This window comes from Streptomyces sp. NPDC037126, assembly GCF_055605965.1.
Genome location: NZ_JBVJTD010000007.1, coordinates 225,533 through 280,511 on the forward strand (window position 1 = coordinate 225,533; position 54,979 = coordinate 280,511).

At 73.8% G+C, this 54,979-nt stretch carries 54 protein-coding genes and 1 pseudogene (2 of these 55 cut by a window edge); 30 read left to right on the top strand and 25 right to left on the bottom strand.

The window, feature by feature from the left end:
* Nucleotides 1–375: the 5' end (the start) of an MMPL family transporter gene (locus ACZ7FF_RS18570; RefSeq protein ID WP_470813288.1), read on the bottom strand. Its footprint begins 1,806 nt before the window's first position; the window shows 375 of its 2,181 coding nt (coding positions 1–375); it begins with the start codon at nucleotides 373–375; the stop codon falls past the left edge of the window.
* Between the two features lie 275 nt (nucleotides 376–650).
* Between ACZ7FF_RS18570 and ACZ7FF_RS18575 the strand changes: the two genes are divergently transcribed.
* The gene (locus ACZ7FF_RS18575) at nucleotides 651–1,241 is read left to right on the top strand and encodes a TetR/AcrR family transcriptional regulator (protein WP_470813289.1); all 591 of its coding nucleotides are present in this window, start codon (nucleotides 651–653) and stop codon (nucleotides 1,239–1,241) included.
* A gap of 47 nt (nucleotides 1,242–1,288) precedes the next feature.
* Complete coding sequence (locus ACZ7FF_RS18580; protein ID WP_470813395.1) at nucleotides 1,289–2,239, top strand: DMT family transporter; 951 nt, start codon at nucleotides 1,289–1,291, stop codon at nucleotides 2,237–2,239.
* 25 nt (nucleotides 2,240–2,264) lie between these two features.
* On the opposite strand, the gene ACZ7FF_RS18585 is transcribed toward ACZ7FF_RS18580, so the two are convergent.
* Nucleotides 2,265–3,125: a class I SAM-dependent methyltransferase gene (locus ACZ7FF_RS18585; protein WP_470813290.1), complete on the bottom strand. Its 861-nt coding sequence runs from the start codon at nucleotides 3,123–3,125 to the stop codon at nucleotides 2,265–2,267.
* A gap of 157 nt (nucleotides 3,126–3,282) precedes the next feature.
* Nucleotides 3,283–3,948, bottom strand: coding sequence for a ScbR family autoregulator-binding transcription factor (locus tag ACZ7FF_RS18590; RefSeq protein WP_470813291.1), 666 nt, complete (start codon nucleotides 3,946–3,948; stop codon nucleotides 3,283–3,285).
* A 239-nt stretch (nucleotides 3,949–4,187) separates the two neighbouring features.
* Between ACZ7FF_RS18590 and ACZ7FF_RS18595 the strand changes: the two genes are divergently transcribed.
* Nucleotides 4,188–5,102 carry a TIGR01777 family oxidoreductase gene (locus tag ACZ7FF_RS18595; RefSeq protein WP_470813292.1) on the top strand — a complete coding sequence of 305 codons (915 nt, stop codon included), beginning with the start codon at nucleotides 4,188–4,190 and terminating at the stop codon, nucleotides 5,100–5,102.
* A 25-nt stretch (nucleotides 5,103–5,127) separates the two neighbouring features.
* Here the strand turns inward: ACZ7FF_RS18595 and ACZ7FF_RS18600 are convergent, their stop codons facing one another.
* Nucleotides 5,128–6,045, bottom strand: coding sequence for a lamin tail domain-containing protein (locus tag ACZ7FF_RS18600; RefSeq protein WP_470813293.1), 918 nt, complete (start codon nucleotides 6,043–6,045; stop codon nucleotides 5,128–5,130).
* Between the two features lie 252 nt (nucleotides 6,046–6,297).
* On the opposite strand from ACZ7FF_RS18600, the gene ACZ7FF_RS18605 reads away from it, so the two are divergent.
* Both ACZ7FF_RS18605 and ACZ7FF_RS18610 read left to right on the top strand, forming a co-directional pair.
* Nucleotides 6,298–7,167, top strand: a complete 870-nt coding sequence (locus tag ACZ7FF_RS18605; protein ID WP_470813294.1) for a class II glutamine amidotransferase — start codon at nucleotides 6,298–6,300, stop codon at nucleotides 7,165–7,167.
* Nucleotides 7,168–7,241: 74 nt separating this feature from the next.
* A complete protein-coding gene (locus ACZ7FF_RS18610; RefSeq protein WP_470813295.1) occupies nucleotides 7,242–7,475 on the top strand; it encodes a hypothetical protein in 234 nt (77 codons plus the stop codon).
* Between the two features lie 105 nt (nucleotides 7,476–7,580).
* On the opposite strand, the gene ACZ7FF_RS18615 is transcribed toward ACZ7FF_RS18610, so the two are convergent.
* The 4 genes from ACZ7FF_RS18615 to ACZ7FF_RS18630 form a co-directional block, all read right to left on the bottom strand.
* A complete protein-coding gene (locus tag ACZ7FF_RS18615) occupies nucleotides 7,581–9,287 on the bottom strand; it encodes an LCP family protein (protein WP_470813296.1) in 1,707 nt (568 codons plus the stop codon).
* A 292-nt stretch (nucleotides 9,288–9,579) separates the two neighbouring features.
* On the bottom strand, nucleotides 9,580–12,258 hold the full coding sequence (mgtA, locus tag ACZ7FF_RS18620; RefSeq protein ID WP_470813297.1) for a magnesium-translocating P-type ATPase: 2,679 nt from the start codon (nucleotides 12,256–12,258) through the stop codon (nucleotides 9,580–9,582).
* Nucleotides 12,251–12,613, bottom strand: coding sequence for an ArsR/SmtB family transcription factor (locus ACZ7FF_RS18625; protein WP_470813298.1), 363 nt, complete (start codon nucleotides 12,611–12,613; stop codon nucleotides 12,251–12,253). Before ACZ7FF_RS18625 ends, mgtA begins: the two co-directional genes overlap by 8 nt.
* Nucleotides 12,614–12,767: 154 nt before the next feature.
* Nucleotides 12,768–13,913 carry a TerD family protein gene (locus ACZ7FF_RS18630; protein ID WP_470813299.1) on the bottom strand — a complete coding sequence of 382 codons (1,146 nt, stop codon included), beginning with the start codon at nucleotides 13,911–13,913 and terminating at the stop codon, nucleotides 12,768–12,770.
* Between the two features lie 234 nt (nucleotides 13,914–14,147).
* On the opposite strand from ACZ7FF_RS18630, the gene ACZ7FF_RS18635 reads away from it, so the two are divergent.
* A complete protein-coding gene (locus ACZ7FF_RS18635) occupies nucleotides 14,148–14,531 on the top strand; it encodes a BlaI/MecI/CopY family transcriptional regulator (protein WP_470813300.1) in 384 nt (127 codons plus the stop codon).
* A 6-nt stretch (nucleotides 14,532–14,537) separates the two neighbouring features.
* Nucleotides 14,538–15,460 (top strand): annotated as a pseudogene (locus ACZ7FF_RS18640) (M56 family metallopeptidase).
* 18 nt (nucleotides 15,461–15,478) lie between these two features.
* On the opposite strand, the gene ACZ7FF_RS18645 reads toward ACZ7FF_RS18640, so the two are convergent.
* Nucleotides 15,479–16,417, bottom strand: coding sequence for an urea transporter (locus ACZ7FF_RS18645; protein WP_470813301.1), 939 nt, complete (start codon nucleotides 16,415–16,417; stop codon nucleotides 15,479–15,481).
* 217 nt (nucleotides 16,418–16,634) lie between these two features.
* Between ACZ7FF_RS18645 and ACZ7FF_RS18650 the strand changes: the two genes are divergently transcribed.
* Nucleotides 16,635–17,006: an STAS domain-containing protein gene (locus ACZ7FF_RS18650; RefSeq protein WP_470813302.1), complete on the top strand. Its 372-nt coding sequence runs from the start codon at nucleotides 16,635–16,637 to the stop codon at nucleotides 17,004–17,006.
* A gap of 2 nt (nucleotides 17,007–17,008) precedes the next feature.
* On the opposite strand, the gene ACZ7FF_RS18655 is transcribed toward ACZ7FF_RS18650, so the two are convergent.
* On the bottom strand, nucleotides 17,009–17,644 hold the full coding sequence (locus ACZ7FF_RS18655) for a response regulator (protein ID WP_470813303.1): 636 nt from the start codon (nucleotides 17,642–17,644) through the stop codon (nucleotides 17,009–17,011).
* On the bottom strand, nucleotides 17,641–18,861 hold the full coding sequence (locus ACZ7FF_RS18660; protein ID WP_470813304.1) for a sensor histidine kinase: 1,221 nt from the start codon (nucleotides 18,859–18,861) through the stop codon (nucleotides 17,641–17,643). Before ACZ7FF_RS18660 ends, ACZ7FF_RS18655 begins: the two co-directional genes overlap by 4 nt.
* Nucleotides 18,862–19,031: 170 nt before the next feature.
* On the opposite strand from ACZ7FF_RS18660, the gene ACZ7FF_RS18665 reads away from it, so the two are divergent.
* A complete protein-coding gene (locus ACZ7FF_RS18665; RefSeq protein ID WP_470813305.1) occupies nucleotides 19,032–20,117 on the top strand; it encodes an ABC transporter permease in 1,086 nt (361 codons plus the stop codon).
* A complete protein-coding gene (locus tag ACZ7FF_RS18670) occupies nucleotides 20,114–20,797 on the top strand; it encodes an ABC transporter ATP-binding protein (RefSeq protein WP_470813306.1) in 684 nt (227 codons plus the stop codon). Before ACZ7FF_RS18665 ends, ACZ7FF_RS18670 begins: the two co-directional genes overlap by 4 nt.
* Before the next feature lie 22 nt (nucleotides 20,798–20,819).
* Here ACZ7FF_RS18670 and ACZ7FF_RS18675 read toward each other — a convergent pair whose 3' ends face one another.
* A complete protein-coding gene (locus tag ACZ7FF_RS18675) occupies nucleotides 20,820–21,113 on the bottom strand; it encodes a hypothetical protein (protein WP_470813307.1) in 294 nt (97 codons plus the stop codon).
* A 605-nt stretch (nucleotides 21,114–21,718) separates the two neighbouring features.
* Here ACZ7FF_RS18675 and ACZ7FF_RS18680 point away from each other — a divergent pair.
* The gene (locus tag ACZ7FF_RS18680; protein ID WP_470813308.1) at nucleotides 21,719–22,177 is read left to right on the top strand and encodes a cyclic nucleotide-binding domain-containing protein; all 459 of its coding nucleotides are present in this window, start codon (nucleotides 21,719–21,721) and stop codon (nucleotides 22,175–22,177) included.
* A 26-nt stretch (nucleotides 22,178–22,203) separates the two neighbouring features.
* Complete coding sequence (locus ACZ7FF_RS18685; protein WP_470813396.1) at nucleotides 22,204–22,848, top strand: CBS domain-containing protein; 645 nt, start codon at nucleotides 22,204–22,206, stop codon at nucleotides 22,846–22,848.
* Between the two features lie 92 nt (nucleotides 22,849–22,940).
* On the opposite strand, the gene ACZ7FF_RS18690 is transcribed toward ACZ7FF_RS18685, so the two are convergent.
* Both ACZ7FF_RS18690 and ACZ7FF_RS18695 read right to left on the bottom strand, forming a co-directional pair.
* Nucleotides 22,941–23,720: an Rv1733c family protein gene (locus ACZ7FF_RS18690; RefSeq protein ID WP_470813309.1), complete on the bottom strand. Its 780-nt coding sequence runs from the start codon at nucleotides 23,718–23,720 to the stop codon at nucleotides 22,941–22,943.
* 226 nt (nucleotides 23,721–23,946) lie between these two features.
* Entirely contained in the window at nucleotides 23,947–25,665 is a 1,719-nt protein-coding gene (locus tag ACZ7FF_RS18695; protein ID WP_470813310.1) for a sensor histidine kinase, read from the bottom strand.
* 348 nt (nucleotides 25,666–26,013) lie between these two features.
* Between ACZ7FF_RS18695 and ACZ7FF_RS18700 the strand changes: the two genes are divergently transcribed.
* Nucleotides 26,014–26,460 carry a pyridoxamine 5'-phosphate oxidase family protein gene (locus ACZ7FF_RS18700; protein ID WP_470813311.1) on the top strand — a complete coding sequence of 149 codons (447 nt, stop codon included), beginning with the start codon at nucleotides 26,014–26,016 and terminating at the stop codon, nucleotides 26,458–26,460.
* A gap of 32 nt (nucleotides 26,461–26,492) precedes the next feature.
* On the opposite strand, the gene ACZ7FF_RS18705 is transcribed toward ACZ7FF_RS18700, so the two are convergent.
* On the bottom strand, nucleotides 26,493–27,185 hold the full coding sequence (locus ACZ7FF_RS18705) for a pyridoxamine 5'-phosphate oxidase family protein (RefSeq protein ID WP_470813312.1): 693 nt from the start codon (nucleotides 27,183–27,185) through the stop codon (nucleotides 26,493–26,495).
* An 18-nt stretch (nucleotides 27,186–27,203) separates the two neighbouring features.
* Nucleotides 27,204–28,271 carry a zinc-dependent alcohol dehydrogenase family protein gene (locus ACZ7FF_RS18710; protein WP_470813313.1) on the bottom strand — a complete coding sequence of 356 codons (1,068 nt, stop codon included), beginning with the start codon at nucleotides 28,269–28,271 and terminating at the stop codon, nucleotides 27,204–27,206.
* A gap of 294 nt (nucleotides 28,272–28,565) precedes the next feature.
* Here ACZ7FF_RS18710 and ACZ7FF_RS18715 point away from each other — a divergent pair, with 294 nt between their 5' ends.
* Nucleotides 28,566–28,934, top strand: a complete 369-nt coding sequence (locus ACZ7FF_RS18715) for an STAS domain-containing protein (protein WP_470813314.1) — start codon at nucleotides 28,566–28,568, stop codon at nucleotides 28,932–28,934.
* Nucleotides 28,935–29,057: 123 nt separating this feature from the next.
* On the top strand, nucleotides 29,058–29,630 hold the full coding sequence (locus tag ACZ7FF_RS18720) for an Rv1733c family protein (protein WP_470813315.1): 573 nt from the start codon (nucleotides 29,058–29,060) through the stop codon (nucleotides 29,628–29,630).
* Between the two features lie 27 nt (nucleotides 29,631–29,657).
* Here the strand turns inward: ACZ7FF_RS18720 and ACZ7FF_RS18725 are convergent, their stop codons facing one another.
* Nucleotides 29,658–30,914 carry a PucR-like N-terminal domain-containing protein gene (locus ACZ7FF_RS18725; protein ID WP_470813316.1) on the bottom strand — a complete coding sequence of 419 codons (1,257 nt, stop codon included), beginning with the start codon at nucleotides 30,912–30,914 and terminating at the stop codon, nucleotides 29,658–29,660.
* A gap of 303 nt (nucleotides 30,915–31,217) precedes the next feature.
* On the opposite strand from ACZ7FF_RS18725, the gene ACZ7FF_RS18730 reads away from it, so the two are divergent.
* Nucleotides 31,218–32,156, top strand: a complete 939-nt coding sequence (locus ACZ7FF_RS18730) for an esterase/lipase family protein (protein WP_470813317.1) — start codon at nucleotides 31,218–31,220, stop codon at nucleotides 32,154–32,156.
* A 168-nt stretch (nucleotides 32,157–32,324) separates the two neighbouring features.
* Here the strand turns inward: ACZ7FF_RS18730 and ACZ7FF_RS18735 are convergent, their stop codons facing one another.
* From ACZ7FF_RS18735 to ACZ7FF_RS18745, 3 genes are all read right to left on the bottom strand, one after another.
* Nucleotides 32,325–34,712, bottom strand: coding sequence for a phosphoketolase family protein (locus ACZ7FF_RS18735; protein ID WP_470813318.1), 2,388 nt, complete (start codon nucleotides 34,710–34,712; stop codon nucleotides 32,325–32,327).
* A 39-nt stretch (nucleotides 34,713–34,751) separates the two neighbouring features.
* Nucleotides 34,752–35,615 carry a universal stress protein gene (locus ACZ7FF_RS18740; protein WP_470813319.1) on the bottom strand — a complete coding sequence of 288 codons (864 nt, stop codon included), beginning with the start codon at nucleotides 35,613–35,615 and terminating at the stop codon, nucleotides 34,752–34,754.
* Nucleotides 35,616–35,783: 168 nt separating this feature from the next.
* The gene (locus ACZ7FF_RS18745) at nucleotides 35,784–36,689 is read right to left on the bottom strand and encodes a universal stress protein (RefSeq protein ID WP_470813320.1); all 906 of its coding nucleotides are present in this window, start codon (nucleotides 36,687–36,689) and stop codon (nucleotides 35,784–35,786) included.
* A 254-nt stretch (nucleotides 36,690–36,943) separates the two neighbouring features.
* Between ACZ7FF_RS18745 and ACZ7FF_RS18750 the strand changes: the two genes are divergently transcribed.
* The 3 genes from ACZ7FF_RS18750 to ACZ7FF_RS18760 all read left to right on the top strand — a co-directional run bounded on the left by ACZ7FF_RS18750 (nucleotide 36,944) and on the right by ACZ7FF_RS18760 (nucleotide 39,153).
* Entirely contained in the window at nucleotides 36,944–37,606 is a 663-nt protein-coding gene (locus ACZ7FF_RS18750; RefSeq protein WP_470813321.1) for a CBS domain-containing protein, read from the top strand.
* A gap of 338 nt (nucleotides 37,607–37,944) precedes the next feature.
* Nucleotides 37,945–38,649 carry a response regulator gene (locus tag ACZ7FF_RS18755; protein WP_470813322.1) on the top strand — a complete coding sequence of 235 codons (705 nt, stop codon included), beginning with the start codon at nucleotides 37,945–37,947 and terminating at the stop codon, nucleotides 38,647–38,649.
* A gap of 192 nt (nucleotides 38,650–38,841) precedes the next feature.
* Nucleotides 38,842–39,153 carry a hypothetical protein gene (locus ACZ7FF_RS18760; protein ID WP_470813323.1) on the top strand — a complete coding sequence of 104 codons (312 nt, stop codon included), beginning with the start codon at nucleotides 38,842–38,844 and terminating at the stop codon, nucleotides 39,151–39,153.
* Between the two features lie 85 nt (nucleotides 39,154–39,238).
* On the opposite strand, the gene ACZ7FF_RS18765 is transcribed toward ACZ7FF_RS18760, so the two are convergent.
* Together ACZ7FF_RS18765 and ACZ7FF_RS18770 are read right to left on the bottom strand one after the other, a co-directional pair.
* Nucleotides 39,239–39,964: a TIGR03943 family putative permease subunit gene (locus ACZ7FF_RS18765; RefSeq protein WP_470813324.1), complete on the bottom strand. Its 726-nt coding sequence runs from the start codon at nucleotides 39,962–39,964 to the stop codon at nucleotides 39,239–39,241.
* Nucleotides 39,961–40,998 (bottom strand): permease, encoded by a 1,038-nt coding sequence (locus ACZ7FF_RS18770; protein WP_470813325.1) that lies wholly within the window; start codon nucleotides 40,996–40,998, stop codon nucleotides 39,961–39,963. Before ACZ7FF_RS18770 ends, ACZ7FF_RS18765 begins: the two co-directional genes overlap by 4 nt.
* Before the next feature lie 195 nt (nucleotides 40,999–41,193).
* Between ACZ7FF_RS18770 and ACZ7FF_RS18775 the strand changes: the two genes are divergently transcribed.
* A complete protein-coding gene (locus tag ACZ7FF_RS18775) occupies nucleotides 41,194–41,997 on the top strand; it encodes a serine hydrolase (RefSeq protein WP_470813326.1) in 804 nt (267 codons plus the stop codon).
* 89 nt (nucleotides 41,998–42,086) lie between these two features.
* Here the strand turns inward: ACZ7FF_RS18775 and ACZ7FF_RS18780 are convergent, their stop codons facing one another.
* Nucleotides 42,087–43,892 (bottom strand): alkaline phosphatase family protein, encoded by a 1,806-nt coding sequence (locus ACZ7FF_RS18780; RefSeq protein ID WP_470813327.1) that lies wholly within the window; start codon nucleotides 43,890–43,892, stop codon nucleotides 42,087–42,089.
* A gap of 247 nt (nucleotides 43,893–44,139) precedes the next feature.
* Here ACZ7FF_RS18780 and ACZ7FF_RS18785 point away from each other — a divergent pair, with 247 nt between their 5' ends.
* Both ACZ7FF_RS18785 and ACZ7FF_RS18790 read left to right on the top strand, forming a co-directional pair.
* A complete protein-coding gene (locus tag ACZ7FF_RS18785) occupies nucleotides 44,140–44,553 on the top strand; it encodes an SRPBCC family protein (protein ID WP_470813328.1) in 414 nt (137 codons plus the stop codon).
* A gap of 193 nt (nucleotides 44,554–44,746) precedes the next feature.
* Nucleotides 44,747–46,042: a hypothetical protein gene (locus ACZ7FF_RS18790; RefSeq protein ID WP_470813329.1), complete on the top strand. Its 1,296-nt coding sequence runs from the start codon at nucleotides 44,747–44,749 to the stop codon at nucleotides 46,040–46,042.
* Nucleotides 46,043–46,065: 23 nt separating this feature from the next.
* Here ACZ7FF_RS18790 and ACZ7FF_RS18795 read toward each other — a convergent pair whose 3' ends face one another.
* The gene (locus tag ACZ7FF_RS18795; RefSeq protein ID WP_470813330.1) at nucleotides 46,066–47,631 is read right to left on the bottom strand and encodes a hypothetical protein; all 1,566 of its coding nucleotides are present in this window, start codon (nucleotides 47,629–47,631) and stop codon (nucleotides 46,066–46,068) included.
* A gap of 187 nt (nucleotides 47,632–47,818) precedes the next feature.
* On the opposite strand from ACZ7FF_RS18795, the gene ACZ7FF_RS18800 reads away from it, so the two are divergent.
* On the top strand, nucleotides 47,819–48,172 hold the full coding sequence (locus ACZ7FF_RS18800; RefSeq protein ID WP_470813331.1) for a PP2C family protein-serine/threonine phosphatase: 354 nt from the start codon (nucleotides 47,819–47,821) through the stop codon (nucleotides 48,170–48,172).
* Nucleotides 48,173–48,257: 85 nt separating this feature from the next.
* Nucleotides 48,258–48,836 (top strand): hypothetical protein, encoded by a 579-nt coding sequence (locus ACZ7FF_RS18805; RefSeq protein WP_470813332.1) that lies wholly within the window; start codon nucleotides 48,258–48,260, stop codon nucleotides 48,834–48,836.
* A gap of 30 nt (nucleotides 48,837–48,866) precedes the next feature.
* On the opposite strand, the gene ACZ7FF_RS18810 is transcribed toward ACZ7FF_RS18805, so the two are convergent.
* Entirely contained in the window at nucleotides 48,867–49,217 is a 351-nt protein-coding gene (locus ACZ7FF_RS18810) for a DoxX family protein (RefSeq protein ID WP_470813333.1), read from the bottom strand.
* Between the two features lie 74 nt (nucleotides 49,218–49,291).
* On the opposite strand from ACZ7FF_RS18810, the gene ACZ7FF_RS18815 reads away from it, so the two are divergent.
* The 6 genes from ACZ7FF_RS18815 to ACZ7FF_RS18840 form a co-directional block, all read left to right on the top strand.
* Nucleotides 49,292–49,591, top strand: coding sequence for a helix-turn-helix domain-containing protein (locus ACZ7FF_RS18815; protein WP_470813334.1), 300 nt, complete (start codon nucleotides 49,292–49,294; stop codon nucleotides 49,589–49,591).
* 208 nt (nucleotides 49,592–49,799) lie between these two features.
* A complete protein-coding gene (locus ACZ7FF_RS18820; RefSeq protein WP_470813335.1) occupies nucleotides 49,800–51,308 on the top strand; it encodes a hypothetical protein in 1,509 nt (502 codons plus the stop codon).
* Nucleotides 51,305–52,393 (top strand): NADH-quinone oxidoreductase subunit B family protein, encoded by a 1,089-nt coding sequence (locus ACZ7FF_RS18825; RefSeq protein ID WP_470813336.1) that lies wholly within the window; start codon nucleotides 51,305–51,307, stop codon nucleotides 52,391–52,393. The genes ACZ7FF_RS18820 and ACZ7FF_RS18825 overlap by 4 nt, the downstream gene beginning before the upstream one ends.
* Nucleotides 52,394–52,459: 66 nt before the next feature.
* Nucleotides 52,460–54,253, top strand: coding sequence for a nickel-dependent hydrogenase large subunit (locus tag ACZ7FF_RS18830; protein ID WP_470813337.1), 1,794 nt, complete (start codon nucleotides 52,460–52,462; stop codon nucleotides 54,251–54,253).
* On the top strand, nucleotides 54,246–54,812 hold the full coding sequence (locus ACZ7FF_RS18835) for a NifU family protein (protein ID WP_470813338.1): 567 nt from the start codon (nucleotides 54,246–54,248) through the stop codon (nucleotides 54,810–54,812). The genes ACZ7FF_RS18830 and ACZ7FF_RS18835 overlap by 8 nt, the downstream gene beginning before the upstream one ends.
* A protein-coding gene (locus ACZ7FF_RS18840; RefSeq protein WP_470813339.1) for a DUF5947 family protein crosses the window boundary here: on the top strand, nucleotides 54,809–54,979 show its 5' portion. It continues 426 nt past the right edge of the window; 171 of the gene's 597 nt are visible here — the first part of the coding sequence; it begins with the start codon at nucleotides 54,809–54,811; its stop codon lies beyond the right edge, outside the window. Before ACZ7FF_RS18835 ends, ACZ7FF_RS18840 begins: the two co-directional genes overlap by 4 nt.

Below are 54,979 nucleotides of genomic sequence, written 5' to 3' on the forward strand. Positions count from 1 at the left end.
CATCTGGACCAGGGTCAGGTCGTACTTGCCGTCCTTGGACGGCAGGCCGGGGACCACCTTCTGCACCTGGTCGATGTGCTTCTTGCCCAGTTCGGTGGTGATCCGGGCGACGTCCTGCTTGTCGGCGGCGGTCAGACTGCCGCCGTCGGTGCGCTGGTAGAGCGCGATCGCGGACGGCGTGAAGGCGCTGGGGAACGCCTTCTCCTGGAGACTCGCCGCCTTGATGGACTCGTAGCTCTTGGGCAGGAAACTGCTCTCGTCGCTGTTCGAGGGCAGGCCCGGTGCGGTGGCGACGATCGCCACCGCTGCAATCAGCCATGCCACGATCGTCCAGACGGGATGCCGGACGACAGCAGTGCCTATACGTCGGAACATGCGGGGGGTCCTCCTGGGCAGGAAGATCACCGCAGCCCGGGGAGCGGTCCCTGGCATCGGCGACCCCGACCGGCCCGCACCAACGAGCCGGTCGATTGGTTGTCTTGGGATCACATGGTAGTGACCGGCGCCAAGTTCCGTTCACCGGACGCCCTTTCATACATACCGCGACACAAGCGGATCACGCCCCTCCGGAAAAATGCCGCCTCGCGCTTGCCCGGCCGGACGTCTGGCCCCAAAGTTAGGTAGACCGACCTACCTAATCAGTGAGTGTGATGAGCGAGGACAGCGGAAAGCGACGGCGGCCGGCCCGTGACCGCCTGCTGGCGGCCGCGGCGCGGCGCTTCTACGCCGACGGCGTGGCGGCGACCGGCATCGACACGATCACGGCCGACGCCGGCGTGGCGAAGATGAGCCTGTACAACAACTTCTCCTCCAAGTCCGACCTGGTCAGGGCCTACCTCGACGCCCGGCACGAGGAGTGGCTGGCGCTCTACAGAGCGCGCCTGGAGCGGGCCCAGGGGCCGCGAGAGGGCGTTCTGGCGATCTTCGACGCCTACGCCGATCACGCCGAGGCCGCCTATGAGCACGGCTTTCGCGGATGCGGCCTGCTGAACGCGGCCGCCGAGCTGCCCGCCGGGGACGAGGGCCGTGCGGTGGTGCGCCGCCACAAGGAGGACGTCGAAGGGCTGCTGTCCGGTCATCTCGGGGAGCTGCTGCCCGGCCGGACCGGCGAGGCGCGCGCCACGGCGGAGCACCTGGCGTTCCTGCTGGAGGGCGCCATGGCGCGTGCCGGCCTGGAGGGCGACGGCACCCGGCTGCTGCGTGCCCGCGCGATGGCCGCGGACCTGCTGGACCGGCTGTGAGGCGGCCGGGATCCGGCGGCCGGCCGGTGGGCGCCGGAGCGCTGTGCGTGCTGGCCGCGTCGGTGCTGTGGGGCACCACGGGGACCGCGGCGACCCTCGCCCCCTCCGTGGGGCCGCTGGCCATCGGGGCCGTCGCCATGGGGGTGGGCGGGCTGCTCCAGGCACTGGTCGCCGCGCCGCGGCTCGCCGGGCAGGGGCGGCGGTTGCGGGCCCAGCGCGGCCTGGTGCTGCTGGGCGCGCTCGCGGTGGCGGTCTGCCCCCTGGCCTTCTACACCTCCATGCGCCTGGCCGGTGTCGCCGTGGGCACGGTGGTGTCGATCGGCACGGCCCCCCTGGCGTCGGCCCTCGTCGAACGCCTCGTGGACCGGCGCCGTCTGTCCCGCCGTTGGACGCTCGGCGCGGCGCTGGGCCTGCTGGGCACGGTGCTGCTGTGCGTGGCCGAGGCGACGGGTGCCGGGAGCGGCCGCGGGGGGATGTCCGCGGGGGCCACCGTGCTCGGCGTCGGCCTAGGCCTGATCGCCGCCACGGCCTACGCCCTCTACTCCTGGGCGGCCCACCGGCTGATCACCCGGGGCGTCCCCTCCCGTGCGGCGATGGGTGCCGTCTTCGGTCTCGGCGGGGTGCTGCTGCTGCCCGTTCTGCTGGCCACGGGGGCTCCGCTGGTCCACTCGTGGTCCAACGCGGCCGTCGGCGCCTACATGGCCCTCGTACCGATGCTCACCGGTTACGTCCTGTTCGGCTGGGGCCTGGCGCATGTGCCCGCCAGCACGGCGACGACCCTCTCCCTGCTCGAACCCGCCGTGGCCGCCGTGCTGGCCGTCCTGGTCGTCGGCGAGCGCCTCCCCGCCACCGGCTGGCTCGGCATCACCCTCGTCGTCGGCTGTCTTGCCGTCCTCACGGCGCCCGGCCGCCCGCTCCGGCCCCGGCGCGAGAGCAGGGAGGCGGACGGAGGCGCCGCCCGGCGCGCCGCCGCCCCGCTCGGCGTCCCTCCGGAATGAGGGCGGGCGGGTCCCGGGCGGGACGTCACGGCGCGCCGTCCGCCGGCGTGGGCCGTGTGCGCCAGACGAACACCTCGGTGCTGGGGGCCCGTTCGGAGAAACGGCCCTCCGGGGAGGTCCCGTCGAGCAGCCGGCGCAGGTCCGCCTCGAAGGCCTCGAGCCGGGGCCCGAAGAGATGGGGCGCCGAGGACGACAGCGAGAACACCCAGGCGACCACGTCCGCGGTGGTGCGCTCGAGCGCCTGTCCGCCGGGGACGACGTGCCTTTCGAGGCCCAGGAATCCGGCGCGCGCGAGCACGGCCGCCTCGCCCCCGGGTGTTCCGTGCGGCAGCAGGCCGCGGCCCGCGCGGCGGACGGGCCCGAGGTAGCCCCTGACCAGGTCGTGGATGTCCCCGTAGGGCACGGCGGGATACGGCAGTCCCTCGGCCGTCCGTGACTCGGCCTTCAGATCGGAGAGGTGGACCAGCGCTCCGCCCGGGCGGAGCATGTCGCGGACGGTCCGCGCCACCCGGTCACGGTCCATCCAGTGGAAGGACTGGGCGAACACGGCCACCGTGAAGGTACCGAGACCGGCGGGGAGTTGTTCGGCGCGGATCCGCACCCAGCGCGTCCGGTCGCCCACCCCTGCGGCCCTTGCCCGGTGCCCGGCCCCGGCGATCATCCCGGGATCCGGGTCGACGCCGACGGCCTCACGGAACAGCGGGGCCAGCGGTACGGTGACGGTGCCCGGTCCGCAGCCCACATCGAGGAGACGCCCCCGGCCGTCGGCCGCCAGCACCTCGCCCAGCAGTCGTACCAGGCCGGGCGCGTACGGCAGTCTGCCCTGCTCGTAATGGGCGGCCGCTCCCGCGAACAGGGTCTCGTCCCACTCCCAGCCGTCGGTCACAGCGGTCTCCACTCGTCGCGCACGGGTGTGGCCGGTCCGGCCCTCATGACGATTCCACGGCCGGGGCCGGAACCGTCCGTGCGAGCGGCCCCGAGAAACCGACTCTGCGGTTTCGTACGGGCGACATGCGACGACCGTACGGAGGAGTGTCAGACCGTCAGCCGCGGGCGCCCGCGAGGGCGGCCGGCGGTTGCCGCCGCGCCTCGGCGATCACCCTCGCGCCGCGGTCCGCGGCGGTGTCGAGGCGGACCAGGACGGCGGGAGCGGCGATCGCGGGGAGCAGGTGGTTGAAGAGTGCCGACATGCGGTCGTGCAGGTCGGACCAGTCGGCGACGGCCTGCGAGACGAACTGCACCCCGATCCACGCGCCGAGGAAGACCTGCGCGGTCTCCTGCGGCACCACGTGCGGCAGCACCTCACCCCTGCCCTTGGCCTCCGTCAGCAGGGACGCGGTGAGTTCGGCCCAGGCCGGCCAGGCGCTGCCGAAGACGTCCCGCCCCTGGAGGTCGGCCGCCAGCCGTACACCGGCGAGCAGCAGCGGCTCGCGGGGCAGCCGCTCGGCCAGGGTCATGCCCGCGTCCACCCATTCCTGCAGCTTGAGTTCGCGGGGGACGTGGTACTCGTCCGATATCTGTTCCCGCAGCACACCCTGGGCGAGGGCCGCCTTGGAGTCGAAGTGGAAGTACAGGGCACCCTTGGTCACACCGGCACGGTTGAGGATCTCGGCGATGGTGGCCGCGGCGTACCCGCGCTCGGCGAAGACCGCCGCGGCGGCCTCCAGAACAGCACGTCGGGTCCGGACAGCTCGCTCCTGCTGAGCCATGGACCCTCCTCAAGCTGAAAATTAAACCAAACAGGTTTTACCTTACCCCACGGCACTTCAACGAAAGGGAGTCAGCGGGCGGTTGCCCGGACTGGCACATGCGGCTGACATGCGCTGGAACGCGCGGCCCCGGCACGTCGGTGATCGACGGCCGAGGCGGCGCGTGTATCTTAAGGATCGATGATTCAAGTTTGAATCACAGGGTCAGCAGCCCCACCTCGCCCCCTCGGGAGGACGCCATGCGCGTCGCGATCACCGGGTCCCACGGACTCATCGGCTCCGCCCTCACCCGCTCGCTCCTGACGGACGGTCACCAGGTCGTCCGCCTCGTCCGCGGCGGCTCGGGCGGCACCGCGGACGACGGCAGCGAGTCCGCGCAGTGGGACCCGGCGGCGGGCCGGGTCCAGCCCGGAGCGCTGGACGGTGCCGACGCCGTCGTGCACCTGGCCGGTGCGGGCGTCGGCGACAAAAGGTGGACCGACGCCTACAAACGCGAGATCCACGACAGCCGCGTGCACGGCACGCGGACCATCGCGCGGGCCTGCGCGGGCTCTTCCGTCCCGCCGCGCGTGCTGGTGTCGGCGTCCGCGACGGGTTACTACGGCGACACCGGCGACCGGAAGGTCGACGAGGGCGGGCCGGCGGGCACCGACTTCCTGGCCACCGTCTGCGTCGACTGGGAGGCCGCCGCCGAACCGGCCCGGGATGCGGGCATCCGGGTGGTGCATCCCCGCACCGGCCTGGTGGTCTCCGCCAAAGGCGGCGCCTTCGGGCGCCTCCTCCCGCTGTTCCGTCTCGGCCTGGGCGGCCGGCTCGGCTCCGGTGACCAGTACTGGCCGTTCATCTCGCTGACCGACCACATCGCGGCCCTGCGCTTCGCCATCGACACCGCGGAACTCGCCGGTCCCGTCAACCTCACCGCCCCCGAGCCGGAGACGAACCGCGCGGTGACACAGGCGATGAGCCGGGCCCTGCACCGCCCGGCTCTCGCCACCGTCCCCGAATTCGCCCTGCGCGCGGCGCTCGGCGAGTTCGCCTCGGGCATCACGTGCAGCGCCCGCGTCGTCCCGGCGGCCCTGCTGAAGGCGGGCTTCGGCTTCCGCCACCCCACGTTCGAGCAGGCGCTGGACTCGGTGCTCCGAAGCGCCGACTGAGCCCCGTACCGACCCGGTCGACGGGTCAGCGGCCGTGACCCCCACGGTGCGCCTGACCGGCGGGGTCGAGCTGCTGACCACCGACGGCGTGCTCTTGACCGCTGCCGCGACGCTGCTGGCCGTCGGTCCGGTGCTCCTGCCCGCCGATACCGTGCTGCTGCCCGCCGCCGCGCTGGTCCTGGGCGCCGACGGCGTGCTCCTGGCCTGCGCCGCGATGCTGCTGGCCGTCGGTCCGGTGCTCCTGGCCGCCAGCGCCGTGCTGTTGGCCGCTACTCCGGTGCGTCTGCCCGCCGATACCGTGCTGCTGACCGCCGACGCGGTGGTCCTGGCCGCCGACGCGGTGGTCCTGGCCGCCGACGCCGTGCTGCTGGCCACCGATGCCGTGTTGCTGGCCGTCTGGGCGGTGCTGTCGGTCGACGTTGTGGTGCTCCTGGGGTGCCGCGCGGTGGATGCCGTCGTGGTTCGCCTCGTGCCGCGTGCCCGTGGTGCGCGGGCCGCTCCAGGAGACGTCGTCCACGAGGCGGCCGCGGTCGTCGCGCAGCCGCGCGGTGTCCCCCTGCCGCCGGACGAGGCCGCGCCGGTCCTGGTACAGGTCGGACCTGGTGTCGCGGCCTACGCCGGTGTGGACGCGGACCGCGCCCCGGGCGGCGAGCGCGTAGTGGTGGAACGTGTACGTGCGCCCGGCGGCGTCGGACAGCGTCCAGCCGCTCAGGTTCACCGGCCGGCGCGACGCGTTGGTGATGTCCACCCACTGGCTGTCCGGCGAGCGCCCGGACCGGCCCGCGGAGTCGTAGCGCACACCGCTGATGTACACCACGCCGTGCGGACGGCCCGAACGGTGGCCGGCGGCCGTGGCCGGCAGCGCCGTCGCCCCCGCGAGCGCCACCGCGACGGCGGTGGCGGCGGTCAGCCGGCGGACGGACGGGGAAACGGAAACGGACACGGATGTCCCCCTTCGCAGGGTGCGAGCATGCCTGGCGGGGCGGGCCTGACCGCAGGTCACCAGACGTGCGTGGCACCGGTGGTGGCGGCCGGGCGGCCGCGCGTCCACACTCTGCTGCGGGGTACCGGGAGTTCATGGCCTGACACGGGACGCATTGCGGTTCCATCAGATTCCCATGACCCTTGCCTGTATCGTCCCTTTACCAGTGGAATGCACCAGGTTGACGCCCTGTCGGTGACGAAGGAGTAAGCCGTGTGCCGCCTTTTCGGCCTGACCAGCTCGCCCCAGCGCACGCATGCCACGTTCTGGCTGCTCGACGCGCCCGACAGCCTCAGCACGCAGAGTCATCGTGAGCCCGACGGCACCGGACTCGGGTTCTTCGCGGCCGACGGCAGGCCCGAGGTGCACAAGGCGCCGATCGCCGCCTACGAGGACCGCGCCTTCGCCCAGGAGGCCCGCGAGGTCGAGTCGGCCACCTTCCTCGCGCACATCCGCTACGCCTCGACCGGCGGTCTGGACGTGCGCAACACCCACCCCTTCGAGCAGCAGGGACGGCTGCTCGCGCACAACGGCGTGATCGAGGGACTCGACCGGCTCGACAGCCACCTGGGCGACGACCGCGCACTCGTGCACGGCGACACCGACTCCGAGCGGTTCTTCGCCCTCGTCACACGGGAGACGGCCGCACGCGGCGGAGACGTGTCCGAGGGGCTCGTGGCCGCGGCGCGCTGGGTCGCGGAGAACCTCCCCCTCTACGCCCTCAACATCATCCTCGTCACCGACGACGAGCTGTGGGCGCTGCGCTATCCCGCCACGCACGAGCTGTACGTCCTGGAGCGGCCCGCGGGCGGCCACCACGGGTCGCGCCATCTCGACCACACCGGCCGCCACGGGCGGCTGCGCGTCCACTCGGCGGCTCTCGCCGACGTCCCCTCCGTCGTCGTGGCGAGCGAGCCCATGGACGAGAACCCGCACTGGCGCCTCATGCAACCGGGCGAACTGCTGCACGTCGACCGCACCCTGGACGCCGTGTCCCGGATCGCCCTGCCCGATCCACCGGCCCACCCCCTGACCCTGGACGACCTGCGCCCCGAGGCCGTCGCCTCGCAGCGGCCCGTCTAGGGACCGGCTCGGGTCGGGGTCGCCGGTGACCCGGCTCACTCTTCGGAGAGTTGCGCAACCCTTAAACTGTCGCCGTGGAGACGACCGAGGTGACGGGCTGGGAGAACGCGGTGCTCGATGGCGGGCCCGCCGACGGACTGCGCATGAAGGTCACCGACCGGCCCCGGGTGATCCAGGTGACGTACCCCTGCCAGGTGGAGGCGGAGTCTCCCGGCGGGGTGCGTGCGGAGGCGGTGTTCCTCTACCGCCGCGACTACACGGTGACCAGCGAGCCCCTGCGCTACGGCTTCGACATCGCCAGCCCCTGACCGGTGCGGTGCGGCCGGGAGCGGCTCGGCCGCCCCGGCTCCACACACCCCCAGCCTCGGGCGCCCCGGCATCAGGCGCCCCCGGCCCCGGGCATCAACTCGTTCTCAGGAGTCGGAGTCCGGCTTGCCCCGCGCCGCCGCGTAGGCCTGGGCCGGGGTCATGGGCACGCCGTTCAGGCTGACCGTCTTGTAGGGGCTGACCTTGGCGCATGCCTTGGCCTGGTCGGCGGTGGAGGCGTGCGCGTTGGAGACCGCGGCCCGGGTGTCGGCCGACGCCGGTGAGGACGTACCGCCCGGGTAGCTGGTGCCGCTCGTCCAGTCGCTGCCGATGACCAGGGTCAGGCCGGTACCGGTGCCCTGCCGCAGATGCGCACCGGACAGACCGAGCGCCTTGGCCACCGTCTGTGCCTCGGCCTTCTGGCCGGTGCCGTAGGTGAGCGTGGTGGTGGCCGCCGCGCTCGGGGCGTTGGCCGTGGTCGTCCCGGGGCCGAAGCCCTGGCCGGTGAGCGCGTTCGCGATGGCGGAGGCGCGGCCGGTGACGGTCGTGCCGTTCTCGACCGTCACCGCGATCTGGGAGGCGGGCACGGCCGGCGTGGTGGGCTTGGAGGTCGCCGAGGCCGCGGCGGACTTCTTCCCGGCCCCGGTGGTCAGGGACTGGTCGTTGGCGATGGTGGAGAACAGGGTCTTGGCGCCCTCGCCCACCACCACGCGGTTGTGGTTCGCCGGGTCGGCGCCCGTCTGCATCGTCGTGAAGGTGATCCGCTTGGTGGGCACCTTGTTCACGTCCGAGGCGAGCGACACCAGCTTGCTGACGCTGCCGAGGCCGTCGTCCACGGTCAGCGCCTTGGTGGCGGCGTCCGCGAGGCCGTAGACGGCGCTGGGGTCGGTGAGCGTGCCCGCGCTCTTGAACTTGCGGATCATCGCGCTGAGGAAGATGTGCTGCGAGATCGTACGGCCCAGGTCACTGCCGTCGCCGAAGCCGTGCCGGGAGCGGACGAACTCCAGGGCCGCGACGCCCTTGAGAGTGTGATCGCCCTTGGACAGCTTCAGGTGGGAGTAGGTGTCGTACACGTTGTCGCTGACGCACACGTTGACGCCGCCGACCGCGTCCGACATCTTCACGACGCCCGAGAAGTCGAGCTTGATGAAGTGGTCGATGGGGATGCCGGTGAGCTGGTGGACGGTCGCCACCTGACAGGCGGGGCCGTACTGGAGCGCGCTGTTGATCTGGCCGTAGTAGCCGGACGTGGACTGGCCGTTCTGGCTGTCCTTGCACGCGGGGACCTGGGTCATGGTGTCTCGCGGGATGCTCATCACGGTGGCGTTGGAGCGGTCCGCGGATATGTGCACCACCATCTGCACGTCGGCGTTGCTGCCGGTCTGCACCCCGGTCTTCGAACAGCCGCCGCCGAGCGCGCAGTCGGCCTTGCTGGTCCGGCCGTCCGAGCCCATGACGAGGATGTTGATCGGGGTGCGGCCGAAGGCGTCCGCCTTCTCCGTGCCGCCCTTGCCGTCGAGCGAGAGGCTGTGGATGTTGCCGTTCAGGTGCTCGTAGAACCACCAGCCGGCGCCCGCGGTGACCACGATGGCCGTGGACACGGATATGCCCAGGATCTTCAGCACCCGCCTGCCCCGCGAGACCGGACGGGCGCGGCGCGCTCCCCGGCCGCCGCGCGAGCGCGAGGCCGCCCGGGCAGCTGCCCGGCCGCCCGGAAGGCGTGCCCCGTCGGACTCGGCCGTGCGCTGTCCCGGCACCCGGTCACCGTGCCTGCGCGTGGCCTGTCCTACCGGCCCGTCCCACGGGTCGCTCATCTCCCACTCCCATGAACGGTCGGGCCCGTCACGCCGGGCCGTCGACGGTACGGCCAGGCACGCGCGCGGCGGTGTACGAGAAGGTGAAGCGGCCGCCCCACCTTTGTTGCGTAGTTGCGCAATCTAACAAACCTGGGGCCTCAGCAGCACGAATGCTCACCACATTCACAGTGAGGCATCTCATGGCCGCCGTGCCCAGGGAGGTGGAACGGCAGCCGGAGTCTACGCGCCCCTCCTGTGAGCGCTGTGTTCGGGCTTCCCCCTGTGAGTACGGCGGGCGGGCCGCTCCTTCTCAACGGCCCTCCTCCCGGGCGCCGCCGCCGCGCGCATACCGGGCCCCGGCCGCGAGCAGGCCCGCGGCGTAGAGGGCCAGCACGGCGGCCAGGAGCGTGTAGTACATGACCGGAAGGGCGGTCAGGCCGAGGGGGCGGCCCAGCGGTGAGGAGGGCAGGACCAGGCCGACGCCGGCCAGGGCTACCGCGGCCCAGGCGACCGGGCCGGGACGCCGGCGGACGCCTGCGCCGCGGCGGCCGGCCCGCAGCAACAGCATCACCAGGGCCTGGGTGAGCAGGTTCTCGGTGAACCAGCCGGAGTGGAACATCGCCTCGTCGTCCCCGGTGCCCGGCCCGTGCACGGCGAGTGCGAGGACGCCGAAGGTGGCGAGGTCGGCCACGGCGTTCAGCACCCCGAACCCGGTGATGAAGCGCAGCAGGTCGCGCGGGCGCAGCGCGGCGGGCCTGCGCAGCACCGCGGGGCCCGGCCGGTCGTGGGCGAAGGCGAGCTGGGCGGCGTCGAAGCACAGGTTCTGGGTGAGGACCTGGGCGGGGAGCATCGGCAGGAAGGGCAGCAGGAGGCCCGCGGAGAGCATCGCGATCACGTTGCCGAGGTTGGAGGACAGCGTGATGCGCAGATACGTGGCGATGTTGTCGCTCGCGTGCCGGCCCGTGCCCGCGGCGTGCGCGACACCGGTGAGGTCCTTGCGGGCGAGCACCAGGTCGGCGGCCTCACGCGCCACGTCGGCGGCGTCACGCGGGGCGATCCCGACGTCGGCGGCGCGCAGGGCGGGCAGGTCGTTGACGCCGTCGCCGAGGAAGCCGACCGTGTGCCCGCCCGCCCGCAGGGCCTGGACGATCCGCGCCTTGTGCTCCGGGGTGCAGCGCGCGAAGACGGTCGTACGGCGGGCCCGCGCGGCCAGGTCGGCGTCGTTGAGCGTGTCGATGCGGTCCGCGTCGAGCACGCCGTCCTCGGGGACGGGGATGCCCAGATCTCGGCAGGCCCGGACGGCGGTGCCGGGGTGGTCGCCGGTGAGGATCCGTACGGTGACCGCGCGGTCGGCGAGGACGCCGAGCGCGTCGGCGGCGGTGGGCGCGAGCGAGTCCCGCAGGGTGAGCAGTCCGCGGAAGGTGAGCCCGCGCACGTCGGCCGGGGTGTACGGGCGCCTGCGGGCGGGGCGTTCGGCGGTGGCGACGGCCAGCACGCGCAGGCCGTCGTCGGCGGTGCGGGTGGCGTGTGCGAGCAGCCGCCCGCGCTCCTCGTCATCGAGCGCGCAGCGCTCCAGGACGGTCTGGACGTCTCCCTTCACCACCAGGGTGTGCTCACCGAGGCGGCCGGGGGTGCGGACGACGGCGGTGGCGAGGCGGCGGACCGGATCGAAGGGGAGGGCCGCCACGCCGTCGTGGGCCAGGAGCACCTCCTCGTCGGCCGCGTCCAGGATCGCCTCGTCGAGGGCGTCGGGTTCGGGCAGGTCGGCGAGCTGCAGGGTCCACCACGCGTTGACGGCGGCCCAGCGCAGCACCTCGGGGTCGTCGCCCCGGCCGTCCGGGCCGAGGGCGCGGTCGACCACGGGCCGGTCCTGCGTGAGCGTGCCGGTCTTGTCCAGGCAGAGCACGTCGACCGCGCCGATGTCGTGCAGCGCGGGCAGCCGTCTGACGATCACCCCGTGGGTACGGGCCAGCAGCACGGCCCCTCGGGCCAGGCAGGTGGTGACGAGGACCGGCAGCATCTCCGGGGTCATGCCGACCGCCACCGCGACGGCGAACGGCAGCGTCCCGAGCCCTCGGCCGCGCACCGCGGCGTTCGCCATCAGCACCAGGGGCGGGGTCAGCAGCATGAACCGGATCAGTATCCAGGAGACGCCCCGGACGGAACGGTCGAACGCGCTCGGTCCCCGCCGTTCGGCCGTGCGGCCGTGCGCGGCGGCGAACCGGGTCCGGGCGCCGGTCGCGGTGACGACCGCGGTGGCGCTGCCGGACGCGACGCTGCTGCCCTGGAAGCAGTCCTGCGCCCGCCCGAACAGGCCGTCGCCCGGCCCGTGCGCGAGGTCGTCGGCGCTCTTGGCGACGGGGACCGACTCCCCGGTCAGCGCCGCCTGGTGCACCGTCAGGCCGCTCGTGCGCAGCAGTCGTACGTCCGCCGGCACCAGGTCGCCCGGGCCGAGCCGGACCACGTCTCCCGGGACCAGCTCGGCCACCGGCAGTTCACGGGCGGCGGGCGCCTCGCCTTCCTCGGCGCGGCGCAGGACGGTGGCGGTGGTGGCCACGAGTTCGCGCAGGGCCGCCGTGGACCGGTCGGCCCGGTGCTCACCGGTCGCCCGCAGCACACAGCTCACCGCGACCAGGAGGAGGATCACCGAGGCGGTCCCCCAGGCGGACACTACGGCCGACACCAGGCCGAGGCACAGCAGGACGGCGGTGAACGGGTCCCGCAGGCTGCGGAGGAACAGCCGCGGCCAGGTGGCCTCCCTGCGGGCCGGCAGCACGTTCGCGCCCCACCGGGCCAGCCGCTCCTCGGCCTCCGCCTCCGTCAGACCGCGCGGGCCGGCGCCCAGTTCGCGCAGGACCTCCAGCGCGGTGGGCGCGGCGCGCTCCGGCCGGTGGCGGGTGCCGTTCGGCCGGTCGGCGCCGGGCGCGGCGGGACCGCCGGGGCCGGGCGTCCGTGCGTCCGGGTCCGGGGGTGCGGTGCTCTCAGCCACCGATCCCGCGCATATGGGGTATCGGGGCGGTGGCGTGCTGCGTACGCGCCGTCAGCTGACCCACCATCACGCGCACAAGGGTGACGACGTCCGGGTCGTCGATGTAGTAGATCTGCCGCCGGCCCTCACGGCGGGAGCGGACGAGGCCCGCGAGCTTCAGCTTGGCGAGGTGCTGGCTGACGGCGGGCAGCGCGCCGCCCACCCGGTCGGCGAGGTGCGTGACATCGCTCTCGCCCTGCGACAGGGCCCACATGAGGTGCAGCCGGGCGGAGGACGCGAGCAGCCCGAACGCGGCGGCGGCCGCCGCCAGCACCTCGGCGGGCGGATCGTCGAAGCCCCCGGCGTTCTCCGTCACTGTCCGCTCCCGTCCCACCCTCGTCACCGCCGACGCACATGCGCCCACCCAGTGTAGGCGGCGGGTTGCGGCGGCCGTACCCGGCCACCGCAACCCGCCGCACGACCGGCGTCGCCGAGCGGACATACCTGGACGAAGGCGCCCTGGGGCGGGGTCAGTCCTCGTAGTAGTTGTTGACGACCTCGGGCTCGTCGTCGTCGAACGCCTCGTTCAGCAGCGCGCCGCCGATGAGGCCCGCCGCGCCGGCGCCGATGATCGCGCCGGTGCCGAACCGGCGGCCGCCGCCCTGGTCGTGGTGCTCGTGGTGCTCGTAGTGGTCGGGGTACGGCTGGCCGTAGCCCTGCTGGGGGTAACCCTGCTGGGGATAGCCCTGCTGCGGGTAGCCCTGCTGGACGGGCTGCGGGTAGCCCTGCTGGGGCGGGGTGTAGAACGGCGGCACCGTGGTCTGCACCCGCTGGGCGCAGCCGCCGCACGTCTGGACGGGCCGGGGCACACCCCACTGCGGGGACCAGTTCACGGTCGTCGTGCCCGGGCCGTGGTTGGGGTCGAAGAAACAGGTCACGGTGGAACTCCCTGTGAGGTGCTGGGATGCGGGGAACGCGGGGGCGGACGCAACGGCGGCCGGCGGCGCGGGGGAAGCGGCGGCCGGCGGGACCGGCCGCGCGGGCGGAGCGGGCGGCACCCGCGGATCCGGGGCGCTCGGCTTGGTGACCGGGGCCGGCCCCGGTGCCGCCTGGCGCAGCACGTCCACGCCGTAGTCGGCGGCGATGCCCGCGAGGCCGGAGGCGTAACCCTGGCCGATCGCGCGGAACTTCCACTCGGCGCCGTTGCGGTACAACTCGCCGAGGACCAGGGCGGTCTCGGTGGACAGGCCGGCGCCCGCGAGGTCGTAGCGCGCCAGTTCGGTGCCGCTGTCCCGGTCGCGGACCCGGATGTGCGCCCGGCGCACCTGTCCGAAGGTCTGGCCTCTGCTCTCGCCCTCGTAGAGCGACACCGGGAAAACGATCTTCTCCACCGAGGCCGGGACCCGGGTGAGGTCGATCTCGATCCGCTGGTCGTCCCCGTCCGCCGGACTGCCCTGACCGGAGTGCCGCACCGAACCGTCGGGACTGCTCGGGTTGTTGAAGAAGACGAAGTGCTCGTCGGACGGCACCTTTCCGGACCGGTCGCACAGCAGCGCGCTGGCGTCCGGCTCGTACCCGGTGTCCGCCTGCCAGCCCAGCCCGACCGTCACGGCGGTCAGGCCGGGCGCCTGCCTGCTCAGCGACACGTTGCCGCCCTTGGTCAGGGTCGTACTCATGCATGCCCTCCACAGCCGCCGCTCATCGCGTCCATGGTGATCAACGATCTTCCGGCGGTTCCGGTTCCACGTTCGCGCGATGATTCAAGCGATTCACACCTGCGCGCGAGACAGGTCGGCGGCCGACACCCCTGGGAGCGGCGGCGACGGGGCGCCGTTCGTCCCCTCTGTACGATGTGACGCCGCTTCGGCACGAGGGGTCGAGGCGGCGCCGGAGCAGAAAGGAGGCCGCGGGTGACGGATCCGGATCCGCGCCGTCCGCGCCGGGCGCAGGGCGCGCTGGAGACACGGGTGCTCGCGACCCTGCACGAGGCCGGCGGCCCGGTGACCGCGGGCTGGGTACAGGACCGTCTGGCCGCGGACCTCGCCTACACGACCGTGATGACGGTGCTGGGCCGGCTGCTGGCGAAGAACGCCGTCACCCGCAGGCGTGAGGGGCGGTCGTTCCTGTGGCTGGCGGCCGCGGACGAGGCCGGCCTGGCGGCACTGAAGATGCGCCGGGTGCTGGACGGGGAGCAGGACCGCAGGGCCGTGCTGGCCAGTTTCATCACCGCGCTGCCGGAGGGTGACGAGCGACTGCTGCGGGAACTGCTGGACCAGAGCACCGGCGACGACTGAGCACGCATGGGAATCCTCGTCCTCCTGCCGCTGGTCCTGCCGTTGACGGCCTGGCCGATCGCACGCCTGGCGGAACGGCGTCTGCACCCCCGCACCGCCACCGTGCTGCTGACCTCCGTCTCCACCGTGATGGCCCTGTGCTGCACGGTGTGCCTGGCCCTGCTGGTGGTGGTCGGCGCGGCCCAGTTGCCCGGAGATCCCCTGCCCGACGGCTGGTCCGACCCCGAGGTGCGGGAGAGCGTGCCCCGGCACGAGGTCGCGGGAAGGGCCGCGATTCCCGCGCTGCTCACGGTCGCCGCCGCCTGCGGCCGTGTCCTGCTGCAGAGCCTGCGGGTGCGGCGCCGGGCCCACAGGGCCCTGTCGGGGCTGCGCCGCACCCAGGTCGCGGTACTGCCGGACGCCGAACCCTACGCCTATGCGCTGCCGGGCGGCCGCCGCGACCGGATCGTGGTGTCCACGTCCCTGCTCACCCGGCTCGGACCGGCCGAGCGCCGGGCCCTGTTCGCGCACGAGCGGGCCCACCTCGCCGCCGGCCACCACCGGCATCTGCTGCTGGTGCGACTGGCCGCCTGGCCAACCCGTTCCTCCTTCCGCTGCGCACGGCGGTCGCCTTCGCGGCGGAGCGGTGGGCCGACGAGGAGGCCGCGCGGGCCGTGGGCAGCCGCCGGACGGTCGCCCGTGCGATCGGCAGGGCGCCGCTCGTCCCCCGTGCCACGCCCGCGCCGGCGTTCGCCGCGCCCGGACCGCTCCCCCGCCGCGTCGCCGCCCTGCTCGGACCGCCCCCGGCCCGGCACGCCTGGCCGTCGCCCTTCACCACGGCCGGCCTGGCGACGTGGACCGCGGCCACCGGAGCCGCCCTCTCCGCGCTGTTCGCGGCCGACTCGGCGGTCACCCTGCTGCTCCTGCTGCGCGCGGCCACGCCCCTCTGACCTCCGGGAGCGCGGCGCCTATGCCGGGCGTGCCCCTGCGGTGGTCCGCGGTGGTGCGTGGTCCGGGGGTGCGGTCAGGCGGGGGAAGGAGGGGGCGGCGGCCAGGAAGCCGAGCGTCGTCAGGACGAACGGCCAGGTGAGCGCGTGGCCGCCGGACGCGGCCAGCAGCCGCGCCACCGCCGGGGTCACCGCGGTCGCGGTCGCCGCGCCGAGCAGTGCGTACGGCAGTGTGGCCGGGCCCGCCGGCAGGAGCGCCCCGCACAGCGCGAGCGCGACCAGGACCGCGTTGTAGCCCATCGTGCCGTCGGCGATCCGTGCGGCCGGGGCGCCGAGGGCCCAGGCCGTCAGGATGCCGGTCGCGCTGCCGGCGCAGGCCACGAGGCAGGCGACCCGGTCGGCCAGGAAGAGGCCCACGAGCAGCAGCGCCCCCACGTACCACCGGTCCACGAAGAAGATCTGGGACACGCCGCGGAAGAACGCGCATCCCACGTCGTACGGGCGCAGAGCCGTCGGCCCGGAGGGAGTGGGGACGTCTCCCGGTGGCCGTATCCGCCGGAAGGCGGGCGCGGCCACCGTCATGGCGCCGGCCAGGACGCAGTACGGCATGGTGAGCGGCGGCAGGTTCCACACGCCCAGCACCCGGACCAGCGCGGCCGTCACGATCGTGACCACCACGCAGCCCACGGCGGCGAGCAGTGCCGTGGCCGGGCGGCCCGCGTCGAGGGACACCGCGAAGGACAGGGCGACCAGGCAGGAGTTGAGGCCCTCCAGGCCCGGCCCGACGCGGTCCGCGGGGACGGCCAGCAGGCGGGCGGCAGCGGTGCCGAGAGCCGCGCCCCCCAGTGCGTAGGCGCTGTACCGCCAGTCGGCCACGGCCAGCGCCAGGCAGAAGACGGCGCCCGCCCACGCGTCGGGCACCAGCATCACCTGTGCGGTGCCGCGCAGCACCTGCGGCACGAACCCGCGGGCCCGTCCTCCGTGTCTCCACCGCACTCGTCGCAACCGTTCCAATGCGCCCCCCGGGGTCCAATGCTTTCCGCTTGGCGGCAAACTGTTTCCGCCATACGGTACCGGGTGTCGCGTCGCAGGTCGTGTGCATCCTCCGGGGGATCCGGGGCAGTCGGCGGGTGGAGGAAGCTCTGGGCAGAGATCATCGAGCGTTGTCGAGGGACGTGTGACAGACACTTGGGGCATCAACGAACTGGCGGAGCCGGACGGGCTGTCGGTCAGCCTCGCCCCCGTCGACGGCGTCACCGTCGTCACGGTGGAGGGCGAGGTCGACCACCACACCTCCGGCGTCCTCCACCGGGCCCTGATGCCCACGGACCCCGGGCCCGCGCCGCGCACGGTCGCGGACCTCACCGGTGTGGCTTTCATGGACTCCAGCGGCATCAACGTCCTCATCGCCGCCCACCAGGCCCACGAGCCGGGCGGCTGGCTGCGCCTGGCCGGGGTGCGCAGGCCGGTGCTGCGCACCCTGGAGATCGTCGGCCTCACCGGCCTCATCCGCTGCTACCCGAGCGTCGACGAGGCCCTGGACGCCTGACCTCAGCGGCGGATCAGTCCGAGGCCGGTGGCGGTCGCCACGGCGGCGGTCCGGGAGTCGACGCCCAGCTTGGCGTAGGCGCGGGCCAGGTGGGACTTGACGGTCCCCTCGGTGAGGTGCAGCCGGGCGGCGACGGCCTGGTTGGACAGTCCCTCGGCGACCAGGGCGAGCACCTCGGTCTCCCGCCGGGTCAGGGCCGTGGCCGGTGCCCGCAGGCGGTTCATGAGCCGGTCGGCGACCGTGGGCGCGAGGATGGTCCGGCCCGCCGCGGCGGTGCGCACCGCCGCTGCCAGTTCCTCGGGAGGGGCGTCCTTGAGGATGTACCCGGTGGCTCCCGCCTCGATGGCGGGGAGGGTGTCGGCATCGGTGTCGTAGGTGGTGACGATCAGCACCCGCGGTGCGCCGGGCCGGGCGGTGATCGCCGCGGTGGCCTCCGCCCCGGTCATACCTCGCCCGAACTGCAGGTCCATCAGGACGACGTCGATGCCACCCGCCGCCGCGCGGGTCACGGCCTCCTCGGCGGTGGCGGCCTCGGCCACGACGGTGAGGCCGGTCTCGGTCTCGAGCACGGCCCGCAGCCCGGCCCGCACCACGGGGTGGTCGTCGGCGAGGAGCAGGCGGATGGCGGTGTCGGTCACGCGTGGGCCTCATGCTCCTGGTCGGCGGGCGGGGTGAAGGGTATCCGGGCGGTCAGCTCCGTGCCGCGGCCGGGGGCGGACTCGACGGTGAGGGTGCCGCCGAGGGTCCCGATGCGCGAGCGCATCGTGGCGAGCCCGAACCCGCCCTGGCCCGGATCGGGCGGGGGCAGCGTGCCGGGGTCGAAGCCGACGCCGTCGTCGACGACCCGCAGCGTGACGTGGTCGTCGAAGTAGCCGAGGGTGAGGTGGGCGCTGCCGGCCTCGGCGTGGCGGACGGTGTTGGCGAGGGCGGACTGGGCGGTGCGCAGCAGCGCCACCTCCTGCGCGGTGGCCAGCGGCACGGGGGCGCCGTCGAGGCGGCAGCGGGCGGTGATCCGGTGCCGGGCCGACGTCGTCGCGCACAGGCGTTCCAGCGCGTCGGGCAGTGTGCCGCCGTCCAGCGAGGGCGGGGTGAGCGCGGCGACGAGGCGACGGGCCTCGGCGAGGTTGTCCACGGCTGCCTGGCGGGCCTGGCCGACGTGGGCGGCGGCGGCCTCCGGCCGGGCGGGCAGGGCGCGTTCGGCGGCGCGCAGCAGCAGCTGGATGCTGGAGAACCCCTGGGCGAGGGTGTCGTGGATCTCCCGGGCCAGCCGTTCCCGCTCGGCCAGCACGCCCGCGGTGTGCTGGGCCCTCGCCAGGTCGGCGCGGGTGTCGGTGAGTTCCTCGATCAGCCGGCGGCGCTGTTCGCTCTCCCGGTACAGGGCCTCGTAGCCCCACACCACGGCGACGGCCACCGCGGCTCCCAGGGCCGGGCCGATGGCCATGGCCGGGCTGAAGGAGCCCGTGTGGGCGGCGAAGGCGACGGTGGCCGCGAGTGCGGTCGCGGCGACCGCCGGGAGGGCGCTGTGGCGCGGCAGCAGGTGAAGTTGCAGGAAGTACAGCGGGAAGGCCAGCCACACGCCGTCGGCCGTCAGGGCCACGAGCGCCAGCCACACCGCGCCCACGGCGGCCAGCCACCAGGCGGCGGCCCGGCGCGAGCGCCGTACCGCGGGCAGCCGTGGGCCCGCCGCGTACACGAGGGCGCACAGCGCCGCCACGGCGACGGCGGGACCGGACTGCGGCAGGTCGCCGGCGAGGCTCCGGCCGGCGGCCAGGGCGAGGAGGCCGACGACCAGGAGGTGCAGACACCAGGTCAGTGCCCGGCTGGTCGGGGTCGGGGTGCGGTCGGTTCTGTTCACAGTGCCTCAAGCGTAAGGAAAAGCGCTGGTGGGGGCCTCCATCGAAAGGTGGAGGCGGGGCGCTTCCCTTCGGCCCGGGAAGTGCCGTCCCACGCCGGAGGCGGACGGGGGGTGCGTCCCGGGAGGGTGGGGGCGTACCGCATCGACCGCTGGAAGGGGCAGGCGCAGCCGTGTTCGTCGCCTGGAGAGATCTGAAGTTCGCCAAGGGGCGGTTCGCTCTGATGGGGGCCGTGATCGTGCTGATCACGCTGCTCGTCGGGCTGCTGTCCGGCCTGACCGCCGGGCTGGGGCGGCAGAACGTCTCCGCCGTCACCGGACTGCCCGCCGACCGGATCGCCTTCGGCGCCCCCGCGAAGGGGCAGAAGCTGTCGTACGGCGACTCCGCGGTCACCGAGGCGCAGTGGCGGCGGTGGGCCCGAACTCCGGGGGTCGAGCGTGCCGAGCCGCTCGGCATCGCGACCACCAGGGCCACCGCGGGCACCGCGAGCGCCGGGGTGTCCGTCTTCGGGGTGCGGCCGGGTTCCCCGCTGGCCCCGGACGGGGCCCGGATCGACGACCGGTCGGCGGTGCTGTCGGCCCCGGCCGCCGAGGCCCTGCACGCCGGTGCCGGGAGCACCGTCGTACTCGCCGGCCGGACACTGACCGTCGCCGCCGTCCGCGGCGACGCGTCCTTCAGCCATACGCCGGTGGTCTGGACGAGCCTCGGCACCTGGCGCAGGACCGCGCCCCCCGCGGGCGCGGCGGCGGCGCCGATCGCGACCGTCATCGCCCTCGGCACGACCCCGGGCACGGACGTGCGGGGCACGGACCGGGCCGCGGGCACGCGCACGGTCCCGAAGGACGACTCGCTGTCCGCGATCGGCTCCTACACCTCGGAGAACGGCTCCCTGCAGCTGATGCGCGGCTTCCTGTTCGCGATCTCGGCCCTGGTGATCGGAGCGTTCTTCACGGTGTGGACGATCCAGCGCGGCGGGGACATCGCCGTGCTCAAGGCGCTCGGGGCGTCCACCGCCGGCCTGCTCCGGGACGCGCTCGGTCAGGCTCTCGTCCTGCTGACCGCGGGCACCGCCGTCGGCACCGGCGCCGCGGTCGCGGTCGGCGCCCTCGTCTCCGGGACGGTGCCCTTCCTGCTCACGCCCGCGACGGTCCTCGTGCCCGCCGGGGTCATGATCGTCCTCGGTGCCCTGGGGGCCGCCCTGTCCGTACGCCGTATCACCTCCGTCGACCCGCTGACCGCCCTGGGGAACGCCCGATGAGCCTCGAACTGACCGACGTCGTCCTCACCTACCCCGACGGGGACTCGCGTGTGACCGCGCTCGACCATGTCTCGATGACGGTGCCCAAGGGCGGCCTCACCGCCGTCGTGGGCCCTTCCGGCTCCGGCAAGTCCAGCCTGCTGGCGGTCGCCGCGACCCTCGTCACCCCGGATTCCGGCACCGTCCGCGTCGACGGGGTACCCACCGGCGGGCTGACCCGGCGGGAACTGTCCGCTCTGCGGCGCCGCAGCACGGGGATCGTCTTCCAGCAGCCAAGCCTGCCGGCCTCGCTGACCGCCGCCGAGCAGCTCCAGGTGATGGCCCGGATCGACGGCCGCTCCGCCGGCAGGGCCCGGGGCAGGGCGCTGGAGCTGCTGGACCTGGTGGGGCTGGCCGATCAGGCGCACCGGCGTCCGCACCAGTTGTCCGGGGGCCAGCGGCAGCGCGTCAACATCGCCCGCGCGCTGATGAACGAGCCGACGGTCCTTCTGGTCGACGAACCCACGAGCGCCCTCGACCACGAACGCGGCGCGGCCGTCGTCGGCCTGCTCACCCGGCTGACCCGGGCCCGGGGCACGGCCACCGTGCTGGTGACCCACGACCGCACCCATCTGGTCGCCGCCGACCGGGTGTTGGAGATGCGGGACGGACGGCTCACCGCTCCCGCGCCGGCGGTGTGAGCCGTCCCCCGAGCGGTACCGGCTAGGGCACGGCGGCGGGATTGTCCCGGGGCACGGTGGCGGCGTGGCCGACCCTGATCGTCTCGACCACCGCCTGGTGCAGGTCGCGGCTGGCCTGCTCGGAGCGGCAGGGCACCGGGCTGCCGGTGAGGGTGAACCACTGGGAGGTACCGCTGTACTGGACCGCCACATCGGCCTCCCGGCCGTCCCAGGTGGTGTGCACGGTCAGGTCGCCCGTGACGATTCCCGCCTCGTCGGTGCGGGCGCCGCCCCGGCCGGTGAAGACCCCGGGGGTGGTCCATGAAGCCCAGACCATGTTCTCAGCCCTTCTTCCCTGTCGGCCCCCCCTGACCTGCTCCCCTCCATGGTGTTCCGCTTCCTGGCGTTCTGCCGGTCAGGGCCGTCGGGGAGATGCGGAGCTCGTGCCCGCGCAGCGCCGCGGATCCGTCCGGTCCGCCCGTGCCGCCGCGGTCGGGGGTCCCTCCGCGTGCCTCCCAGCCTCCCCGCACCGGCGCCGTGTGTCATGGGGCCTCATGGCCCTCCCCCGCGCCATTGGCCCCAGGGCCGTACCGGGGCGGTCCGCGGCATCGGGCCCGGTCGGCGCAGGCCGTGGGATCGGCCGGCACCGGCACTGGTGCGCCGGCGGTTCTCGTGATGTGCTGGTGGTGGCGGGAAGGACCCGACAGACGCGGAGAAGCGGAGCTGAGCCGCGCACCGCGCAATCCGGATCCGCGAGAAGCGGATGGCCCTTCCCGCCCTGTCGTGCCCGCCGTGCCCCGGCGACCGGTGCCCCTCGGGCGGACTCCACCGCACCGGGCCGGCTGAGGGCCGAAGGGCCCTGGTCGGGGTCCGGGCGGCCCGTGGCCCCGCCCGACCGGCGCGCCGACCCTGGGAACAGGGACCAGGAAGGGAGCCGGTGCGATGACCTCCGCCACCACCATGACCTCGGCGCTCGACGCCGTGCAGCGCGACCGGCTGATGGCCCTCGCCCGTGACGCTTCCTTCGAGACCGGTGCCCGGCTGTTCGAGGAGGGCCGGCGCGCCGACTGCTTCTGGATCGTGCGCACCGGCACCGTCGCCCTGGACCTGCACGTGCCGGGCCGCCGGCGCACCGTGATCGAGACCCTCGGGCACGGCGAACTGGTCGGCTGGTCCTGGCACTTCCAGCCGTACGTGTGGCACCTCGGGGCGGAGGCGCTGAGTCCGGTGCGGGCCTGGGTGTTCGACGCCGCGTCCGTGCGCGCGATGTGCGCGGAGGACCCCGAGTTCGGGCGGGCGATCGCGGTCTGGGTGGGGCGTGTGGTCGCCCACCGGCTGCACGCCTCCCGGGTACGGCTGCTCGACCTCTTCGCGCCCTACGGCAGCGGGGGCGCGGAATGACCGCCCGGCGCGCCGAGGAGGAGAGCATGCACGGCAGCCCGCACCTGGTGAACGACGTGATGACACGTGCCGTCGTCGCGGTGGGGCGCACGGCCCCGTTCAAGGAGATCGTCGAGCGCATGGAGCGGTGGCGCGTCAGCGCGCTGCCGGTGCTGGAGGGCGACGGCCGCGTGATCGGCGTGGTGTCCGAGGCGGATCTGCTGCCCAAGGAGGAGTTCCGGGACAGCGACCCGGACCGGATCACCCAGATGCGCCGGCTCGCGGACCTGGCCAGGGCGGGGGCGGTGACCGCGGAGGAGCTGATGACCACGCCGGCCGTCAGCGTGCACGCCGGTGCCACGCTCTCCGAGGCGGCCCGCATCATGGCGCTGAAGCACGTGAAGCGGCTGCCGGTGGTGACCGCCGAGGGCGTGCTGGAGGGCGTGGTCAGCCGAGGCGACCTGCTCAAGGTGTTCCTGCGCCCGGACGACGACCTCGCCGACGAGATCCGTCGTGACGTCCTCGACGTGCTGTTCCCCGCTCCGGTCGTGCCCGTGCACGTGATGGTGGCCGACGGGGTCGCGACGCTGACCGGGCAGGTGCCGGACGGCGAGCGGATCCCGCTGGCGGTCCGCATGGTGCGCGGCGTCGAGGGGGTTGTGGCGGTGGACTGCCGGCTGGCCGCGGCCTGAGGTCCTAGGCCTCGTAACGCCTCTGACGTGCGGCGACTCCGGTTCCCGCCCCGGTCGGCATCCCCGGTCGGCATCCGGGGTCGCGCGGGTGCTCAGCCCCGGCCCCCGCTGAGGTTCCCCCACTGGGGCCCGATCTGCTTCCACTCCTCGTCCCACTCGGCCATGCGCCGCCGGATGAGCCGGGTGCGCACCAGCCAGCCCGCGCTCCAGACCACCGCGCCGGCCGCCGGGGCGACCAGGACGCCGGTGAGGGCCGCCTGGAGGTCGGCGGAGGCACCGTTGACGGGCGGGGACACGACGTGGCCGGCCTGGTTGGCCCACACCGTCACACGGGTACCGGCGGAGGCGCCGGGCACGACCTTGGCCCGGTCGGTGTGCACCGAGCCGTTCGGGTCGGTCCAGCGCACCGTGGCCCAGATCCGGCCGTCGTCGTAGCCGGTCCCGGCGGTCGGGGTCGGCGCCGTCTCGTCGGTGAGCACGGCCGTGACGGGGTGGATCTGGGCGAGCCGTGCCGAGAACGCCGAGGCGGCGGCCTGCGCGGCCATGAGACCCGCGAGGATTCCGCCGACCAGGACGACGAGCCAGGTGGCGAGGACGATCCAGGCCTCGACGACGTCGCTGTGCCGCCGCAGCGGATTGCGCCGCCACCTCCAGAGCCGCACCTGGCTGACCGTCGTGGGAGGTGTCCGTGTCATCGTCACCGCCTCCTCTCGTGCGCCGGCGGCCCCGCCGCTCGGCGGACGGGCCGGCTCGGCGTCCGGCAGGTCCGGGTCGAGATCCGGGTGGCGCGGCGGCCCGGCCGGCACGCACGGACCGGGGCGGGCGGCGAGCGGCACCGGGGCGGTCTCCCGGCCCGGGGCGCTGAGCGTCACGACACCATCGTGCACCCGCGTCCGGATTCCGGCGGTATGTACGCCGATGAGACGTACCGGGACCCCTGACGGACCTCCTCGGTGATGCAGGTCGGCGCGGGTCGGGGGCCGTTCGGAAGGCTTTCCGCGCCACACCGACAGCCTGCGGTCACGGTGCCCCCGGGACCATGGGCCGACCGGTCCGAGAGATACCCCACCGGTCCCTGAGCGGGAGCAGGGGGCCGCGCTAGGTTCGCGGTAGGGGTGCCTGCCAGGTCAGTGTGGTGCCGCCGTTGTCCCCCGGGCCCAGTTCGAGGCGGCCGCCGTACCGTTCCGCGCGCTCCGCCATGTTGCGCAGCCCGCTGCGGCGGCCGTCGGACGCGATGCCGACGCCGTCGTCGCGGACGCTGAGGCGCACCTCGTGGCCGTCGGTGGCGAGCAGCACCTCGGCCCGGCCGGCGTGCGCGTGCCGGGCGACGTTGGTGAGCGCCTCCGAGAGCACCGCCACGAGGTCGTCGGCGACCTCGCCGGGCACGTCGGTGTCGACGAGCCCTTCCATGCGCACGCTGGGCGCGAAGCCCAGGACCGGGGCGGCCTCGGAGGCCACCCGGACCACCCGGGCGCGCAGCCCGCTCGCGGCGGCGCCCTCGCGCGCCCGCAGCCCGAAGATCGTCGACCTGATGATCTTGATGGTCTCGTCCAGGTCGTCGACGGCCCGCAGGACCCGTTCGGAGGCCTCCGGGTGCTCGATGAACCGGCCCGCGCTCTGCAGGGTCATGCCGGTGGCGAAGAGCCGCTGGATGGCCAGGTCGTGCAGATCCCGGGCGATCCGGTCGCGGTCCTCCAGCAGCGCGATCTGCTGGGCGTCGCGCCGCCGCTCGGCCAGTTCCATGGCGATCGCGGCCTGTGCGGCGAACCCCCGCAGCATCTCGGTCTCCTTGCCGGAGAACAGCGTCCCCGCGCTCTCGCGCGCCAGCAGCACCACGCCCCGGACCCCGCCCTCACCGGTGCCGATGGGAACGGCCACGGCGGGGCCGAGACCGCGGAAGCGCGGCGGCTCCGGGGAGACCCGCTCGTCATGCGCGGCGTCGTCGCTGGTGACCGGGGCGGCGGCGGAGAAGGCCAGGCCCATGAGGCTCTCGTGCAGGGGGAGCACCAGGCCCCGGTGGGCGTCCGCCTCCGCGCCCACGGCGATCTCGACGGAGAGCGCCTCGGCGCCCTGCAGCGGCATGGCGACCGCCGCGAGGGCGGAGCCGGTGATCTCGCGGGCCCGCTCGGCGATCAGGTCCAGCGCCTCGGCGCGCCCGCTGCCGGACATCAGGCTGTGGCTGATCTCCGCGTTCGCCAGCAGCCAGCGCTCCCGCAGCCGGGAGTCCTCGTACAGGCGGGCGTTGTCGATGGCCACGCCCGCCGCGACGGCCAGCGTCGAGAGCACCGACTCGTCCTCCGCGTCGAACTCCAGGCCGCCGCGCTTCTCGGTCAGGTACAGATTGCCGAACACCTGGTCGCGGACCCGGATCGGCACCCCGAGGAAGCTGTTCATCGGCGGGTGGTTCGGCGGGAAGCCGTACGAGGACGGGTGCTGGGAGATCTTCGACAGCCGCAGGGGCTGGGGATGCCGGATCAGCTCGCCGAGGATGCCGTGGCCCTCCGGGTAGGGGCCGATCGCGGTGATCTGCCGCTCGGTCACGCCGATGGTGTGGAAGGCGGAGAGCGTCTTGCCGTCGGGCCCGATGACGCCGAGGGCCGCGTACTCGGCGTCCACGAGGAACGCCGCGGCCTCCACGATGGAGCGCAGGGCCTGTTCGAGTTCCAGTTCGCGGCCGACGGAGAGGACCGCCTCGAGCAGGCTGTGCACACGGTCCCGGGTACCGCGGGCCGCGTCGATCCTGGCCTGCAACTCCTCCAGCAGCTCGTCCAGCTTGAGCTGCGGCAGTCGTACGCCGGGCTCCTCCGTACCGGTCACCACGCCCTCCAGTCCCCATCGGCACACGGCTTCGCACCGATGGGCCCACTGACACGGTATCGGCTCCGGGGCCGTGTGGACACGCGGCCCATCCAGCCGTCCGCCGGGGCGCCACCGGAAGGGGACCGAGTCCGGCCGCGGCGGGTCGGCGGGCAGGACGTCCGGCCCCGGCCGGGGACCGATCGGCACTGTCGGGGACGGCGGGAGGGAAACCACAGTGGAATCAGGAGCGGCACCGATCCCCCGCGGTGTCGCTCCGTCCGCGTCACGGCTCCGTGTCCGCGGTATGACGTCCGCGGTACGCCAGTGCGCGCGACGAGAGCAGCACGGCCTGCGAAGAGGCGAGCCATGATCCGTCACCATGATCGGACACGCCGGAGCGTCGACCTCGACCGCACGGAGGCGTTGCGGCTGCTGGGCAGCGTGTCCCTGGGCAGGGTCGTCTTCACCGTGCAGGCGCTGCCGGCCGTCCGCCCGGTCGACCATGTCCTGGACCGCGGCGACATCGTGATCCGCACCCATGGGGCCGCGGTGCTGACCGCGCACGCGCGGCAGGGCGAGGGCGCGGTGGTCGTGGCCTACGCGGCCGACGCCATCGACCCGGACACCCACCTCGGCTGGAGCGTCGTCGCCACCGGATACGCGCGGCTCGTGACGGACCCCGCCGAGCTGGCCCGGCTCCGGGCGCGCCTGCGCCCCTGGGTGCCGCGGGAGGCCATGGAGGCGGTACGCATCCGTCCGGACCTGGTCACGGGTGTGCTGCTCACCGATGAGGCGGGCCCGGCGCAGCGGTGACGGCGAAGACGCCTCCGGCCTCCCGGCCCCGGTCAGTCCGTGATGCGGCGCCCGGTGAGCGTGACGGGGTCGATCCGCACCCACAGGTCCCGCTTGCCGCCCGCCCACGGCGCGCTGTGGGCACGCTCCGACAGCCGGTGCTGCTCCTCCGTGCTGGTCACGGCCCGGGCGTAGCCGCGGACCAGCACGCTCCAGCCCCGGCTGAACGCGTCGTCTATGCGGTCGACCTCGAAGGCCACCACGTCGCCGACCACGAGCGAGGTCGTGGCCTCGGGCGAGGTCCGGAACACGATCGCGCCGTCCACGACGCTGTAGTTGACGGGCAGGATCGCGGGCCCGGTGCTCGTGAGCACGCCCAGCCGGCCCACCCCGTGCGAGCCGAGCAGGGCGTGGCACTCGGCGGGTCCCAGCTCGGTGACGTGGGGTTCGCGCCCGGCGCGTGCGGGGCCGGGCGGCAGGTCCACCGCGCCGCCCGTCAGTTCGGTGACGGTGGTCTTGAGGACCTCGGCGAGCCGCATCAGCGCACCGGTGCCGGGCGCCGCGCACGGGTGCTCCTCCAGGTATCTGAGGTAGCTGGCCGCCATGCCGGCGCGTGCGGCCGCCTGGCGCCGGGTCAGGCCGAGTTGGGCCCGCCGGGTGGCGAGCCGCCGTCCGAGGTCGCCCATGGGCGCCTCCGCCGTCGCGGCGGCCGGCGCCCGTTCCGTCTCGCTCGCCCGTTCGGTCATGCCTCACGCTCTTCCCGGTCAGGCCGCGGGAACGGCCAGTTCGTGCTGCTCCCCGCCGAGTACCACCTTCAGCGCGCCCGTCTCGGCCGCCCGGGAGAAGACGTCGTACGCCGTCTCCATGTGGTCCAGCGGGAAGGTGTGGGTGATCAGTTGCCCGGTCGGCAGCCGGCCGGCGGTGGCCATCCGGAGCAGCGTCGGGGTGGAGTACGTGTCCACCAGTCCGGTCGTGAGGGTGACGTTCATGATCCACAGGTCTTCGAGGTGCAGCGTGGCCGGCCGGCCGTGCACGCCGACGTTGGCGACGTGCCCGCCGGGCCGCACCATCCGCGTGCACAGCTCGAAGCTCTCGGGCAGTCCGACGGCCTCGACGACCACGTCCGCGCCGAGTCCGCCGGTCAGGTCCTCCACCAGCTGGCGCGGGTCCTCCCGGACGTCGGCGACGGCGTCGGCGCCGATCCGCCGGGCGGCCTCCAGCCGGGCCGGGGCCCGGTCCACCGAGATGATCCGCTCCGGAGCGAACAGCCGTGCCGTGGCGATCGCGGCGAGCCCGATGGGCCCCGCGCCGACGATGACGACGGTGTCGCCGGGCCGTACGTGCCCGTTGAGGACACCGACCTCGTACGAGGTGGGGAAGATGTCGGCGAACAGTACGGCGTCCTCGCCGCGCAGGGTGCCGGCCAGGAGGTGCACCGACAGGTCGGCGTAGGGGACGCGGACGTACTCGGCCTGGGTGCCGTCGATCAGGTGGCCGAGGATCCAGCCGCCCCCGCCCCGGCACTGGCCGTAGGCGCCCTCGCGGCAGAAGCGGCAGCGTCCGCACGAGGTGATGCAGGACAGCAGCACCCGGTCCCCCGGGCGTACGGTGCGCACGTCGCCGCCGGTCTCGACGATCTCGCCGACGGCCTCGTGTCCGAGCACCGTGCCGGGGCGCACCTCGGGCACGTCGCCCTTGAGGATGTGCAGATCGGTTCCGCAGATCGTCACTGCGCCGACCTTCACGATCGCGTCGGTGGGCTCCTTGATCCCGGGGTCCGGGACGTCCTGCCAGGAGGCCTGTCCGGGACCGTGGAAGACGAAGCCTTTCATGGCGCCCTCACCCTCTCCGGTGGTGTGCCGCGGAGCGCCGGCCGGACGGTGCCGGTCGCCCCGCGAGTCCAGCTTGGGCGGGGGGCGGGGGCGCGCGCTTGGGCCGTCCGGCCCCGGTGCCCGGCCGGTCGGGGCGCATCGGTCCCGGCCCCGCGACGTCCGGCGGACCTGGCCCGGGACGGCCGGGGGCGGGGGCCCGCCTCGCGACGTTGCCGCCGTGCCGTCCCGGCCCGGCGGATGGAAAGGGACCATTCGGCCCTTCCCGATGACCTGGTTGTCCTATTTTGTTGTCCCATGCCCGAGATTCATGAGCGGCCCGGGGCCGCTCCGGCGCCGGCCGGACAGGACGGCCCGACCGTGCTGCCCCTGCACGGGGAGATCGACCTCGTGACGGCGCCCGCCCTCACGGAACGGCTCGACGCGCTGACCGCGGGGCCGAAGCCGGACCTGGTGCTGGACCTCAGGCCGGTCGCCTTCATGGACTGCGCCGGGCTGGGCCTCCTGTGCCGGACGCGCAACCGGGTGCTGGCCCGGCGCGGCCGGCTGCGGCTGGTCGCGGACAGCAGCGGCTTCCTGCGGATGCTGCGCGCGACCGGCCTGGCGGGCGTCTTCGAGGTGCACCCCCGGCTTCCGGAGCCCCTGCCGAGCACCGGCCCCGCTTGACGGCCGGCCCGGGTCCGGGCGGCCACGCGAGAGGTGTCGCCGGCCGGGGACCGGGCGGCCACGCACGGGGTGTCGTGCGTCCGCGCGGGCACGGGCGTCACGGTGACGAGGAGGTGCGGCCCGATGAGCGCGACCCGGCGGATGTGGCGGCTGCGCCGGAACGCGCTGCGCCGGAGTGAGGACGTCGTCGAGGCCTGGGTCCTGCTGACCGTGTGGCTGGTCGTGCTCGTCGGCGGCGCCGTCGCCGGGCTGGTGACGGCGCACGCCGAAGGCGAGGTGTTCGCCCGGCAGCGGGCCGACCGGCACGCCGTGCGGGCGGTGCTGCTCGCCGGGGCGGCGCGCGACACCAGGGCGGCCCGGCAGCCGGACGACCGGGTGTGGGCGCCGGTGCGCTGGACGGCCCCCGACGGCACCACGCGCACGGCACAGGCACTGGTGGACGACGATCTGCCGACCGGGGCTCATGTCACGGTCTGGCAGAACGGGCGGGGAGAGCCGGCGCCCGCGAAGCCGGCCGGCCGCGTCGAGGGCGATGTCGAGGCCGCCCTGTTCGGCGTCGCCGCCGCGCTCGCCCTCGCCGCTCCGGTCTACGGCGCGGGCGCCCTCGCGCGAGCGGCCCTCGATCGCCGCCGCCTCGCCGCCTGGGACGAGGAGTGGGCCCTGGTGGGCCCCTACTGGAGCGACCGGGCCAACTGATTCAGCGCGAGGGTTTCCGTACGGCGTTCAGGGAGGTCCCCGGTCGGTGTCGCGGTCGGCCAGGGCGGCGCGCAGCGCGGCCTCGGCCTCGAAGCGGGCGTCGGGATCGGCGAGCACGTCACCGAAGAGCTCGTAGACCTGGAGCAGGCGCTGCCGGGCGGTCTGGGGGTGGATGCCCAGCCGGGCCGCGATCTCCGGAGCCGTGCCGTGCGCGGTCTGGAGGCACGCCAGCAGCGTCGCGGCCAGACGGTCGCGCTGCTTGGATGTCAGGGCGGCGAGCGGCCGGAGGCGACGGCTCGCCATCAGGCGCACCAGGGCGGGGTCGGCCAGCAGGAGCAGCCGGGCGAGGGAGGGTTCGGCGGCGGGCGGGGCGCCGGCCCCGCGCAGGCTCCGGGCCCAGCGCAGGGAGTCGGCCGCCTGTGCCGGGGGTACGGCGGGTCCCACCACGCCCGCCGTGTCGCGCAGCAGCTGCTGCAGCCGGGGATCGGCGAGGAGCAGGTGCGGGCTCGGGATCACCAGGCAGGGCGCGGCTCCCTCCAGATCGGCGAGCACCGGCTCGGGAAGACGGGGCCGTCGTGGTGATCCGCGCCCGCCGGGCGAGGACGGGCCGCTCGCACCCGCGGGGCCCGTCCCGGTCAGGGGGCCGAGCGCGACAGCGGCGACGGTGTCGGGCAGCGGCCAGTCGGCGTCCGCCGCGGCGCGGGCGACGGTCCCGGGGTCCGCACCGCCGGTGGTGAGGAGCATCAGGAGGTGGTGCCGCCGGTGCCCCGTGGTGCCCGCGGCGTCGGCCTGGGCCTCGGCGTAGGCGCCCACGGACACCGCGGCGATCTCGTCGATGTGCGTGAAGACGGCCTCCGCGAGGAGTGCGACCGCCTCGGTGCTCAGGGCCAGGCGGCGGGAGACCCGTGCGTACCGGCGCCAGGCGACCCGCGCGCCGAGCCGGTACGCGGCCTGGAGCGCGTCCAGGCTGCGGCCCTCGACCCACTCCCCGCGGCCGAGCGCGCGGTAGACGGGGATGCGGGCCGCCTCCAGCGATCCGCCCGCCGAGGCGACACGGTCCGCGAATTCGGCGAGAGCGGTCTCCACACCCTGCTGGATCGCCGCACCGAACTGCCCGGAAAGCGGGCGGGAGAATTCTGGTATCTGCGCCCTGATCTCGTGGATTATTTCCGACGCGACGGTCCGGTTCTCCTTTTGGAGTTCGGCACCGAGACGGCGGGGAAGCGCGTCCCACAGACCACCTCGCGGCTCCCTGGACGTACCCGTACCCCCTGTCGGCTGCACGGCTGCACGACTGCTGATTCACTGGCCTCCTGCGGAGTATGAGGCGAAGTTACCGGCGGGTCAAGACGCGTGGCGGGGATCAGATACCGCATTCGCCGGTGCCCCCCGGAGACGCACTTGGGTGAGTGTTTTCCACCGGCCCGGCCCGAGAATATGACATCGCCCTGAGTGGCCCGCCCTCTGCGCGCCGCACATTGTTGCTTGCCGATTAAAGGTCTCCTACTTTCATTGCCGACCGCAGTAATTCCAGAACAAGGGACGGTACTGGAAATGAGACGTAGGGCGGCAATTCGTAGTGCCCTCGTGGCCGTCACCGCCACCACCGGACTGCTCGCCGCGAGCAGCGGAACTGTCCACGCCGCCGGCGGCGACCAGCCGGTGGAGCACAGCTTCGTCTCCGGTTTCCTGAAGGGCGTGTTCGACGCCGGAGAGGCCCCTCCCGGCGCCGACGACTGGAACTGCCGGCCGACCGCCGCGCACCCGGACCCGGTCGTGCTCGTCCACGGCACGCTGGAGAACATGAACGACATTTGGCGGGGCGCGGCCCCGCTGCTGGCCGCCGAAGGCTACTGCGTCTTCGCCCTGAACCACGGCGGCTCCTCCCCCACCGCGCCGTTCCAGGGCGTCGGCCGCATGGAGGACAGCGCCGCCGAGCTCGCGTCCTTCGTGGACCGGGTCCTGGCCTCGACCGGTGCCGTGAAGGTGGACCTCGTCGGCCACTCGCTGGGCGGGGGTCCCGTGCCCCGCTACTACCTGAAGAACTTCCCCGGCGCCGCCGCCAAGGTCGGCAAGCTGGTCGGCATCACCCCCTCCAACCACGGCACCACGCTCGACGGGCTCACCGAACTCGGCCGCCAGCTGCACCTGCTGGAGCCGGTCAACGCCCTGCTGGAGCACGACTACCCGGCGCTCGTGGAGCAGGAGACCGGCTCCGATTTCAACCGCGTCCTCGACGCGGGCGGGGACACGGTCCCGGGGGTCGACTACACGGTGATCGCGACCACCGACGACGAGGTGGTGACCCCGTACTCCAACGCCTTCCTCACCGCGGGACCGGGCGCGACGGTCAAGAACATCACCGTGCAGGACACCTGCGGCCTCGACGGCACCGACCACCTGGAGGCGCCTTACGATCCGGTCGTCCTCACCCATGTGCTCAACGCCCTGGACCCGGCGCACCCACGCCCGGTGACGTGCCAGTTGGTGCTGCCGCTCACCGGACCGGTGCTCCCGGCGGGCTGACCTCCCGGCCGGGGCCTCGCCCCGGTCGGCCGACCCCCCGGCCGGGACCACCCCGGTCGGCGCCGGACCGCCGGCTTCGTACGCCCCGGAGGCCGGCAGCCGCGTGAGGCCCCGGGAGCCGCCCCGGCGCCTCGCCGTGCCGCCGGCCTTCGCCGTCCGGTCCGGTGTTCAGCCGCCCCAGCTCCAGTCGGCGACCTCGGGCAGGTCGGTGCCGTGGGCGCGGATCCAGGCCTGGTGACGGGTGCGGGCGTCGGCCATCGTCTGGCGCACGGCGGCGGCCCGCACGGCGAGCCCGGGCACACGGTCGATGACGTCCATGACCAGGCGGTAGCGGTCGAGATCGTTGCGCACCACCATGTCGAACGGGGTCGTCGTGGTGCCCGACTCCTTGTAACCGCGCACGTGCAGGTTCGCGTGGCCGGTGCGCCGGTATGTGAGTCGGTGGATCAGCCATGGGTAGCCGTGGTAGGCGAAGATCACCGGCCTGTCCTTGGTGAACAGCCCGTCGTACTCGAAGTCGGGCATGCCGTGCGGGTGTTCCTCGTGCGGCAGCAGCCGGGTCATGTCGACCACGTTGATCACGCGCACCGCGAGGGTGGGCAGGTGCCGGCGCAGCAACTGGGCGGCGGCCAGCACCTCCTGTGTGGGCACGTCCCCGGCGCACGCGAGGACCACGTCGGGTTCCTTGGCGTTCTCGGTGCCGGCCCACTCCCAGATCCCGGCGCCGCGGGCGCAGTGCACGCGGGCCTGGTCGATGCTCAGCCAGTCGAAGCAGGGCTGCTTGCCGGCGACGACGACATTGACGTAGTCGCGGCTGCGGAGCACGTGGTCGGCCACGGACAGCAGGGTGTTGGCGTCCGGCGGGAGATAGACGCGGACCACCTCCGGGCTCTTGTTGAGGACGTGGTCCACGAACCCGGGATCCTGGTGGGAGAAGCCGTTGTGGTCCTGGCGCCAGACGTGCGAGGTGAGCAGGTAGTTGAGCGAGGCGACAGGGGCCCGCCAGGCCAGCCGGCGGGACGTCTTCAGCCACTTGATGTGCTGGTTCACCATCGAGTCGACGATGTGCACGAACGCCTCGTAGCAGGAGAACAGCCCGTGCCGGCCGGTGAGCACATAGCCCTCGAGCCAGCCCTGGCAGAGGTGTTCGGAGAGGATCTCCAGCACCCGGCCGTGCCGGTCCAGGTGCTCGTCCACCGGGAGCACCTCGGCCTGCCAGGCCTTGCCGCTCACGTCGAAGACGGCCTGGAGGCGGTTGGAGGCGGTCTCGTCCGGGCCGACCAGACGGAAGTCCCGGCGCTGCCGTGTGTCGTTCATGACCTGTTCCAGGAGCGCGCCGAGGACTCGGGTGGGCTCGTGCAGGGTGGTGCCCGGCTTGTCCACGGGCACGGCGAAGGCGTCGAGGGAGGGCACCGGGAGGTCGCGGACGAGCAGGCCGCCGTTGGCGTACGGGCTCGCCCCGAGGCGCTTCGTGCCGTCCGGGACGCAGGCGAGCACGTCGGCGCCGGGCCGTCCGTCCGGACCGAACAGTTCCTCGGGCCGGTACGAGCGCAGCCAGTCCTCCAGCTGGCGCAGGTGGTCCGGGTTCTCCCGGACGCCTGGCAGCGGCACCTGGTGGGCGCGCCAGGTGCCCTCGACCGGTTCCCCGTCCACCTCGGCCGGACCGGTCCAGCCCTTCGGGGTGCGCAGCACGATCACCGGCCAGTGCACGCGCTCGGTGCCGCCGTCTTCGCGGGCGGCGCGCTGCCCCCGCGCGATGCGGTCCAGGGCCTCGTCGAGGGCGGCCGCCATGGCGCGGTGCACCTCGGCCGGGTCGTCGCCGGTGACGTGCAGCGGTTCATGGCCGTAGCCCCGCAGCAGCGCGTCGAGTTCGGCCTCCGGGAGGCGGGCCAGGACGGTCGGGTTGGCGATCTTGTAGCCGTTGAGGTGCAGGATCGGCAGCACGGCCCCGTCGTGCACCGGGTCGAGGAACTTGTCCGAGTGCCAGGACGCGGCGAGCGGCCCGGTCTCCGCCTCCCCGTCGCCGATCACGCAGGCCACCAGCAGGTCCGGGTTGTCGAAGGCGGCGCCGTAGGCGTGCGCGAGCGAGTACCCGAGCTCGCCCCCCTCGTGGATCGAGCCGGGGGTCTCCGGGGCCACGTGGCTGGGCACGCCGCCGGGGAAGGAGAACTGCCGGAACAGGAGTTCCATGCCGGCCGCGTCGCGGGTCACGTCCGGGTAGGTCTCGCTGTAGCTGCCCTCCAGCCAGGAGCCCGCGAGGACGGCCGGCCCGCCGTGTCCCGGGCCCCACACGCACAGTGCGTCCAGTCCGCGGGCCTTGATCACCCGGTTGAGGTGGGTGTACACGAGGTTCAGCCCGGGTGAGGTGCCCCAGTGGCCGAGCAGCCGCGGCTTGATGTGCTCGGGCCGCAGCGGTTCCGTCAGCAGCGGGTTGGCCATCAGGTAGATCTGCCCGGCGGCGAGGTAGTTGGCGGCGCGCCAGTGCGCGTCCAGGGTGCGCAGTTCCCCGTCGGTGAGTGGAGCGGCTTCGTGGGCGTGGGCGGGGGCCTCGGTCATGGAGACTCCGATCGTCGTCGGGTACGGGCGGGGGCGGGTTCAGGCGGGTTCGGGTACGACGGCCACCGGGCAGGCCGCGTGGTGCAGCACGCCGTGGGCGATCCGGCCGAGCTGGAGGCCGAGGTGGGCGTGCCGGCGCCGGGCGCCGACGACGAGCAGTCCGGCGTCCCGGGAGGCGGCGACGAGGACGTCGCGGGCGCGGCCCTCGACGATGTGCCGCCGCAGTTCGAGACCGTCCGGGGGCTCCCGCAGCACCTCTTCGACCGCTTCGGCGGCGCGCTGCTCCTGCGCCTCGGCGGACGCGCCGACCAGGAGCGGCGGGCCGACGGCGCCGTGCGCGGGCCGCCGCCAGGCCCGTACGACCTCCAGGGGCACGCCGCGCAGCACCGCCTCCTCGGCGGCGAACCGTACGGCGGCCGAGCCCGCTTCCTCCTCGCCGGCGCCCACGACGACGCGGCCGGGGGTGATCGTGTTGTCATGGCTCCCCCGGAGCACGATCACCGGGCACCGCGCGTGTCCGGCGACCGAGACGCTCACGGAGCCGAGCAGCGTCTCGGCGAGGCCGCTGCGGCCCCGGCTGCCGAGGACCACGACGAGGGCGGTGGCGCTCTCGTGCACCAGACCGGCCTCGGGCTCGTCGGGCAGCACCGCGCTGGTGACCTCCACCCGCGGCCGGCGGCGCCGGGCCCGGCCCTCGGCGGTGCCGACGACGTCGCGGGCCATCACCTCCTCCGCCGGCCGGTCGAGTTCCTGGGCGAGCAGGGCGCCCTCGTAGCGTTCCCAGAGGGAGGCGTACACGAGGCGGAGCGGCGCGCCGCGCAGTGCGGCCTCGTCGGCGGCCCAGTCCACGGCGCGCAGGCTGGACTCGGATCCGTCGACGCCGACCACGACGGGCAGGTCCATCCCGCTCACCGCCCCGGCCCACAGGCGAGGCGCACGCGGGTCCGCGGCGGGCCGGACGCCCCGGCTCCGGCCGGCTCCCGTCCGGTGCGCTCCCTGCCGCTCCGGGTCCCGCCGGACGCTCGTACGGCCGCTGCCTTCATGGACGGGTCCCTCCTCGGTGACGGCGGGTCAGTCGTGGGCGACGACGGACACGGGGGCGATGACGTGGTGCAGGACCGCGTGGGTGACGTGCCCGATGTGGAGGCCGAACGGGCTGGTGCGGACGCGCCGGCCGACCACGACCAGACAGGCGTCCCGGGCGGCGTTCACCAGGACCGGAGCGGCGTTGCCGCACCTGGCCGCCTCGGTCACCTCGACGTCCGGGAACTTCTGCCGCCAGGGCCGCAGCACCTCGGTCAGCGCGGCCGCCGCCCGGCGTCCGAAGGAGGCCGTCACCTCGGGGCCCGCGGACATGCCGTACGCGGTGTACGGCGGCGGGCCCCAGCCGTGCACGACCCGCAGGGCGGCGCCCCGGCGTGCGGCGGCGTCGAAGGCGAACTCCAGCAGCGGCTCGCCGGTGCCCCCCGTGTCGAGGCCGAGGACGACCGGCTGGGAGGGGGTCGCGGCGGACGGGACGCCCAGCGGGTCCGGCGTGTGCTCGTCGGCGGTCTGCTCGCCCGCACGCACCAGCACCACCGGACGCGCGGTGTGCGCGATGACGGACAGGCTGACCGAGCCGACCATGAAGCCGCCGATCCCGCCGAAGCCGCGTGAGCCCAGGGCCAGCAGTTCCGATCCGTCCGCCGCCTCGGCCAGCGCGTGGGCCGGGTCGCCGGTGACCTGGTCGGTGACCACCTCGATGCCGGGGTGGCGCAGCCGCAGCCCGTCCGCGGACTCCCGGGGATCGGGTTCGGTCCAGTGCTGGTGGGTCTCGGGGCCGAGCAGCGGCGCCTGGGCCACGGGCTCGGGCGCGGGCTCCCGCACGAAGAGGATCTTCAGTGGCAGGCCGCGCAGCAGTGCCTCGCGCGCCGCCCATTCGGTGGCGGCCCGGCTTTCCTGCGAGCCGTCGAGTCCCACGGTGACGGTTCGGGTCACGGTCTGCCCCTCTCGGGTCTCCTCCTCGCGGCACGAGCGATCCGCTTCCAGCGTCGTGACGTGGCGGGGCCAGGGGTCATGGGCCGGTCGTCCCCCGGACAGGGCCGACCGGCCCCGGTCCCGCGCCCCGGCACCCGGCCCACGGCGGGCAGCCGAACGGTCCGCCCCAGGGCCGGGCGGCCCCTGTGCCCGCCGGCTCGACCAGTAGAACCTGAGGAGGACAGGACCGCCCGCCGAGAGGCAACGGAGTCACCATGTACGGCACCCCGCACATCGTCAGCGACGTCATGACCCACACGGTCGCCGCCGTCGGCCGGCGGGCCCCCTTCAAGGAGATCGTGCGGATGATGCAGGACTGGCGGGTCAGTGCCCTGCCCGTACTCGAAGGAGAGGGCCGGGTGGTCGGGGTGGTCTCCGAGGCCGACCTGCTGCCCAAGGAGGAGCTGCGCGACGAGCCGCAGGAGGGCTACAGGCGGCTGCGCCCCGCGGCCGACCTCGCCAAGGTCGACGCGCTCACCGCGGCGGACCTGATGTCCTCGCCCGCGGTCACCGTCCCGGCGGACGCGACCGTCGCCCAGGCCGCGCGGATCATGGCGCGGGCACGCGTCAAGCGGCTGCCTGTGGTCGACGCCTTCGGCCTGCTGGAGGGTGTGGTCAGCCGTGCCGACCTGCTCAAGGTCTTCCTGCGCGGGGACGGGGAGATCGCGGAGGAGGTCCGGCGCGACATCGTGGCCCGCCTCTTCCGGCCGCCGCAGTCGGCCGTCCAGCTGGAGGTGGAGGACGGCGTCGTGACGCTGACGGGCCGGATCCCGAACCCCGCCCTGGTGCCCGTGGCGGCCCGTCTGGTGCGCGCGGTCGAGGGAGTGGTGGACGTACGCTTCGACCTCGCGCGCGACCACCGCGGAGCGCACGCGTGACGGACGCCGGGTGCGCGGGTACTACGGGGTTTGGCGGCTGTTCCCACGGGACGGACGCCGGGTGCGCCGGTACGAGGGGATCCCGCGGCCGTCCCCACGGGACGGACGCCAGGTTCGCGGGTACTGCAGGGGCCGCGGCTGTTCTCACGCGACGGACGCCGGGTTCAGCGGTGACGGCGGGGTCCGCGGCGGACGGCCGCTCGCGGGGGGCATCGCTCCGCGTGGGCCGGCGCGGGGGCGAGTGGGCCGGTCGGCCCTAGTGCATCCGGCGCCGCCGGGTGATGATCGGGCAGGTGACAGCGCCCATTCCGTCCGTCCGCGGGGAACGGGAGGCCGGCATGACCGGGACACGCATCTTCACGGCGCAGGATCCGATCCGGGTGTTCCTGCTCGACGACCACGAGGTCGTCCGGCGCGGTCTGACCGATCTGCTCGACGCCGAACCGGACATCCGCGTGGTCGGTGACGCGGACACCGCCGAGCACGCGATCGTGCGCGGCCCCGCGCTGCGGCCGCACGTCGCCGTCCTCGACGTACGCCTCCCCGACGGCGACGGCATCTCGGTGTGCCGCGAACTGCGCAGCCGGATGCCCGAGCTGGCGTGTCTGATGCTCACCTCGTTCGACGACGAGGACGCCCTGCTGGACGCGATCATGGCCGGGGCCGCCGGATACGTGCTGAAGCAGATCAAGGGCTCGGACCTGGTGTCCGCGGTGCGCACGGTCGCCTCCGGCCAGTCGATGCTGGACCCCGCGACGACGGCCCGCCTGATGCGCTCGCTGCGGGCCGACCCGGCGGAGGACCCGCCGTCGGTGCCGCCCGAGCTGGCCGGTCTGTCGCCACGTGAGCGGGACATCCTGGGGCTGATCGGGGACGGTCTGACCAATCGCGAGATCGGCAGGAGGCTGTACCTGTCGGAGAAGACGGTCAAGAACCACATCTCGCGGCTGCTGGCGAAGCTCGGTGTGCAGCGGCGGGTGCAGGCCGCCGTGCTCGCCTCCCACCTGGAGCCGCAGGAATCGCCGGAGCACTCCCCCTGGTGAGCACGGCCGGGGCCGGTCGGTGGTGGGCTCCTTCACCGCGGTCGCGGGCGGCCCTGCCCGGGTGGTGCCGCGATCCCGCACCGGCCGCCCGACGCGGCGCACACGGGGTACCGGAACGCTGCCCGCACCGGTGCATGCCGGGGCGCGGCCCGGGGAGTCGTCCTTCGAGGAGGGGACGGGAAGGTGACGCGCATGAGCAAGCACACGTTCGAGGGGCAGGGCCCGCGGCTCACGGCTCCGGCCGCGTCGTTCCCGGACGCCGGAGCCCTTGACGCCACGGCCGGGGCCGGCGCCGGGGGCAAGGAGAACCGTGCGCAGCGGCGGTCCGGCCGCGGCTGCGGTGCCGCGCTCCCCTCGCGCCGGGTCGCGCCGGCCGGGACCGCCCGTGCCACCCCCGGCGCCGGGCGGTGGCGCAAGCACGGTGCCCGGGAGCAGTGGCTGCTGCTGCCCGGGGGAACCTGGCGGCGGGTCGAGACGATCCGCGTCCGCAGCCTGTTCGGCTGAGCGGGGCGCGGTGGCGGGCCGGGACGCTAGGGCCTGTCTGACCATGCGCGGCGTCGCGCGGCAGCCGGGACATGTCAGACAGGCCCTAGGACGGCGTGAGCGGCAGATCGTCGGTGAAGGCGTTCACCGGCTGGGCGATGGGCCGGGCCTCCCGGACGTCGAGCGCCGCCTCGGCGGTCCGTGTGCCGAGGGCGCCCCTGGGGTGCCAGGTGCCGGTGACGGCCAGCCAGGTGTTGGCGGGGGGTGCGTCACCGCCGTACATTCGGACCTTGACGGTCTGTGAGTCGGCCGCGCAGCAGGTGAAGATGATGCGGGTCAGGTACCAGCCGTCGTCCTGACCGTCCGGCGTGACGAAGCCCGTGAGCCGGACCGCACGGGTCTGGATGGCACGGCTGCGGTCCTGCTGGACCCGCTTGGTGAACTCCGTGAGGGTCAGGGGCAGCGGCGAGGTCGCGGGCAGCGGGGCGAATCCTTTCTTCTGTACCGCGACCGGCTTGTTGTTCGAGCGTGCGGCGGTGTACGCGCCGAGTGCCGGCGGGGTGAGGAAGAGCAGGCTGAGCGCGGGCAGGAAGAGCAGCCAGGCGATCCGGGGGGTACCGGAGTGGTCGTGGCCGTCGTGCGCGGTGTGCCGTTCCCCGCCCCGGGTCAGCGCCGCCGCGAGGCCGAGCAGCAGCAGGACCGCCCCGGAGGCGATGAGCAGGGGGCGGAGTCCCGCCTTCACGTAGCGCAGGTAGGTGTCGGTGAAGAGGGCGATGTGCAGCACGCCGATCCCGGACAGCGTCAGCAGCAGGCTCTGTACGGGGCGTCTCACAGCAGGGCGCCTCCGATCAGGACGCTGGCGGCCACCGCCACGACGGTGGTCGCGGTGGAGAACCGCCAGGCGAAGGCGCGGCCGAACGTGCCCGCCTGGAGAGCGATGAGCTTCAGGTCGACCATGGGGCCGACCACGATGAACGCGAGCCGGGCGGTCGGCGAGAAGCCGGTGAGCGAGGCGGCGACGAACGCGTCCGCCTCCGAGCAGACGGCCAGCAGGACGGCGAGGCCGGCCAGGAAGAGCACCGAGAGCCAGGGCGAACCGGAGAAGGTGCCGAGGACGGAGCGCGGCACGGCGACGTTGAAGGTGGCGGCGGCCATCGCGCCGAGCACCAGGAAGCCCCCGGCGTGCAGGAAGTCGTGCTGGAAGCCGAGCCGGAACTCGGTCCAGCGGCTGTGGCCGTGCTCGTGCCCGGTGTGCCGGTGGCGCAGGACGGGCCGCAGCCACTCCTCCTTGCCCAGCCAGAGCCACAGCCAGCCCATCACGGCCGCGGTGCCGAGCGAGGCGACCAGCCGGGCGGCGACCATCTCGGGGCTGCCGGGGAAGGCGACGGCGGTGGCCGTGAGCACCACGGGGTTGATCGCGGGCGCGGAGAGCAGGAAGGCGAAGGCGGCGGCCGGGGTGACGCCCCGCCGGATGAGGCTGTTGGCCACGGGGACGGAGGCGCACTCGCAGCCCGGCAGCACCGCGCCCGCGACGCCCGCGACCGGCACCGCGAGCGCCGGCCGCTTGGGCAGCACCCGGGTGAACAGGTCGGCCGGCACGAACGCGTTGATCGCGCCGGACAGGGCCGTGCCCAGGAGGAGGAAGGGGAGCGCCTGGACGGTGATGGCCAGGCAGACCGTGCGCCAGGCCTGGACCGCGGGCGTCTCCAGCCACTGCGTACCGGCGAGGAGGAGCACGGCCGCGGCCCCGGCCGCGATCCCGAGGGCGGTGCCGAACGGCCGGGGCCGGATGCGGCGCACCGGTGGAGCGACGGGTACGACCGCCACACCCTCTGCCACGCCAACCAATTCATCCGTTTTTTCCATAATCACTCCGGATGTCGGTGTCTGGCCGACGATAGGCCAGGACGGCGGCCCGGCCGCGCGCACACGCCGCCGCGAGGGCAACCCGTGGAACGCGTTGCGCCGACTGGTGGCACTTCTCACAATTCGGGGCGAACCAGGGGCAGGAGTGACGGCAGCCACTTCGCGCGGGACGTGTTTTGTCTACGTTCATGACCCATGTCGTCCCACCTTTCCCATCCCGCGCGCCGCAGGGCCGCCTTCGTCCTGGCCTCGGTGACCGCCCTGCTCGGCGCCGGCGTGCCGGCCGCCGCGGCCGCGACCGCCCCCTCCACGGCGAGGACCGCGCACGCCACGGCGGCCGTGCTCGACCTCGACGGGGACAGCCGCGCCCCCGTGGTCCACGGCGAGGACACCGCCTACGACACGGCCAGCATCGTCAAGGTCGACATCCTCGCGACGCTGATGCTCCAGGCGCAGGACGCGAAGCGCTCCCTGACGGCCGAGGAGCGGGGGCACGCCGAGCCGATGATCCGGCACAGCGACAACGACTCGGCCGACGCGCTGTGGCGGGAGATAGGCCGGGCGCCCGGTCTCGCGGCGGCCAACAAGCGGCTGGGGCTGACCTCGACGACCCCGGGCGCCGGCGGCCTGTGGGGCCTGACCCGGACCACCGCGAGCGACCAGATACGACTGCTGCGGGCCGTCTTCGACGACGGCACGGCGGGCACGGGCTCCGCCGCGCTGAACGCCGAATCCCGCGCGTACATCCGCACCCTCATGAGCCAGGTCTCGCCCGAGCAGGCGTGGGGGGTCTCCGCGGTGAACGGCCCCGGCGCGCAGAAGGCGCTGAAGAACGGCTGGCTCCAGCGCAGCGCCACCGGTCTGTGGGACGTCAACAGCGTCGGCCGGGTCACCGTCAACGGCCACCGCCTCCTCGTCGCCGTCCTGTCCGACGGCAGCACCACCATGGGCGACGGCGTCTCCCTGGTGGAGAGCACGGCCCGGCAGGCGGTGGCGTGAGCTCCCGCCCCGGCCGGGGTCTGTGACGCCGGGGTGAGGACACCGGACCGGGCCCGCGGGACGGCGTGGGCCCGGTCCGGCATGGTTCGTCAGCCGACGGTCAGGGAGAACGGTCCGGCGAGGGCCGAGTAACCGTCGTCGGCGAGGTAGTACACGTCGTACGTGCCCGCACCGTTCAGCTTCCCGGTGGGGAAGGTCAGGGCGCCGCTGGCGTTGGGCGCGTAGGCCCAGGTGAGCGAGGACTGCTTGCCGGGCGTGACGCCCGCCGGGTAGACGCCGATCCAGTTCTTGGCGCTGACCTGCGCGGCGGATGGCACCGAGTAGCGGAGGGTGACGTTGCCGCCGTTCTCGACCGCGTTGAGGTCCCCGGTGAGCGTGGGCGTCGGCGCGGTCGACGGCGCGAACGCGGCGTTGAGCGGGGTCGCGTAGGTGTCGTTGGCGGTGAGGCCGGGCAGGCCGAGGGCCGACTCGACGGTGCGGGCGATGCCGTAGTGGTCGTAGTGGACGGGGCTGCTGGTCCCGGCCGGGACGGTGCCCTGGGAGCCGACGACCGTGGTGACCACGTGGTCGTAGCCCTCGTTCTGGCTCTCGTCCCAGGTCAGCACGAGCAGCGAGCGCTGCTGCGTCCACGCCGGGGAGGACAGGACCGGGGCCAGGGTCTGCTTCAGCCAGCCGTCCTGCGTCTTGAGGCTGGTGGCGCTGCCGTTGCCGGAGGCCTCGCCGTCGTAGTAGTCGTCGGCGGCGATCCAGGAGAAGTTCGGCGTGGTCGAGGCCGACTTCAGGTCCGTGGTCAGCTGCGTGGTGTCGAACAGGTGGGCCGCGCAGCGGGAGGCGTTGCCGCTGATGTCCGTGTAGTTGATGAAGGGGGCGTCGTCGGGCTCGTAGTAGCTGTCGTTGTTGTTCTTGGTGTTGCAGGGGGTGCCCATGCCCTGCTCGTAGGCCTTCCAGGACTTGCCGGCCGCCTCCAGGGTGTCGCCGAGGTTGCGCTGGGGGGAGTTGATGTTCGGGAAGTAGGTGGCGCCCTTGGCGTAGGTGTCGCCGCCCGCGACGGCGAGGTAGTTCTCGTCGCTGGGGTGGTAGACGGCGTGGTGGTCGGTGAGCGTGGCGCCCTGGGCCATCAGGCTGTGCATGTACGGCGTGTCGGCCGGGTCGTTCATGACCTCGGAGTAGTCGGTGTTCTCCATCATGACCATGAACACGTGGTCGTAGCCCGGGACCTTGGAGACGGGCGGGGCCAGTGGTGCGGGGGCGCTGACCGGGGTGTCCAGGGTGAGGGAGAGGTTGTCGAGGTAGCCGGTCTCGTGGCCGGTGTCCAGGAACTGCACCTCGACCTGGATGGAGCGGGTGCCGGCCGGGACCGCGCCGGTGGTGCTGCGCGACAGGAACTTGGTGGCCAGGCCCCGGTCGGTCGCGGAGACGGTCGGCAGCTTCGCGGTGGCGCCGATCGGGCGGCCGTTCGCGTCGTGGAAGTGCAGGGCGACGGCCACGTTGCCACCGTAGGTGGTCCAGCCGCCGAGCCAGCCGGCGAGGTTGTAGTGCACTCCGCCGCCGTCGATGGCCCTGGCCGCCGAGGAGACGTCGACGGTCTGCGCCATCGCGCCGTCACCGAGGTTGCCGGGCCCGAAGAAGGCCTTGCCGGGTGTCCCGCCGTCGCCGGGCAGCCCGAAGGAGGCGACGGAGTGGCACATGACGTCCGGGCCGCCGGCCTGGGTGGTCCAGCCGGGCACGGTGTCGGCCGCGGACCAGTCGTCGGTGCAGTAACCGCCGCTCTCCGCATCGCCGTTGACGATCAGGTTGCCGCTGCCGCCGGCCGCCTGGGCCGGCGTGGGAGCGACGACGACCAGTGCGCCGAGGAGGGGGAAGAGCCCGCCGAGAGATCTCCAGCGCAGTCGCATACGTGTACCTCGTCCCGTTGGTGAGGGTCGCCGTGCGGCGGACGTGCCGCAGGGCCTGGTGTGCGCAACGAACGGGACATGAGTAGTGGTCGTCGCTGTCGGGCGGAAGAACCGCGACCAAACTTGACCAGACAAGTTTGCGGAAGAGTGCGGTGGTGCCTCGATCGCCCGGACGCTGCGCTTTTCGGCCGCCGCGGAAGGGGCACGCGGGCGGGGTACGACTTCCGACCGGAGGGGCGGTACGACCATGTCCGAGTACGAACGCTCCCGCACGATGCCCGCACAGCCCGAGCAGGTCTTCGACCAGGCGGCCAACACCGCTCAGCTCGACAGCTGGCTTCCGGACGCCCTGCACGTGGACGCCGAGGACCCGCCCGCCGTCACGGTGCACGAGGCCGGCTCCGACCACGACACGCCCGCCCTACTGCGGGCCCAGCCGGACCAGATGCGCCTGGAGTGGGGCACCCGGGAGCAGGGCAGCTACGCCGGCTGGCTGCAGGTGGCGGGCATCGGCAGCGGCGCCAGCGAGGTGACCGTGCACCTGTCCTTCTTCGAGGACAGCCACGACCCGGGCGAGCGTGCGGTCTCCGACGCCCTGGACGGCAGCCTGCGGCGCCTGGAGGAGCAGGTGCGGCTGCGCGTCGACAACGCCGCGGGCTGAGACGCCGGGCCCCTCGCCCGGCCCGGTGTCCGCCTCCCCGGGAGCCACCGGGGAGGCCCCGCGCCGTGCGGTGTCCACCGGCGCGACCCACGTCCCGTACAACCCTTCCGGCGCGTCCGATGTCTCTGAGGATGGAACTCGCGTTCTCTCGTGGTTCGTTCGTTCGTCACGTCCGCTTCAGGCAGAGGATTCCATGCCCTTCACCACCCCCGGCCCGCGTGCACTCCGGCAGACCGTGGGCGCCGCCGGCGCCGTCGCCCTCATCGCGCTCGGCGCCGCCCCGGCTGCCGCCGACGACTCCGCGACCGGCCTGGTGCTCGGCAGGATCGCCCCGTTCGACGGGGTGCGGCCGGGCGGCGCCGTCGAGGTGAGGCCCGCCTTCACGAACACGGGCGACTCGGCGCTCGACAAGGTCTGGATGTCGTACTCCGTCACGCGCGGGCTGAGCCACACCGAGGTGCCGTCCAACTGCCTGCGCTACGAGACCGGTGCCTTCGACGAGGAGCCGAGCCACTCGGACGTGGTGTGCGAGTTCGACCGGACGGTGCGGCCCGGTGTCGTCTACTCCCCCGAGCGGCCGCTGACCCTGAAGGTCCTCGACCGCGCGCTGTACGACCGGCTCCGGGTGACGGTCGACTCGGCCGACACCGGCCCGGAGGACGGCGCCTCGCAGCCGGTGCGCGGCACGGGCCCGGCGGTACGGCTGGTCGAACGCCCCGATCGGACCCCCGCGCCCCCGGGTTCCGCCCGGCACGACGGCTGGGACGCGGCGGACGTGCCGGTGGCGGCCGACAACACCGCCGACTTCAGGGTGACCGGCGCCCGGCTGCAGGGCCGCGTCGGTGACACGGTCGCGCTGCGGGTGAAGTTCACCGACGCCGGTCCCGCCTGGGTCCTCCGGGACCCGGGCAAGGGGGCCACCCGCGTCCTGATCAGGATGCCCGCAGGCACCTCGGTGACCAAGGGGGACGGGTTCTGCACGAGCACGGGAGCACGGACCTACTCCTGCGGCACCAGCGAGTCCTGGGTGGACGAGGGCGGCGGGGAGTCCTACGCGTTCAGGCTGAGGATCGACAAGGCGGTGTCCGGGGCCGGGGGTTCCGTGGCGCTCGCGGGCGAGCCCCGGCCGTTCGACCACGACAGGGCGAACGACACCGCGGCCGTCCGGCTCGACGTCACCGGCGCGGCGAAGACCGGAGGCGGCGCCGCCTCCGGAGGCAGCGGCTCGGGCGGCGACGCCGGTTCGGCCGCGTCCACGGGTGGCTCCGGCACGGGCACCACGGGCGGTTCCGGCACCACGGCAGGGGGCTCCCCGACGGGCGGCACGTACGGCACCACGACCGGCGGCGCGTCCGCGTCCACGGGCGGCGGCCTGGCGAGCACGGGCTCCGGTTCGGCGCTGCCGCTCACGGCCGCCGCGGCCGCGGCCGTGCTCGCCGGAGCGGGCACGCTCGTGGCCGTACGGCGCGGGGCCGGCCGGCGGCGCTGACGCGGGCGGTGCGGCGGCAGCGGTCAGTTGGGCGAGCCGAAGGTCCGGGTCGTGTAGGCGCACTCCGTGTAGAGGTAGCCGGGGCGCAGCTTGGCGGTGTCGGAGGCGGGGGCCGCGGTGCCGCCGCCGTTCGGCTTGTGCACGAAGTAGGTGGTGCCGACCGGGAGTTCGATGGTGCGCCGCGGGTAGTCCCTGCCGCTGTCGCTGCAGGGCTTGAAGCCGAGCACCAGCGTGTCGGCGAGCGAGTACGACGTGCAACTGCCGCAGCCCTTGAGCGTGAAGCTGCCGGTGACCGGGCCGGTGTAGAGGACGGTGATGTCGTCCGGGCTGTCGTTCTTCACCGTGACGGAGATGCTGCCGCCGGAGTCGGTGGTGGGCAGCTTCTTGCCCGCGGCCGGAAGCGTCCGGGCGACCTCGGCGGCTATGGCGATCTTCTGGGCGCGTGCGCGGTTCCTGTGGTGCTGGTGGGCGGCGACGAACTGCTGCATGGTCTGCTGGGCCGCGGCGAAGTCGCCGTCCTTGTACTGGGCGACCCCGCAGGCGTACTCGCCCTCGTCGCCGCTCCTGGCGGCCCGGGCCGCTGCCTTCGTCAGTCCTCCGCCGGTGTCGGCGGCCGACTTCGACAGGTCGTCGATGCTCGTGTTCAGGCTGTGCAGCCGGTCGACGGCCGTGCAGGGGTCGCCGCCGCCGACGGCCTTCTCCGCCGTCCGCACCGCGGAGTCGACGGCGGGTGCCACCTTCGCCGCCGGACCGGAGCGCGGGAAGGTGGCGAGCAGGTCGCCGAAGCGGGCGACCCAGTCGGTGCCGCCCGCCGCGAGGCGCTGCGCCCCGCACTCGTACAGCGAGGTCGCGAGCCGGTCGTCGGGCCAGCCGACCAGCGGTCCGAGCGCGTCCCGGGGCACGGTGGCGGGCACCGTGCGCAGGTACTTCAACGGCTCCACGGCACCGCAGTAGTCCTGGTGGCCGTAGGCGGCGCCGACCGTCGTGTAGTAGGTCCGCAGCCGGTCGGGGACCTGCCGGGCGGCGCGGGAGCCGGGGTGGTGGGCGGCGAGGTCGCGGTAGACCCCGAGGGCCGTGCGGTAGTCGGGCTCCGCGGCGCCGAACGACTTCCCGCCGCTCGCCGCCACCAGCTGGTCGGCGCGCTCCAGACGGTCGAGGAGCGCCTGCTGCACGGCCTCGTCGTGGGCGTCCTCGTACCCGAGCGCCCCGCCCGCGGGCACGGCGAGCAGCAGCACGCCGAGCAGCAGCGCGAGCGGCGCGCGGCCCGGCCACGCCAGCCGGGTGCGCAGTCCGGCGAACGCGCCGTGCACGGCCGTCAGCAGCAGGAACGCGGCGTAGCAGGCGAGCACGGTCCCGGGGACGCCGTCGGCGTCGGCGGGCAGGGCGGCGAGGAGGAACACGCCGGTGGCCACCCAGCACGCGGCTGTCAGGAGCCGGCGGCGCAGGAGCGCGTAGCCGAGGCCGAGGCCGCTCAGGTTGAGCAGGGCGACCGCGGTGGCCCGCCGGGCGTCCGGGGGTGCGGGCGGCGGACTCGTCGGCATGGGCGGAACGGCGAACGCCTGGCTCGGACCGTACGGACCTCCGGACATGATGGCTCCCCCCGTCCCACACGCCCGCATGTCTGCGGATCCGCAGTGTACGGGCGCTGACGCGGACCCGACAGAGGCCCGAACACCCGTCCGTTTGTTGAGACTTGCACAGCCCTGACTCTGAGAGTTCCCGCCCGGCGAGCCCGTGGCCCGCATCGTGCACTGCGGGCACCCCGAGCCGTAGCTGGTGCACGCGGGACGGGTACGCCCCCACGAGCCCGACCGGCCCGGCGCACCGCTCGCACTGGGCGACCTCCTGGACGCGGAGTTCACCGCGCAGACCGTGCCGTTCGGCCCGGGCGACCGGCTGGTGCTGTACACCGACGGGTTCATCGAGGCCCGCGACCGCCGTGGCCGGTTCCACGACCTGGCCGGGCGGCTGCGCGCACACGCCGGGCGCCCGCTGGAGGCGATGGTGGCCGCCCTCCGCCGCGACCTGCAGCACCACGTCCGCGGCGATCTCGGCGACGACGCGGCCCTGTTGGCGCTGGAGCGGCTGCCGGTCGCGGCGGCGCACGGCGGCACCGGCGGACGATCGTGAACCGGCCGTCCTCACCGAACCCGGGCGCGCCCGGCGGCACCGGCTGGAACCATTGGTGCCTCCGGCGAGGTGCGGGGAGGCTGCCGTGGGATGGACGAGCGAGGAGTTCGGGGAGTCCCACGAGGGCATCGTCGGAGCCGTCCTGGCCGACGGCAGCGAGCCGAAGCCCGCGTACTTCGACATCGGCAGCGGCGCCGAGACGTACCGGACCAGCGAGTGGTGGGCGTACGACGGCCGGACGAACACACCGAGGGCGGCCGCGGTCCGGGCCTCCTGCGCGTGCGGCTGGCGCGGCCCGAGCGTGCCGATCCCGTGGGACGAGCTGGGCGAGGACGGCCTGGAGGACCTGGACGTGTCGGGCCGGCGCCGGGACTGGACCGAGCACATCCGCGCCGTCGAGCGGCGCACGGTGCCGCTGCCGGACGACCTGACCCAGCTGATGAACTCCCTGGAGGACAAGCTGTTCACGCTCGCCGACGACGCACCGGCCGCCGCGATGCGGGCCGTCGCCGCGCTGGACCGGCTGACCCGCCGCGCCGGCCGCGAGGCGGCCTGCCTGATCGAGGAGGACGACGAGCAGCGCTGGGACCTGCTGGGCCGGGCCCTGGGCATCGCCCCGGACCGGGCCCGCTCCCTGGTGACCCGCTATCTGCTGCCCCACTGAGCCGGAACGCTTCCCGGCCGGGCCCTCGGATCACCGTCCCGCCGCCAGCGCGAGCGCCGCTGCCGCCAGCGCCAGGAACAGGAGCGGGAAGGCGATGTTGTGGAACACCCGGGCCCGCACATGGGCGGCCACCGCCCCGACGTAGTAGAGCACCAGGCCGACACCGGCCGCGAGGCCCAGCGGCCGCAGGCCCGCGAGCCCGAGCAGCAGCCCGGCCGCTCCGGCCGCCTTCAGCAGCGCGAGCGGCGGCACCCAGGCCGGTGTCAGGCCGACCTCGGCCGAGTTGGCGAGCACGAACCGTGCCCTCGCGAGGTCGGCCGCCGCGATGCCCGCGTTGGCCAGCACGGCCGCGCAGGTGACGGTCACAGAGGCGAACTGCATGGCACACCTCCTGTCCTCAACCCTCTGCGCGCGGCGGGTGTGCCGTCCAATACCCCCCTCCATAACCTGCTGGAATGGATGTCGACACCCGTCTGCTGCGTTCGTTCCTCGCCGTCGCCGAGGACGGCAGCCTCACCCGGGCCGCCCACATCCACGTCGAGGTGTCGGCGCCCGGCGTCCGCACCCTGACCACCCATCTGTTCGTGGACGGCTCCCCCTACCTGGACTCCGACGCGGTGTTCGGCGTCAAGGAGAGCCTCGTCCGCACGTTCGCCGAGGTCGACGACCCGGCGCGGGCCGCCGAGCACGGGCTGCCCAACCCGTTCCGCCAAGTCGACTTCCCCGTCACCGTCCGGCGGGACGCCCCCTCGTGACCGGTGGCCACCGGAGGCGGGCCCGCCCGGCGCGGACGCGGTGACCCGGCTGCCGGAGGATGCCCGGTGGACTCGCGCGTTCTCGCCACCCGGCAGTGCCCTTGTCCCCTGAGCGGCCCAATGTGGGTGCGCCGGAGGGGCGAGGGCCCGTGACGGGTGTGACCGTGGTGGAAGAAGTCCCCCGGTGCACCAGTGACGAGGAGGCGGCATGCCGGACCAGGTCGGCGGGAGCGGCACTGCGCTCATGGACGGTGCCGGCGCGGCGTGTGCCCGGCCCGACCGGGCCTTCGAGCAGATGGGTGCCGTCGCCGACGCCGTGCTGTACGAGGGGTACCTGCTGTACCCGTACCGCCGGTCCTCGCCGAAGAACCGGGTCCGCTGGCAGTTCGGGGTGCTGCTGCCCCGCACCTGGGTGGAGCGGGACGGGCCGGTCGCGCCCGGCATCTCCGGGTCGGCGGACTCCTGGTACCAGCAGACGGAGTGCCTGGTGCGGGCGCGGCGCGACGACGCCGTCGTACGGCTGCGGGTGCGGTACCTGCAGATGCAGCACAAGCAGGTGGAGGCCGCCGACGCGGCCGGTGGCCATCGCCCGGTCGAGTCGCTGCGGACGGACGACGGTGCCACCCACCTCTCCTTCGACGAGGCGGTGCCGCGCGAGACCGGGCTGACGGTGCCGCTGGCGGAACTGCTGCACGGCGGACGCACCGTCGCCGTGGGCGCGCCCGCCGGCACCGAGTACGAGCCGCTCCCGGCGCACGCGGGCCGAACCGTACGGCGCCACCGTGAGCTGCGGGCCGCCCTGACGGTCACCGCCGAGCCGCTCGCCGCTGGGCTGTACCGGCTGCGGGTCCGGACCGAGAACACCGGGGACGCGGCCGACCCGCGGGCGGCCCGGGGCGAGGCGCTGCGCGACGCGCTGATCGCCACCCACACCCTGCTCGGCGGGGACGGGCTGGAGTTCGTCTCGCTGATCGATCCGCCCGCGGAACTCGCCGGGCAGGCGCGCGACTGCCGCAACGCGTTCACGTTCCCCGTCCTCGGCGGCGCGCCCCCGCGTCCGGACAGCGGCGCCGGCGAGACCGGCCCGGTCATGCTCTCGGCCCCGATCATCCTCCCGGACCACCCCCAGGTGGCGCCGGAGAGCCCGGGCGACCTGCACGACGCGGCGGAGATCGACGAGATCCTCACGCTGCGCACGATGCTGCTGACCGACGAGGAGAAGGCGGAGGCCCGCGCCACCGATCCGCGGGCCGCGCGCATCCTGGACCGGGTCGACACCATGCCCCGCGAGGTCTACGAGCGGCTGCACGGCGCGATCCGTTCCCTGACCCCCGCCGCGCCGCCCGCCGAACGGCCCGCCTGGTGGCAGGAGGGCGGCGACGAAGGCCTGTCCCCGGCCACCGACACGGTGCTGGTGGACGGGGTGCCCGTCGGCGCCGGCAGCCCGGTGCGGCTGCGCCCGCGCCTGCGGGGCGCCGACGCCCAGGACATGTTCCTGGACGGCCGGTCCGCCCGGGTCAGCGCGGTCTTCCACGACGTCGACGGCAGCGTGCGGATCGCCGTCACCGTCGACGACGATCCGGCGGCCGAACTGCACGGCTGGTACGGCCGTTTCCACTACTTCCGCCCCGACGAGGTCGAACCCCTCGCGCCCAAGGCCCCGCCGGCCTCCCCCGGCCAGGCCGCCGACCGACTGCGACGGAGGCCGCAGACATGACCACACAGAGCGGTACCACCGAAATGCGCGGCGAGCCCGGCGGGTCCGAGGCGCGGCAGGGCTTCGACGAGATCACCATCCTCTGGATCTCCGAGGGCATGAGCTGTGACGGCGACACCGTGTCGCTGACCGCCGCGGGGCAGCCGTCCATCGAGGACGTGGTGCTCGGCCTCATCCCGGGTCTGCCGAAGGTGAACCTCGTCAACAAGGTGCTGTCGCCGAGCCTGGGCGGCGAGGACTTCCTGGCCCCGTACCGCGCGGCCGCCCGCGGTGAACTGGCCCCGTTCATCCTGGTGATCGAGGGTTCGATCCCCAACCAGAACATCATCGAGGGCGACGGCTACTGGACGTCGTTCGGCAACGACCCCGACACCGGGGAGCCGCAGACCCTGAACTGGTGGATCGACCAGCTCGCGCCCAAGGCCTGGGCGGTGGTCGCGGCCGGCACCTGTGCCACGTTCGGCGGCATCCACGCCATGGCGGGCAACCCGACCGGCTGCATGGGCCTCGCGGACTACCTGGGCTGGGAGTTCAAGGCCCGGTCGGGGCTGCCGGTCGTCAACGTGCCCGGCTGTCCCATCCAGCCCGAGAACTTCATGGAGACCCTCGTCTGGGTCCTGCGGCACGCGGCCGGTTCGGCTCCCCCGCCGCCGCTGGACCACATGCTGCGCCCGCAGTGGCTGTTCGGGAAGACCGTGCACGAGGGCTGCGACCGGGCCGCGTACTACGAGCAGGGCGACTTCTCGAAGGACTACAACTCCCCCAAGTGCCAGGTGAAGGTCGGCTGCTGGGGCCCTGTCGTCAACTGCAACGTGCCCAAGCGCGGCTGGATGGCCGGCATCGGCGGCTGCCCGAACGTCGGCGGCATCTGCATCGGCTGCACGATGCCCAGCTTCCCCGACGCCTTCATGCCGTTCATGGACGAACCCCCGGGCGGCACCCTGTCGTCGATGGTGATCAGGCCCTACGGGGCGGTCATCCGCCGACTGCGCGGGCTGACCAACGACATGGTCAACCACGAGCCCAAGTGGCGCCACAACAAGCGCAAGCTGACCAGCGGTTACGACCCGCACTGGCGTGCCTGACGCCATCCGTCCCCACCCCGTCACCCACCCGCCGCCGGACCCGAACAGCAAGGGGCAGTACCGCAGATGACCACCACCCAATCGCGGACCGCAGGACGCAAACCCGCCCAGATCGTGGACATGTCCTGGGATCCGATCACCCGGATCATCGGCAACCTGGGCATCTACACGAAGATCGACTTCGCCAACCAGGAAGTAGTGGAGTGCCACAGCACCTCGTCGCTGTTCCGCGGCTATTCGGTGTTCATGAAGGGCAAGGACCCGCGGGACGCCGGGTTCATCACCTCGCGGATCTGCGGTATCTGCGGTGACAACCACACCACGTGCTCCAACTACGCCCAGCAGATGGCCTACGGCGTCAAGCCGCCGAAGCTGGCCGAGCACATCACCAACCTGGGCGAGGCGGCGGAGTACATCTTCGACCACACGATCTTCCAGGACAACCTGGTCTTCGTGGACTTCTGCGAGGCGATGGTCAAGGCCACCAACCCCGCTGTACTGGCCCGCGCCGGGCGCACCGACGCGCCCCGCGGGGACGTCCACGGCTACCGCACCATCGCCGAGATCATGAAGGCCTTCAACCCCTTCGAGGGTGAGGTCTACAAGGAGGCGCTGAAGGTCAGCCGCATCACCCGGGAGATGTTCTGCCTGATGGAGGGGCGGCACGTCCACCCCTCCACGCTGTACCCGGGCGGGGTCGGCACGATGCCGCAGCCGAACACCTTCACCGACTACCTGAGCCGGCTGATGCGTGTCATCGACTTCATCAAGAAGGCGGTGGCGATGAACGACGACGTCTTCGACTTCTTCTACGAGGCGCTGCCCGGCTACGAGGAGGTCGGCAAGCGCCGCATCCTGCTGGGCTGCTGGGGCGCCTTCCAGAACCCCGACGTCGTCGACTACCGCTACGAGACGATGAACAACTGGGGCAAGGCGATGTACGTCACCCCGGGCATCATCGTCGACGGGAAGCTGGTCACCAACAACCTGATCGACATCAACCTCGGGCTGCGCATCATGCTGGGCAGCTCCTACTACGAGGACTGGGTGAACGAGGACCCGTTCGTCACCCACGACCCGCTGGGCAACCCCGTGGACATGCGCCACCCGTGGAACCAGACGACGGTGCCGGTGCCGCAGAAGCGCGAGTTCGAGGGCAACTACAGCTGGGTGATGAGCCCGCGCTGGCTCAACCCGCAGACGGACGAGCACCTGGCGCTGGACACCGGCGGCGGCCCCCTGGCCCGGCTGTGGTCGACCGCGCTCAGCGGTCTCGTCGACACGCCGTACGTCAAGTCGTCCGGCGGCGTCATCCGCATCACCCTGCCCAAGGGCGAGAAACTGCCGGAGACGACCCTGGAGTGGCGTCCCCCGAAGTGGAGCAACACCCTCGAACGGGACCGCGCCCGGCCCTACTTCATCGCGTACGCCGCCGCCATGGCCCTGCAGTTCCTGGAGGAGGCCATGGGGATGCTGCAGAGCGGCGACACGAAGGTGTACGAGAACTTCGAGGTGCCGGACGAGTCGATCGGCTGCGGCTTCCACGAGGCGGTGCGCGGTGTCCTCTCCCACCACCTGGTCATCCGCGACAAGAAGATCGCCAACTACCACCCGTACCCGCCGACCCCGTGGAACGCCAGCCCCCGCGACATCTACGGCACCCCGGGGCCGTACGAGGACGCGGTCCAGGGCCAGCCGATCTTCGAGGAGAACGGGCCCGACGACTTCAAGGGCGTCGACATCATGCGCACCGTGCGCAGCTTCGACCCCTGTCTGCCCTGCGGCGTGCACATGTACATGGGCAAGGGCAAGACCCTGACCACGGTGCACTCGCCGACGTACGGAGCCAACCATGGCTGACACGGTGCGGCTCCCGGACCCGGCGGTCGAGGCGCGGCTCGCCCGGCTCGACGAGGTGCTGGCGGGGCTGGAGTCCGCTACCGGCCCGGCCCTGGAGGCGGTGCGGCTGCTGACCGAGGTCTACGGCGAGGCCCTCGCCAGGGTGCTGGACCACACCGACGAGCGGTCGCTGGAGCGGCTCGCCGACGACGAGCTGGTCGGGCATCTGCTGGTCCTGCACGACATCCACCCCGAGACCCCGGAGCGCCGGGCCGCCCGCGCGGTCGAGAAGCTCCGGCCTGCGGTGCGCGAGCGGGGCGGCGACCTGGAGTGGGCCGGCGTCGAGGGGCGGGTGGCACGGGTGCGGCTGACCTCCGGCGGCGGATGCGGTTCCGGCTGCGGCGGCGGCTCCGCGGACATCGCCGAGGCCGTCCGGGCCGCGGTGCTGGCCGCCGCCCCCGAGCTGGCCTCCGTGGAGACGCTCCCGGACACCGACGGCACCGCCACGCGCAAGTCGGCGCCCGCGTTCGTACCGCTGAACACGATCAAGCGCCGGGCCGTGCCGCAGGAGGCGCGGTGACCGTGGACGGAGCACTGGCCCGGGTCATCCGCTCCGCGGCCGACCGGGCGGCCACGGCCGACGTCGAGATCTGCGAGCTGTGCGCCGCCCGCGTCGCCGAGGAACACCCCCATCTGTACGACACCGGCGCCGCCGAGGTGCGGTGCGTGTGCGGCCCCTGCTCGGTG

Bases quoted from the DNA above. Each gene is read 5' to 3' on its own strand.
- ACZ7FF_RS18675 (WP_470813307.1), bottom strand. From the start codon at position 21,113: ATGGTCTGGGCTTCATGGACCACCCCCGGGGTCTTCACCGGCCGGGGC.
- ACZ7FF_RS18615 (WP_470813296.1), bottom strand. From the start codon at position 9,287: ATGAGCGACCCGTGGGACGGGCCGGTAGGACAGGCCACGCGCAGGCAC.
- ACZ7FF_RS18775 (WP_470813326.1), top strand. From the start codon at position 41,194: ATGTCGTCCCACCTTTCCCATCCCGCGCGCCGCAGGGCCGCCTTCGTC.
- ACZ7FF_RS18710 (WP_470813313.1), bottom strand. From the start codon at position 28,271: ATGAAAGGCTTCGTCTTCCACGGTCCCGGACAGGCCTCCTGGCAGGAC.
- ACZ7FF_RS18815 (WP_470813334.1), top strand. From the start codon at position 49,292: ATGGATGTCGACACCCGTCTGCTGCGTTCGTTCCTCGCCGTCGCCGAG.
- ACZ7FF_RS18770 (WP_470813325.1), bottom strand. From the start codon at position 40,998: ATGGAAAAAACGGATGAATTGGTTGGCGTGGCAGAGGGTGTGGCGGTC.
- ACZ7FF_RS18750 (WP_470813321.1), top strand. From the start codon at position 36,944: ATGTACGGCACCCCGCACATCGTCAGCGACGTCATGACCCACACGGTC.
- ACZ7FF_RS18630 (WP_470813299.1), bottom strand. From the start codon at position 13,913: ATGAGTACGACCCTGACCAAGGGCGGCAACGTGTCGCTGAGCAGGCAG.
- ACZ7FF_RS18795 (WP_470813330.1), bottom strand. From the start codon at position 47,631: ATGTCCGGAGGTCCGTACGGTCCGAGCCAGGCGTTCGCCGTTCCGCCC.
- ACZ7FF_RS18590 (WP_470813291.1), bottom strand. From the start codon at position 3,948: ATGGCTCAGCAGGAGCGAGCTGTCCGGACCCGACGTGCTGTTCTGGAG.
- ACZ7FF_RS18700 (WP_470813311.1), top strand. From the start codon at position 26,014: ATGATCCGTCACCATGATCGGACACGCCGGAGCGTCGACCTCGACCGC.
- ACZ7FF_RS18790 (WP_470813329.1), top strand. From the start codon at position 44,747: ATGCCCTTCACCACCCCCGGCCCGCGTGCACTCCGGCAGACCGTGGGC.
- ACZ7FF_RS18670 (WP_470813306.1), top strand. From the start codon at position 20,114: ATGAGCCTCGAACTGACCGACGTCGTCCTCACCTACCCCGACGGGGAC.
- ACZ7FF_RS18575 (WP_470813289.1), top strand. From the start codon at position 651: ATGAGCGAGGACAGCGGAAAGCGACGGCGGCCGGCCCGTGACCGCCTG.
- ACZ7FF_RS18680 (WP_470813308.1), top strand. From the start codon at position 21,719: ATGACCTCCGCCACCACCATGACCTCGGCGCTCGACGCCGTGCAGCGC.
- ACZ7FF_RS18810 (WP_470813333.1), bottom strand. From the start codon at position 49,217: ATGCAGTTCGCCTCTGTGACCGTCACCTGCGCGGCCGTGCTGGCCAAC.
- ACZ7FF_RS18705 (WP_470813312.1), bottom strand. From the start codon at position 27,185: ATGACCGAACGGGCGAGCGAGACGGAACGGGCGCCGGCCGCCGCGACG.
- ACZ7FF_RS18830 (WP_470813337.1), top strand. From the start codon at position 52,460: ATGACCACCACCCAATCGCGGACCGCAGGACGCAAACCCGCCCAGATC.
- ACZ7FF_RS18780 (WP_470813327.1), bottom strand. From the start codon at position 43,892: ATGCGACTGCGCTGGAGATCTCTCGGCGGGCTCTTCCCCCTCCTCGGC.
- ACZ7FF_RS18740 (WP_470813319.1), bottom strand. From the start codon at position 35,615: ATGGACCTGCCCGTCGTGGTCGGCGTCGACGGATCCGAGTCCAGCCTG.
- ACZ7FF_RS18835 (WP_470813338.1), top strand. From the start codon at position 54,246: ATGGCTGACACGGTGCGGCTCCCGGACCCGGCGGTCGAGGCGCGGCTC.
- ACZ7FF_RS18720 (WP_470813315.1), top strand. From the start codon at position 29,058: ATGAGCGCGACCCGGCGGATGTGGCGGCTGCGCCGGAACGCGCTGCGC.
- ACZ7FF_RS18820 (WP_470813335.1), top strand. From the start codon at position 49,800: ATGCCGGACCAGGTCGGCGGGAGCGGCACTGCGCTCATGGACGGTGCC.
- ACZ7FF_RS18715 (WP_470813314.1), top strand. From the start codon at position 28,566: ATGCCCGAGATTCATGAGCGGCCCGGGGCCGCTCCGGCGCCGGCCGGA.
- ACZ7FF_RS18595 (WP_470813292.1), top strand. From the start codon at position 4,188: ATGCGCGTCGCGATCACCGGGTCCCACGGACTCATCGGCTCCGCCCTC.
- ACZ7FF_RS18785 (WP_470813328.1), top strand. From the start codon at position 44,140: ATGTCCGAGTACGAACGCTCCCGCACGATGCCCGCACAGCCCGAGCAG.
- ACZ7FF_RS18685 (WP_470813396.1), top strand. From the start codon at position 22,204: ATGCACGGCAGCCCGCACCTGGTGAACGACGTGATGACACGTGCCGTC.
- ACZ7FF_RS18760 (WP_470813323.1), top strand. From the start codon at position 38,842: ATGAGCAAGCACACGTTCGAGGGGCAGGGCCCGCGGCTCACGGCTCCG.
- ACZ7FF_RS18825 (WP_470813336.1), top strand. From the start codon at position 51,305: ATGACCACACAGAGCGGTACCACCGAAATGCGCGGCGAGCCCGGCGGG.
- ACZ7FF_RS18755 (WP_470813322.1), top strand. From the start codon at position 37,945: ATGACCGGGACACGCATCTTCACGGCGCAGGATCCGATCCGGGTGTTC.
- ACZ7FF_RS18735 (WP_470813318.1), bottom strand. From the start codon at position 34,712: ATGACCGAGGCCCCCGCCCACGCCCACGAAGCCGCTCCACTCACCGAC.